This window comes from Pseudomonas sp. P5_109 (assembly GCF_034009455.1).
Lineage (GTDB): Bacteria > Pseudomonadota > Gammaproteobacteria > Pseudomonadales > Pseudomonadaceae > Aquipseudomonas.
The window spans coordinates 2,617,501-2,674,665 of the sequence record NZ_CP125380.1 but is presented as its reverse complement, the minus strand read 5'-3'; the positions used below and the strand labels follow the sequence as shown (position 1 = coordinate 2,674,665).

Here is a 57,165-nt window from a genome sequence, read left to right as displayed (position 1 = left end):
AAAACGATGGCCGACCCGCGTGAGCCGAACATTCTCTACGCCGGCTGGCGTGGCGATCATGACGGACGCGCCCTGGGCTGGTGGCTGGAACAGCTGAAAAAGCCCTTCCTGGCCACCCGACTGGTTGAGGGAACGGACCGGTTCATCTGACGTTCAGTTGGCAATCACGCTCATGTTCCGCCCACTGGCCTTGGCCACGTACAGCGCCTTGTCCGCCGCACCAATCAGTTCTTCGGGGCGGAGCTGGGACCCGGCATTGCAGGCACACACGCCGATGCTGACAGTCACCGCGCCTTGCGGGCTGTCGCTGTGGGCAATTTCAGCCTGCAGCACCGCGCGGCGAATTTTCTCCGCCACCAGAAAGGCTCCCACGTAATCGGTGCCGGGCAGCACCACCGCAAACTCCTCGCCACCATAACGGGCGGCGAGGTCACCCGGGCGCTTGATGTTGTTCGTGATGATCGCCCCGACCTTGCGCAAACACTCATCACCGGCCAGGTGGCCGTAGCGGTCGTTGAACGGTTTGAAATGATCGACATCGATCATCAGCAGCGCCAGCTCGGTCTGGCTGCGTCGGGCACGGCCCATTTCGGCGTCGATGAAAGCGTCGAGCTGACGCCGGTTGGCCAACCCCGTCAGTGCGTCCTTCAGGGCCAGGCCTTCGAGGTTGCGATTGACCTCCAGGAGCTTGTCCTGGGTGTCCAGCAACTCGACCTGCACCAGGTTCTGCTGCTTCATCAGCTTGATAAGCCGCAACCCCAGCACGCCGAGAACACTCAGCAGCAGCGTGACGATGCCGGCGCTGAGTAGCGTTTCCTTGCGCCAGCTGGCCAACACTTCACTCTTGTTCAGCGCGACAAAGACGATCAGCGGATAACCCTCGACCCGACGATAGCCCGTCACCCGCTCGACACCGTCGATAACCGACGTGATCGTGGCCGTGCCCGCATCGCCCTTGGGCAACAACTGGGTGAACAACGGACTCTTGGCCAGGCTGGTGCCGATCTCCGTTTCCTTGAAGGGCCTGCGGATGACAATGCTGGCATTGTCGGCGATCAGGTTGATCACGCCGTTACTGCCCATGTCGATGCTGTCGTAGAGCTGCAGGAAATGACTCAGGTAAATCGTCGCCAGCGCCACCCCGGCAAAGCTGCCGTCGGGATGATTGACCCGGCGCGAGACCGTCAGGATCCACTCGCCGCTCGAACGGCTCTTGATCGACGGCCCGATGTGCGGCCCGCGGCTGGGGTTGTCACGATGGAAAATGAAGTATTCGCGATCGGAATTGTTGACGCCGGTCTGGCCGGCGCCATTGGAATTGGCGAGCCACTGGCCGTTTTCGTCGAAAACGAACAAGCCATGGAGCTGGCTCAACTGATCGCGCTGGGCGTTAAGCAATTGCGGCAGCCGGGATTGATCGACACCCTCGTGTTCCAGACGATCGACCAGGGTGAACAGCAGCGTATCGGCCTGCTTGATCGTGGCCTGCGCTTGCGACGCCAGGGTCTGCGCAAGGTTGGACATCACCACTTCCTTGTCATGCAGGTGGTACTGGCGTGAGCTCCAGGCTTCCCAGATCACGATAGCCACCATCGACAGGCACACCGCCACCAGCAGGGTCACCGCCGAGCGGACCTTGAGCCGGGGCACGGCTGGCCGGAATACTTCAATATGATCGTTGATCGACGAATCTCCCCTGGTGCCTGGCAAAGATGTTAGCGCGACATCTGCTTCAGCGCCTCCAGCCACGCCGGATCCAGTCGCGTCTGCTCTGTATCGATGCCCAGCGCTTGCATTCGTTCCTTGTGCCGGTCCATTTCGCGGATCAACTGACTGTGATCGCTGGAGTTGCCATCGAGCTGATGCATCTGGTTCAAGCCCAAATGGTAGAAACGCAACAGCTTCATCGCAACCGGATCCCCCTTTTCCACGGCCGCCGTTACATGATGCATGACATTGGTGATGCTCATCAGGCTGCGCTTGAGTTGCCAACTGTAGACCGCGGGCTGCATCCATTCCTGGCGCCAGAACACTTGGCGCATCAGTGCCGCCATCGCCAGCACCGCGACAAACACGCCGCCGACGTTGAAGCGCAGGTTGTCGCCCCCCGGCGTGCCGAACAGGGCCACCGCCGCCGTCGACAGGAGCATCGCCAGCGCCAGGAAAATCAGGGCGATGATGACTGTGCTGCGCCGTGTCTGTTGCCGGTAGGTCTGGGCGTTCATCGGCTGGATTTCGAACATTGCGTCGGGTTTCCTGAGCTTCAATGGTAAAAAGGGGTCCGGGGCAAAAAGACTGCGGGCCATTATCGCCTCTGCGAGGGATTTAGCTATGCTGGGGCTCCTTTTCATCTTTTCATCGTCAAGCGGGGACATGGCGAGACCGCGCAGTTCGTGCCATCTTCTTTCATGAATACACATTATTCGGATGCCATTCGTAGTTGCTGTGTGAATGACATCGTTTTAAGGATCATTGAATGACCCAACGCCAAGTTATCAACGCCTCCGTCAGTCCCAAAGGCAGCCTGGAAACGCTCTCGCAACGGGAAGTCCAGCAATTGAGCGAAGCCGGTTCCGGCAGCACCTATACCCTCTTCCGCCAGTGCGCCCTGGCCATCCTCAACACCGGCGCCCATGTCGACAACGCCAAGACCATCCTTGAAGCCTACAAAGATTTTGAAATCCGCATTCACCAGCAGGACCGCGGCGTACGCCTGGAACTGCTGAACGCCCCGGCCGACGCCTTCGTCGACGGCGAAATGATCGCCAGTACCCGGGAAATGCTGTTCAGCGCCCTGCGTGACATCGTCTACACCGAAAACGAACTCGACAGCCAACGCATCGACCTGAGCAACTCCCAGGGCATCAGCGACTACGTCTTCCACCTGCTGCGCAACGCCCGCACCCTGCGTCCCGGCGTCGAGCCGAAGATCGTGGTGTGCTGGGGCGGGCACTCGATCAACACCGAAGAATACAAATACACCAAGAAAGTTGGCCACGAACTGGGCCTGCGCAGCCTGGACATCTGCACCGGTTGCGGTCCCGGCGTGATGAAAGGCCCGATGAAAGGCGCAACCATCGCCCACGCCAAGCAACGCATCCACGGCGGTCGCTACCTGGGCCTGACCGAACCTGGCATCATCGCCGCCGAAGCGCCTAACCCGATCGTCAACGAACTAGTGATCCTGCCGGACATCGAAAAACGCCTGGAAGCCTTCGTCCGCGTCGGCCACGGCATCATCATCTTCCCGGGCGGCGCCGGCACGGCCGAAGAGTTCCTTTACCTGCTGGGCATCCTGATGCACCCGGACAATGAAGGCCTGCCCTTCCCGGTCATCCTCACCGGGCCGAAACACGCCGCGCCGTACCTGGAACAACTGGACGCGTTCGTCGGCGCCACCCTGGGCGACGCCGCCAAGCAGCACTACCAGATCATCATCGATAACCCGGCCGAGGTGGCGCGGCAGATGACCCAGGGCCTCAAGGCGGTCAAGCAGTTCCGCCGCGAGCGCAACGATGCGTTCCACTTCAACTGGCTGCTGAAAATCGACGAAGGCTTCCAGCGCCCGTTCGACCCGACCCACGAAAACATGGCCAACCTGAAACTGAGCCTCGGCCTGCCGCCCCACGAACTGGCGGCCAACCTGCGCCGCGCGTTCTCCGGCATCGTCGCCGGCAACGTCAAGGACAAGGGCATCCGCCTGATCGAAGAGCACGGGCCCTACCAGATCCATGGCGACGCGGCGATCATGCAACCGCTGGACCTGCTGCTCAAAGCCTTCGTCGCCCAGCACCGCATGAAACTGCCGGGCGGCGCGGCGTATGTGCCGTGTTATCGGGTGGTGGCGTAACCTTATTGGTGTAACGACACCGATGTGAGCCTTAACATCGCGAGCCGCAGTGAAAGCTGCGGCTCGCTTACTTCTATGGAAAGAAAAAACATGCGCCAACGTGATTCAGCGCGACTGCTGGTGATCAATCCTTCGAGACAGGTTCTGCTGTTTCACTTCCAGCACACAAACGACGCCCTCGCCGGCCAAAGCCACTGGGCGACACCCGGTGGCGGGCTTGAGCAGGGTGAATCCTTCGAGGCTGCGGCAGTTCGTGAATTGTTTGAAGAAACCGGACTGCGTGTCGCCAATGTAGGTGCCAGCATTTCCGAACGCAGGTTTGCGATGATGCTGCCCAGTGGCGAAACGGTGCTGTCGATTGAACGGTATTTTGTGGTTCATACCGACAATGAACGCGTGTCACGCGAAGGGTGGACGGCTCACGAGGTTCGGGTGATGGCGGACCATAAATGGTGGTCGGTGGCAGAGCTGCGTGCAACCAGCGAAACGATGTGGCCGGAGCGGTTGATTGAGATGCTGCAAAACGCCTGAAAACCTACAGGCATTCCCAAACTCTGTGGCGAGGGGGCTTGCCCCCGTTGGGCTGCGCAGCGGCCTCAAACAGGCGATGTGGTTTTTCAGACCGACCGCGCTGAATGGTTTTACGACTGCTGCGCAGCCGAACGGGGGCAAGCCCCCTCGCCACAAAAGCTCGGTGTTTAGTCCAGTGGCGCAACGTTATCCAGCGTGCGGTTGACTGCCAGGTCGGCCAGCATGATCACCTGCTGGATACCCAACAACATGCTGCGCTGCGGGCCGTCCAGGAATGTGGCGAAATCACTGGCCATGACGCTGGCTGAAGCCAGCGATTCACAGGCATGGGCCAATAAACTTTCGGTGGCGATGTTGGGCGCGATGATGAACATCGTGCTGGGGTTGTGGGGTGTGGTGTTTTTGAGGATGGCGGGTTTGAGATGGAGAGCTGATGCGCGTTGAGCGGTATCGGGTTCTGATACTGGGGGATTGGGTGTGGGTTTGACCATGGTAAAGCTCCTTGATTGATGGAGCCGCCACGATTCGCTGCGAGACGAAGAAGGTGGCAGCCATACGCAGGTTCGCAGACCGGGAATCAAGGAACCCGGCAGACCCGAAAGTCTCCCACGCACAGCCGCCATAACGCAAAGCAGTGGGCGAACAAAAAGCGCCAACTGCAAGGAAACGGTGGCGCTGAGCGCCTTGATTAACCCGGGCTGCGAAACCCGATCGCTGAATTTGCAGCGATCCGGCAACGATAGAGTCAGGGTTCAAGGCCCACAAGCCGGCGGATTCTGGCGTAGTTGTAGGTAACGACGCAAGGTAGCGTAGCCTTGCTCCTGGTCCTACAACCCTGTCTGACAGGCACATTGCTGGTGTGAGGTAGAAGATTTTCGTTGGATGTAATGCCGCTATCGCTGGCAAGCCAGCTCCTACAGTTTGATTTGCGTTTATCTGCGAGGGATTGGGTGGCTGTCAGGCCGTCATCGCTGGCAAGCCAGCTCCTACAGGGATTGGGTGCATCTGAAAGAGATTGGTTGGCTGGCAGGGCGCCATCGCCAGCAGGCTGGCTCCCACAGAAAGGCAAAAGCAAAAGCAAAACCCGCGCACACCCGCCGCTCTTCACCACTCATCAGGCCGAGCGTTAGCTCGCCTGCAGCTCTTGATCTTGACTCACCCGCCCCCTCGGGAGGCTGAGTGGAGGTGTTCATCCGGGGATTGGCGCGCAGCGCCGTTCGACGCAGTCGAACTCATCGCATGTAGGTGCCAGCGAAGCCAACCGGAGGGCGATGCCCCCGGATGAATACCGGAGCGAAGGAACCCCGAGCCTCAGCGAGGGGCCGTACGCCAGGGGCGAGACCTTTTGGTTCCTTTTGGGGCGTTTGCCAAAAGGGACTCGCCGTAAGGGCGAAACCATAAGTGGCCGTTACCGCAGCAATGGATATGTACTCAGCCAGCAAAATACAGGTCGGCTGTCAGGCCGCCTTCGCGAGCAAGCCCGCTCCCACAATTGGACCGGGTACATCAGGGGAGAGCCTGGTCGGCCCGAAGGCCGCCAAGGCCAAAAACCGGACTCACTGCGAACTCTCCGAATCCACCTTGTTCTGCGTCAGATACCGCTCCAGCGTCTCATTCTGCCCAGACTGGGAATTATCCCCCGCCACCTGCCACAACCGCCGCTCGATCCCCTGCGCCAGCAAATGCCCCACCGCCGACTCGATCGCCGACAACACACACAACTGCGCCGGCTCGTTGGTGGTATAGCCAACCTCGGCCTCAAGCAGTTTCTTGAACTCGATGAACTTGAACACCCCAGCACTGCGACCGACCGAGTAAATGGTCTTGCTGGTCATCACGTTGGCCAGCACCTGCCCGCTGCGCACGTCCACCGCCCGCAGGTTCACCGTGACCTGATCCACCCGATACTCACGGGAAATGTCGATGCCCAGGTAGCGCGCCCCTTCCCCGCCACTGCGCACGTTGGTGTCGTAGGCGATGATCCCGCCTTCGAGCATCATGTTCGCCGCTTGCAACGGTGGCAGCTCACCCACGATGTTCACCGGCGTATTGGGTTTCTTTTGCGAGGCGCGGATGATCTTGCGCTCGGTCAGCAGGTTCTGCAGCCCTTCACGTTCCAGCACCACAAACCAGCCACTGGCCTGCAAGGCGTCCATCAACATGCTCGCCGCGCCCTGGGTCACGCTGGTGGAAAACGAACTGGCCGGGGTTGGCTTGTATTGCCCGGTCTGGTCGCGGAAGCCATACACCACTGCCATCAACTTGCCCTTGGGGCGTGGCATGTTCAACAAGTCGTAATAGGTCGAGGCCCTGGGGGTCAGGGTCGGTGTTTCAGTGTCTTGCTCAGCGGACATCGGTTCACGCAGGCCGCAACCGGAAAGCGTCGCCAACAGCATCCCTAGCACAATTATTCTTTTCATGTCCGTAACTCCCCATCGGCCCATATCCCCGTCAAGGGGTGGTAGTGATGCCGTTTACCTGGATTTCCGAAACTTCACCGGTTGCCCTGTCGGTCACATTGATCGTCAATGCCCCGGAGTCATCGACGACGTTGACGATAAAGGCGTCAGTCGACAGGCTCCCCGTGTTGCCGGTAGAGATGTTGTCCAGCAGTTGCCCTAGCAACCGCGATTGCAGCTGACTGGTAAACCGTTCCAGCGCCGAAGTGCCGGCCACAGTGGTACGGTCTTTCAGATCGGGGTCGTCGTAGTCGTTCTGCGCCTGGGCGTTGTTGAGCAACCACGTGCCGTTCAACGGGTTGCCGCCGAACGACGGGTTGATGGGCGTGTAGACCAGTTCGGTGGCATGGACCAGGCCACAACTTCCCGCCCCGCTAAACCAGAGCCCGAGTAACCACAGCCCCATACGCTTGCCGACAGTGCTTTTTTTCATAGTTCGTCCCTCTCAAGGTCGGTCGTGTCCTGTAACAAGGCTTCCAGCTTGCGCCGCACGATTTCAATGCGGACCAGGTCGGCAGCCTGATAGGCCTCGTCTTTCAACTCCACGGTGTTCGGCGGCAGGAAGCGCCGATATACCAGGCGTTGCTGAAACTCCACGGTCACCAGGCTGCCCCAGCGGGCCGAAGGTCTTTCACGCACCACCAGGTTGAAATCCATCCGGCTGGTGGCACGCAGGCGTTCACTGAACGAGTAATAAAAGTCATGGCCGATGTGCGAAATCGTGTCGTCGATGATGAACCCCAGCATCTCGTCGTCTTCTGCCGCCGAGACGAAGTTCGCCATCAGCATCAGGACCACTGCCGCCAGCCAGTGCCGATTCATGGCTGCATCGCCTCGGGCGCGGTGGACTGCGCTTTCGGCGGCCCGTCTGTGCCATCGAGGAAGGCTTTCTCGGCCACGAACTGCCAGTCCTTGTAGCTGGCCATGCCGTTGAAGTCCGACCACTGGCTGGGGAAGTTAACCTGCTTGAGCGGCTTCTCCGTGGACGGGCAGTACACACCGCTGATACGTCCGTCGATACCGCGCATCAGTTCCCATTCGCCACCTGTCATCGGCTCCGGATACAGCTGCCGGATATGGTGCTTGGCCGTCGGGAAACGCTCGTCCTGCAACAGGTCCGCGAGTTCTTTCGGGTACAGGGCCACACCGGGCGAACTGCGGTAATAGCTGCGCAGCGCCTGGGCATACTGCGTACCGACCCAGAGCAACTGGTTTTCCCGGTCCCGGCGCGCGGCGGTGGCCCACAACTCGCCGGCACTGGCCAGGCCCATGCCCATCACGACGATCAGAAACAGCACACCCAGGTAGGTGAAGCCGCCCTGGTCCGAAGGCTTACCACTCGGAATAAAGGCTGCCATCACGCGCCCTCCCGCTGGCGCCACTCTTGATATCGGCCACCCCGCCCGCCACGCCATCAGGCGGCGCGACCACGACCCAGAGGTCCTTGCGCTCGGCAATCGGGTCGAGCGGCTGGTTACGCAGGTAGCGCAGTTCGACCAGCTGTTCGATGGAGTCTGGATAACGCCCGGTGTCGCCGTAGTAGTGATCCAGCGCCTCGCGCATGGACGACAGACTCTGGCGCAGGGTGGTCTCTTTCGAGGCCTCCAGGCTGGTGAAGTAGCGTGGCAAGGCAATCGTCATCAGGGTCGCGATGATTGCCATGACCACCATCAGTTCCAACAAGGTAAAACCCTTTTGCCGACGCATATGCTCACCACTCCCGGTAGGCGATGCCGTTGAGCCCCTTGCCCCGGACCTTGGAGTAAACGTCATAGACGTCCTGGCCCTCGCGCGGGTTTTCAGATGAACTGTCATAGGAACGCAGGCCCCAGCCACCCTCGTCGTCACGCTTGACGGTTGCCAGCGGGTCGCGGGGGATGCGCCGCAGGAAATAGAACTTGGCCCCCTTGGCGCTGCGCACGTCACGCACCCCGTCGACCAGCACTTTCAGGTTCGGCGGATAGCCGTTGCTGTCGAGCGACTTCTCGATGTAGCCGGCGTCGAAGGCGCGCTTGTAGGCGTCGATGCCATCGCGGATCTGGTACAGCGCGGTCCGCAGTTCCTGCTCTTTGCCCCGGCGCACCACCGTCTCGGTCAGCGGTGCGGCCATGCCGGCCAACAGGCCGACCAGGGCCAGCGTCACCACGACTTCGATCAGGGTAAAACCACGTTGCGAGGCGTTCATGATCAAGGCTTCCCGACGGTAACGGTGGTGGCGATCGGTGCGCTCATGGGGTTGCCCATCGGGGCGGCCTGAACCGTAGTAGTGCTCATCGAACGGTCAGGAGCCTGGATGTGCATGCTGGTTTCGGTACCGGTCGGGAACTCCATGTCCGACGGGCTCTGGTACGGCAGGTTGCGCACGATCCGCGGGGTGATCGACAGCACCAGTTCGGATTTGCTGATGTCGTCCTTGTTGCTGCCGAACAGGCGGCCCAGGCCAGGAATGTCGCCAAGGCCAGGGATCTTGTTACCGCTGGCGCCGTGGTCGTTGCGCACCAGGCCGGCGAGGATCTGGGTTTCGCCATCATGCAGGCGCAAGGTGGTCTGGGCGTTGCGGGTATCGACCTGGACCGGAATGGTGCCTTGAGGGGTCGGCGCCAGCGGCGTTGCGTTACTGACTTCCAGCGCGATCTTGATCGCCACTTCGTTGTTCAGGTGCACGATGGGTTGCACTTCAAGTTTCAGACCGACGTCGAGGTAAGTCACGCTTTCGGTGATCACCGGGCCCTGGGTCGAAGGCACCGAAGTGGCGCTGATGATTGGCACGCGCTGACCGATGTGGATGCGCGCCTGTTCGCGGTTGCTCACCCGGATCACCGGGCTGGCCAGGGTGTTGATGTCTTTGTCCTGGGCGTTGATCTTGGCCTGGGGCGATGGCGTGAAGGCGATCCGGCTGGAGTCGATGCCTTTGAGCTGATCGAGAATCGACACGGGCGAGCCGTCGCTGTTGATCACGCCGAAGGTGTTGGGCCATTGCAGGCCAAGGTCGAGAATGCGTTGGCGGGCGACTTCCATCACTTCCACTTCCAGCACCACTTCGGGGTTGGACTGGTCCTGTGATTGCAGGAGTTTTTCCGCCATGCGGATGGCGTCGCCGGTGTCGCGCATGGTCAGGGTATTGAGGCGTTCATCGACGAACACGTCGCGGGTCTTGAGCATGGTCTTGATCATGTTCAGCGCGGTGTTGGCATCGATGCTGGTCAGGTAAAAGGTGCGCATCACCAGTTCCTGATAGTCCTTGAGCTTCTGCGGCGAGTCCGGGTAGATCAGCAAGGTGTTTTCATTCACCACTTTCTGATGCAACTGGTTCTGCTGCAGCAGCAGATCCACGGCGTCTTCGATGCGCACATCACGTACGAAGATCGTCGCTTTCATGTCCGGGCGCAGGTCCTTGTCGAAGATGAAGTTCAGGCCGGCGACCTGGGACAGTACTTCGAAAATGGTCTTCAGGTTGGCGTCGCGAAATTCCAGGGTCACCGGCCGGTCCAGGCGTGTACGCAGTTGCGGGTACTGCACCACGTTGCGGCTCTGCACCAGGCGGATGTTGTCTTGCAGTTCCCGGGCACCTTCGTTCTGCGGGTCCAGTTCGAGAATCTGCTTGACCTGGCGGTCGGCTCCGTAGATGTCACCGCGACGCAGGTCGCCACGGGCCAGTTCGAGTTTCTCGTCCATGCTGCGCAGGTAGTCGAGCTGACGCAGGGAGTCCTGGGCACGACGGTTGTTCGTTTCGATGCCCAGGACCCGGCTGTAACCCATGCGGGCCCCGGCGAAATTACGCTGGGCGCGGTCCATGTCGGCCTGGGTCAGCAGCGCCGTCACGGCGCGGGCCCGACCGCTGTTGAGCGCTATGTGCAGATCGGTATCGCGAGGGTTCTCGCGCAATCCCTGTTCGATGCGAGCCAGGCCGGCTTCGTACTGGCCTGATTCAATCAGGGCGGAAGCTTCATCCTTGGCAAGCTGCGCCGAACTGCAGGCGACCAACCCGGCACAGAGGCAAAGGCTCATCAGCAAACGGGATTTGTTCATTCCGTACTCCCCACAGACAAAGTCTGAGCTAAATGCAGAGGCAGGTAGACCAGGCTCAGTTCCTCACGGGAAATGCGCTCGATCCGCCAGGTTTCGTCGATGACATCCCCTTTGCGCACGACGTATATTTTTTCGCCGTCCTGCAAGAACACCTGCAGATCGGAACGATCATCCAGCCTGCCAACAAACTGGAACGGCAACGGCGGTGCAGTGGGGACTTGCACCTCTTGAGTCACGACGACCGGTTGTTCAATGACGGTGCCGAGGACCGGCGCCGCTTTCCAGCTGCGGGCGGCGAACAGGTCGCCGGCCGGGCTCAGATCCTTGATCGGTACTGCCGCCGCGGCGCTCGATGCAGCCGCCGCTGCGCCCGGGGTCTTGCCTTTGGCTGGCGAGGCCACGGTGGCCAGCGCAGGGTCGCTGTCGTCAGCCTGTTTGAAGTAATCGGGGCCCCAGGCGAGCGCTGCCGCTACGCCGAAGAACGCCACCCAACCCACCACTCGCTTGGTATTCATCATGACCTCGACAGGTAAAGGGTCATGCGGATCCGCCCGGTCAGGTCGGTATCGGCGATTTTCTTGCGCTGCAGTTCCACGTCCTCCAGCACCACCGCCGGCAACTGCCCGAGCAAGGCGTGCAGGAAACGCCGCAGCTGCGGATAGCTGCCACGCACCGGCAGCAGAATCTGATAACGGGCCAGGTGCGTCTTGGGGTCCACGCCCAGGGAGTATTCACCCCGGGACAAGGTGATGCGCTCCTGGGCGGCCAGGGCGTAGATCTTGTCGATGGCCACGGTGGCCTGAGGCTGGGACGGTAACTTGCTGCGGAAGTCGTCGAGCTGACGCTGCGGCACCACCGGTGCAGCCACGCTGCCGTCTTCTACCTTGGCCAGATACTCGGTGGCTTCGCGAGTCTGCTGGCTGAGGTTTTGCAGCGACTGCCAGTCCGGCAGCAACCCGACCACGCCATAGCTCAGCGCCAGCACCAGCATGGCCAGCCCTGCCAGCCCTGGAACGCCCAGGCCTTGCAGGTATTCGTGGACAATCAATTTAGGGATTTGCATCGCCGATCTCCCAGGTAGCCGACAGGTTGAACTGCACCGGGTGTTCCGGCACGTTGGCGACAATTTCGTGGCTCAGCAGCGACACGTCGGACAGCTCGTCGCTGGCTTCGAGGCGGCGGTGGAAATCGAGCATGGCGTCCAGGTCGATCGCCTCGGCGGTGATCCGCACCTGGCCTTTGCGGGCGTCGGGGGTCAGGGTCAGCAGGGCAATGTTGTCCCGCGGCATGGCTTCGAGGGTGGCGAACAGGCGTTCCCAGGGGCGGCGCAGCTGCTGGGAGACCTTGCGCATTTCCGCCAGGTTCTGCGCCTGCTCGCGGGTTTCCGCCGGGGTCAGGCCGGGCTTGCTGCCGTTGTCGCCGGTGAGCACCCGCTGGGTGGTTTGCAAGTGGCCTTGCTGTTGTTCGGCCTCGTTGCTCAGGTGCTGCTGCACCAGAGCGCAAGTCAGGGTCAGCACCACACCACCGGCCAGCAGGCTCCAGCCCAGGGGACCGGCACGGCGGCGCGGCTGAAAGTCGAGCATCAGGGGGCGCATGTCAGGCCACCGCCCGAGACATGACGTACAGGCAATCGCGTACGGCTGTCCGGTCTTCTTCGAGGGTGCGCAGGTGCACACCGGGTACGTCGGGATGCGAGTCGATGCGCGCCGGTGCATGCAGGTAGACATTCAACGGCCGTTCGCTGGTGGATGCCTGCAACTGGTTTTCACGGCCGATCAGCGCGGTCAGCGCGGCATCGCTGTCGCTGCTGCCGACCGAACGCACCGAGGTCCAGCGCCCTTCCCGGGCCAGCAGCAATACGCTGCGTACCGGTTCGGCGACCACGAACAGGAAGTCCCCGGCATCAAAGCTTTGATCGAAATGGTTGAATGCCGCCATCAGGTACGGCTGCACCGAACGCAGGCGCAGACCGCGGGCGCTGACCATAGCGCGCAGGCGTTCGAGCAAGTCCTGTGGCAGCGCGGTGGCGATACGGTCATAACCGGCAGGTTCGGGCGAAAGCACCAGGTTCCAGGGTTGCGTCGTGGCACCGTAGAGGTCTTCGAAACACAATTGGGCGAAGCCGAGCAATTCGGCCGGGCTGCTGATCTGCTCGCTCCAGGGCACCAGGCAGTAGCGGCTGAAGTGCCCGGAGATCACCACGGTCAGTTCCGCCCTGGCAACGGCGTGTTCGGCCAGCAAACGGTCGAGGGTGTCGAGGGCCACCGCCCAGGCGTGGAAGCCTTCGTCGATGTAGCCGACGCTGCCCAGCCAGCGAGTTGCACTGCCTTGCCGATGTCCCAGGCCAACACCGCTGGCGCCGAGCACGGCGATAAATTGCTCACGAGATAAAAGTGACACGATTGATCTCCTCGAGAGTGGTCCGGCCTTGTTCCACCAGCTCCAGCGCCGACTCGCGCAACAGGCGCAAGCCACGTTTGCAGGCATGGGCCTTGATTTTCGAAATGGGTTGGCGCTCGACGATCATTTGCCGCAGTTCGTCGTCCAGGTGCAGCAGCTCGGCAATCGCGCTACGCCCGCGATAACCGGTGCCCCGGCAATGCCCGCAGCCCTTGCCGTGGACGAACTGATAGTGAGCGACCTTTTGCCGATCGAGCCCCGAGATCTCCAGCTCTTCGTCTGTCGGGCTGTAAGGGTTGCTGCAACTGGTGCAGACCAGGCGGATCAGGCGCTGGGCCAGCACGGCATTGAGCGCCGAGACCAGGCTGTAGGGATCGATTTCCATCTGGGTGAAACGGCCGATCACGTCAAACACGTTGTTGGCGTGGATGGTGGTGAACACCAGGTGACCGGTGAGCGCCGATTGCACGGCGATCTGCGCGGTGTCCGGGTCGCGGATTTCACCGACCATGATCTTGTCCGGGTCATGCCGCAGGATCGAGCGCAGGCCCCGGGCGAACGTCAGGCCTTTCTTCTCGTTGACGGGGATTTGCAGCACGCCCGGCAGTTGATACTCCACCGGGTCTTCAATGGTGATGATCTTGTCCACGCCGTGGTTGATCTCGGTGATCATCGCGTACAGGGTGGTGGTCTTGCCGCTACCGGTAGGCCCGGTCACCAGCACCATGCCGTAGGGTTCGGCGGCCAGCCGGCGCAGTTGGCGCAGGGTTTCTTCTTCAAAGCCCAGGGCTTGCAGCTGCACGCCACAGACTTTGTCGGCGAGGTCCTGTTTGTCGAGTACCCGCAGCACCGCGTCTTCGCCAAAGATGCTCGGCATGATCGACACCCGGAAGTCGATCTGCCGACCGCTGATACCGACCTTGAAACGACCGTCCTGAGGCACGCGTTTTTCGCCGATGTCCAGTTCGGCCATGACCTTGACCCGGGAAATCACCTGCTCGGCGAACTCGCTGCCCTGGATCTTGCTGATGTTGTTGAGTACGCCATCGATCCGGTACTTGATCACAAGGCCACTGCCGGTGGTGCCAAGGTGGATATCGCTGGCGTGCATTTTCAGCGCGTCGTACAGGGTCGAGTTGACCAGTTTGACCACCACGCTGGAGTCTTCGCTGATGCTGGTCAGGGACAGGCTTTGCAGGGTATCGATTTCGGTGCCGCCCTCGGCTTGGGCGTTGAGCGATTCCACCGCGTGGAAGCTCTCTTCGTGACGCGCCAGGTACGCCTTCAAGTCGTCGGCGTGCACCAGGTACAGCGGCGCACCATGCAGGCATTCATCGATCCAGGCCAGGCGGGCACTGTCGAAGGGGTCGGCGAACACACCGATGACCGCATCGTCATGGCGCAGCAGGATGAATTCGCGCTTGAGGCATTGGGCCAGGGTCACCCGGTCGAACACCGGGGTGGATTTGAACAGGTTGTCGGTGTCGAGCACCGGGTAGTGCAGAGTCACACCCAGGCACTGGATGAACGGCATGGGCGCCAGTTCGCTCAATCCCCCGAGGGCGTCCAGCATCCGTTCGCCGGAGCTGGTGGCCAGGGCTCGGGCCTGGGCCAGTTGTTCGCTGGTAAAACGAGTCGGTACACATTCCGGTTGCGCCGGTTCTACGGCAAGGGATAGACGGTCCATGGCTTGCTCTCCAACGCCCGGGGCTTTGAGCCCTGTCGACGCGGCGAGCAGTTTCGGCAAAAGCCGGAACGTCTTGTCGCGCCACTACTCCCCGGCGAGCAATTGTTCGTCGTCTGGTGCCATGGAGGCCGATGTGTTTTTTCGGCGATCTGCAAGCACCCAACTTCCGTCGTACAACTGCAGCGGGAAACTCTCGGTCCTGCTCTGGCGTCGTTCGACGAATCCTTCCGAAGTGCTCACTACCACACCCGCTCTGGGCTCGCGTCGCCTGCCAAGAAGATCAAGCACTGCACGGGCCAATTCCGCCAACGGGAACGGTTTGAACAGGATATGGCTGACTCCCATTAGCCGGGCCCGCTCGCAAACTTCTGCGGTTGGATGCCCTGTGATCAGCACAAAATGGCACTTCCTGTTCTGGCGGACGGCATCGAGCACCTGAAAGCCTTCCATATCGGGCAAGCGGTAATCGAACACCATCACATCGGGTGCGAAATCGTCAGCTTCGGCGATCCCGTGTGCACCGTCGTGAGCAATCCGGACTTCCAGTGCTTGCGCCTGCAGGTAACCCTGGAGGTTTTCCGCCAGCAGCTGTTCGTCATCAACAACCAGTACTTTGTTTAACAAGGTCGACTCCTTGAAACCGCAGGTCCGGGTTTTGAACCTGGCAGAGTGCGTGCCCTGAGAGGACTAACGCACACTTCATGCCAGACTGAGCGCCGGTAATTTTAGGTCTTCATGTCCTTGAATTTAAAAACAATGCCTATTCGTACTGCAATCCCATCCCCCAAAAACGGGGAAAGCGATCGGATTGGCATTGACGTTTTTTCCCCACTGTTGGGGAACCCCCTATTCATCGTCAATCCGTTCGATTCGATTACGCGAGCGCAATTGCGCCAATGCCTGCAAGCGGGCTTGAACCTGTTGTTGCCGGGCAAGGTAAGCCCGAACCATGTCAAGTCCTTGCTCTGCTGGGACATTGGTCGCCTCCATGTGGTTCTCCAGAAAAATCAGATGCCAGCCCACCGACGTACGCACGGGTTCGCTGACAGCCCCCGGCGCCAGGGTAAACGCGGCAGCCTCGAACTCCGGCAGCATTCGTCCACGGGGAAAATAACCCAGGTCGCCCCCTTCGCCGGCCGACGCGTCTTCGGACCCGCTGCGCGCAACGCTGGCGAAATCGGTACCGGCAACGATCGACGCCTTCATCGCGATTAAGCGTAGCCGCGCGGCCTCGACAGTGGAAGCGTCAGCACCGGGCGCTACCTTGATCAGGATATGCCGGGCCCGCACTTCTTCGGGCCGGTTCATCTCGGCGCGGTGTTCTTCGTAGAACGCCCGCACCTGTTTTTCGTCCGGCTCACCGGCCTGGGTGAGGTCATTGAAGACTTGTCGGGCCGCCAGTTCACGGCGGGTGTATTCGGTGTAGCCGGCTTCGTCGAAACCGGCATCCTCAAGACGCCGGGCAAACACCTCGGCGCCGCCCATGGCCTGACGGGTCTGGTCGACCTGGTCCTTGACCACGGCATCACTGATCACCACGCCGCGCTTGACGGCTTCCTGCCACAACAGTTCGCGGTCGATCAAGGCATCCAGCGCGGCCTTGCGCAGTTGCTTGTAGGCTTTCGGATTGCGAATGTTGCCTACCGCCCGGCCCTGATCCTCCAGGTATTCGGCGAAGTAGCGTTCCAGGCGCAGCTGGGAAATTTCCTCGCCATTGACCCGCGCCGCGGCCGGGCCACTGCTGCACCACGCCACGGGCACCCAGAGCGTCAACAGGACCAGCAAAGTGTTGAGTTTCATGATCGGCCTCCGGTCAGGGCATGGCGGCAATGGGTTTGTAGGGGGCGACCAGATAAAAACGCTGGTCCGGCAGATCCACCGTGACGATATGGGCACCGCTCAAGCCCTGGCGCCGGCCGGGACCAAAGCTGATCAGTGGCGTCAGCCCGGTATCAAAGTCATGCAGGCCTTCCAGGGCACTGACCAGTTTCTCGCGGCTGGCATCGCGCCCGGCCTGCTTCATGCCTTCGCTGAGCAGCATCATCGAACTGAACGCGCCCACCTGCAGCACCGCGTGCTGGCCGCCCAGGCCCTGAAGTTCACGCAATTGAGTCAAGGCCAGGCGCCCGGCCAGGGTCCAGTCACTGGGCACGAACGGATAGGCCAGGAACACCCGCCGGGAAAATCCGCTGGGCACCTGGATCAGGTTGCCCGCGACCTGGTTCGAGGCGGCGAACAGGTAAGGCACCTGCCCCGCCGTTTGCAGGCGCTCGGCCAGTCGACTGAAGCCGCTGCTGCTGCCCAGGTAAAACACCGAGCGCGACCCCAAGGGCAGATCATCCCTGGCCGCGTCATAGGCTTGCAGGCTGACCTTTTGCCAGGCGTGCCCCTGCAGGTACTGGCTGAGTTCCTGCGCCGCCAAGCGTTGGCCGGATTCGTCCGGATAGGCGATCAGCGTCGGCCCCTGGAGCACGCGCAGGCTGGCAGCGGCGTAATCGGCCAGGGCGATCAATTGCTCGCGAAGCCCCGGCAGCGGCTCGAATATCTGCCGGCTGGCGTGGGGCGTGCCCTGCAAGGACAGCGGCCCGATCAGGGGAATGCCGGCCCGTTCCAGACGCACGGCGAGTTCCACGTCCAATGCCGGCACCAGCGGTGCGATCAGGGCAAACACCTGCTCTTGATCGATCAAGCGGTCCAGCGCCTGTTCGGCACTGGCGCGATCGGCACCGGGGTCGAGGATGGTCAGGCGCAACTGCCGGCCGTGAATTCCACCCGCCTCGTTGATACGCGTCACGCAGCCCTTGAGCACCGCCGCCACCGTAGCGCCCTCCTCGCTCAACGACCCAGTGCCCGGCAGCAAGGTGCCCAGGTTAAGGCTGTCGGGGGTCAGGCCCGGATCGCGGTCTTCGGCCAGGCGCTTGAGGTACGCCGTGAGGTTGCGTTGGTCGTTCATCGACAACACGAACCGTGGCATCGTCGGATCGAGCCGGTTGTTGCCGGGGTCGCGCCCCTCCTGCACCGCGCGCGCCAGGGTGCTGTCGCTGTAGGCCGGATAACTGCGGCCGTTGATGTGCTGCTGGCCATGGCTGCTGGCCAGCCGCGACCAACTCAGGTCCGGTGGTCGCACCCCGCCTTCCGGGCGCCCGAGGCCGTCTTCGCCATGACAGTTGGCACACGGCAGGCTGGTGGCCGGCAGCAGCATGTTCGATGCGCCGACCCGGGCCATGATCGGCTCGCCGCTGGCCGACACACCTTCGCGGTACAAGCGCTTGCCGGCACTTTCGTTGAGGCTCAGCGGCAGCGCCTGGACGCTGAGCGTGAGGCCACCGAAGAGCAGCAGGCCGAGGACGAGGGCAGTGTTCATGGCCATGGCTCAGCGCTCCGCCACGGGCATTGTCAGCAGCTGCAAGCGCTGGGCAATGGCGGCGGCCGGGGCATCGGGACGGATTTTGCTCCAGCGTTTGTTCGCCACGTCTCCGACGATCAACTGGGTGGAGTGCTGCTCGGGGGTGGGCACGATCTGACCGATGCGCCCCAAGACAAGGTCCATTTGCACCTTGTCGCCGGTAAGGAAAAGCCAGTGGGGCCCATCGACGCCCTGTTTCAAGGTGTAAGCCTTGAGTACCGCCGGGGAGTCCCGCAGCGGATCACTGGTAAGGGAGATAAAGGTGATGCCGTCGGCCTTGTCGCCGAGCACTTCACGTACTTCCTTGAGCTTGCGGGTAATCAACGGGCAAGCATCGTTGCAACTGGTGAAAATCACATTGAGCAGCACCACACGGTCCTTCAATGCGTCGCTGTAGAAGCGCAGCGTGTTGCCGTTCTGGTCCTGCAACGGCGTGTCGGTGAACCAGGTTTGCGCGTCGTGGGTACCGGTGGACGGTTGCGCGGCGGCCACCGCAGGCGCGCTCTGTTGATGCTCTTCATGGGCAAACGCCATTGAACTGAAAATGCAGAAACAGACGCTCAGGGCGATCCAGTCGATGGCTCTCATGGCTGCTGCTCCATGGCGATGGCGGTGTGCTTGGCGTGGGTATTGCGTTCACCACTGAGCTTCTCGACGGCCCGGGCCAGCTCCGTCGGGTCGGTGAATCCGTAGTAGCGGGTCCAGAAGCGGTTATTGCCGTCCCCCACCAGAATCAGCGGCGAGTGGTTCTTGAAGTCACCGCTGTAGGCGCCCAGGCCCTTGAGGGTGGCATTGACCGACTGCGGCGAACCGGTCAGCCAGCTCCAGCCCGGCCCTTGCTGGAAAGTGCGGGCGTAGTCGTTCAGGCGCTTGGGATCGTCGCGCTGCGGGTCGATGCTGATCGACACCAGTTGCACCTCGGTGCCGACCCGCGCGCCGAGCTGTTTCTGCACCTTGCCCATGATCGAGGACACCACCGGACAGACCGTGGTGCAGCTGGTGTAGATGAAGCCCATGACCACGATCTTGTTGCTTACCAGGTCCTTTTCCAGGCTGACGACCTTGCCGTCCTGGTCCAGCAGGGCCACGTCGGCAAACTTGATCCGGGCGGTCTCCGGGCTGGCCTTTTTGCTCGTCATGTCGTGCCCGCCATGCTCGTCCGTCGAGTGGGCCAGCGCCTGGCCGATACCGATGGCCAAGAGGCAGAACGTCAGCAGGCCGCGATGTGCAAATCGGTTCATGTCAGTTTCCTCTTACTGGGTATCGCCGGGTATCACCCGAACGCTGGCAAAGGTCTTGTCATCGAAGCTGGAGCCGAGGGACGCCGCCCGCACGTGCAGGTACCAGGCACCGTCCTGGTCGAGGGTCACCGGGGCTTCATAGACACCGTCGGCAACTTCCAGGGCGGCGACCTCCTGTGGTCGCGAAGTCGGGGCGCGGAAGTAGCGCACCTGAACATCCTTGACCCCGCTGCGCTGTGCCTTCTGCTTGCCCTCGACGATGCGGAAGCGCACCACGTACGGGCTGCCGAGGTCAGCGGTGAACTTGTCGAGCATGAACTCCACCTTGGGCACCCCACGCTGCCGGTCGAGGTTTTTGTCGGCCTCTACCAGGGTGCTGAAGCAGTGGATGATGTTCGGCTGGTTGAGCAGGAACGCCACGTCGAAACGCCCCGCCGCCGGCAGCTTGACCCGCGAGCTGTACAGCCCGGGTTCGATTTCCCGCAGGCTGCGGTCAATGACCAGCGCCGCCCGCGCCACCTGTCCGCGATTGGGGTAACCGGACATCGGCGCGTTCATGCCTTCGGCGTAGAAGTAGGTGGTGTTGTCCACCGGGTTGACCACGAACACCGCGTTATCGTCCCGCGATACCGCCAGGCTCGACGCCAGCGGCAGGTCACCGGCCATCCGCGGTGCCTGGGTGCCAGCCTCGAAACCCTGGATGATCGGCGCGCGGCCCTCGCCGAGGGACGCCAGGTTGATCATCGTGACTTTCGCTGAAGCCAGCCCGCGCACATAGGCATAGGCCTTGGTGAACACCACTTGATAGGGCTCGGCGGAGACGTTCAGCTCATGGATCAGCGCGTCGTTGGCGGTGTCGATCACCGCGGCCTGGTTCTCCAGGGTATTGAGCACGATGCCAAAACGACCGTCGGCGCTGAACCCCATCGGACCCAGCCCCTGTTTGAGCTTGATCACCCGGCGCACCGACTGGCTGTTGCCGTCGACCACAGTCACCGTGCCGTCCTTGCCATCGGCCACATAAGCGGCACCGGACAGCGGTGAATACATCACGGACAACGGGTGCGAACCGGTCTTGAGTTGTTTGCTGATGCTCAGGCTGGCGATGTCGACGATGCTCAGGGTGCCGTCATCGCGGTTGGTGACGTAGGCGAAGCGGCTGTCCTTGCTGAACGCGATTTCGTGGTGCCCGGCCCCGGTGGCCAGGTGCTTGAGGGGTTTGAGGCTGGCAGTGTCGATCACCGTGACCCCGGATTGCCCGTCCTTTGCAGCATTGTTGCCGACCCACAGCAGACGTTCGTCCGGTTGCAGGGCCACGCGTACCGGATTGTTGCCGGCCGCCACCGAGTCGATCAGCTTGAACTGTTCACTGTCGATCACCGCCACTTCGCCGGCAGTGGGCATCGAGACAAACACCCGTTTGTTGTCTTTGGGCGTCACCCAGTCCATCGGCGGCTGTTTCAGATCGATCCGCGCCAGGGTGCTGGTGATGCCGCCGACGGACACCGACGGGTCGACCACCGAGACGCTGGCATCACGGCTCATCACCAGCAGGAAGTAACTATTGAGGTCGAGCATGGGACGCGCGCCGATACTCGACTTCAGGAACACCCCGACCCGCGACTTGCAGCTCTTGTCGCGACCCTGGGCCTGGTCGGCGGCGACGGCCTCCGGGTCGAGCCAGGCACCCGGCGCCACGCCAGACATGGGTTGACCCGAGGTCTTGTCCGTGACCCGAAACTGCACATCGGCAAAACCGCCCTCGCGCAACACGCCGTCCTCGGCCAACGGCTTCACATCAAAGACCACCGAAACCCCGTCACGCTCCAGCGTCCGGTTGCTCCAGGTGTCGGGCAATGCAACCTCGCTGAGCATGCTCGCCGGTGCGGTTCGCCACACGCCGAGCCAGATCAGCGCCATCCCGAGGATCAGCGCACTGCCAACGATTTTGATGGTCCTGTCCATGTTGCAACCCCTCTTCAGATCCTACCTGTCCCTTTTGGTCACTCATGTGGCGAGGGGGCTTGCCCCCGTTGGGCTGCGCAGCTGCCCCCTCGATCCACAATTGCATCCACCAGACTCACCGCATGTACCGCTTTTACGACTGCTTCGCAGTCGAACGGGGGCAAGCCCCCTCGCCACACAAGCCCGCTCCCACAGGTGTTGCATTACTGTCCTTTCCTACGGTGTCTGAGCATGCTCGCCGGTGCGGTTCGCCACACGCCGAGCCAGATCAGCGCCATCCCGAGGATCAGCGCACTGCCAACGATTTTGATGGTCCTGTCCATGTCAAAACTCCTCTTCCGAATCTGCCTGTCCCTTGTAGAAACCTTTGTGGCGAGGGGGCTTGCCCCCGTCCGGCTGCGAAGCAGTCGTAAAAGTGTTGAGGGGCTGCTTTGCAGCCCAACGGGGGCAAGCCCCCTCGCCACAAAGGCTCGCTCCCACAAGGGGTGGAGTGATCCCACCCTTCCATCACCGCAACTACGGTGTCGGTGCCGTTGTCGGCGCCGGTTCATTCGTGACCCGCAGCAAGCCCCAGAAACCGGCGGCATTGCCGAAGGACGCGTTGTCGCGGTACAGGTAATCCCCCGCAATCCCGTTGACGCCGCCAGCGCTCGGGTGCATGGCGCTGAAGTGCGCGGCCGGCAGTACGCTTTCGCGGGCGCCGATGTACATCGACATCGGGTTCAAGCCGAACCGCACCGAACCAACGCCCGGGGCGCCCATCGGATAGCCATCGGTATCGCTCTTCTCCGACAGGTACGGGTTGACCGACCAGAGGTGACCGTCGAGCTGGAACGTCGCGCCACGACTGCCGCCGGTAGGCATCAGCACATGGGTACGGAACGGTTGCCCCGGTTTCACGTAGAACACCGGTGTTTGCGGATCACCGCCCACCAACGCGTTGCTGTAGGCCATGTGGGCGTTGGGCACGTCGCCGTAGCCGGCACCGTCGGCCCGGCCGAACGGCGCATCCGGAGCGAGGCCGAAGCGGTACCACATGGGCTCGGTCTTGTAGTTGATGGCCATGCCGGCGTTGTCCTTCGGATCATTCGGCACCCCCATGCCTTCCGAGGCGATGCCTTCCACCGGCCGCCCACCCGCCCAGCGCAGGTTCAAGGCACGCTGCCAGACCATCGCAAAGTCGCGGTAGACCGTCTGCCCCGTCGCCGTGACCGTGGCCGAGGCACGCTTGGCATCCTCGACCCAGGTAGAGCCTGCCGGCAGCACACTCATCGCTCCGCCAAGGCCTTTCTGCGGCTGCTTGATCACATCCGCCGGGGTGAAATTCAACCCACCGAACTCCACCGCCGTGGCGTTGATGTTGTCGACGTTGCGACCCAGTTGAGTGATCGGCTTGCCTTCACGCTCCAGGTGCCCGGCGTAATACTGGTAGGTCTTGGTCGGGTACGCGCCGGTGTTGCCAACCCGTGGTGGCACGGTCTGGATCGGGTTGGCGCCGACGTTGGCGCCGTCGGACTTGGTGATGTCGTAGGCCAGCAATTGCGCATGCAGGCCGACATGGCTGGAAGGCCGCAGCAGGTTGTTGTTGAAGGTGGTCGAGCCGTTACTGTTATGCCGGTCACGCTTGACCAGCCCTTGCAGGATCGCGGTCTGGGCCAGGTCCGGCATCACGCTCGGCAGGCGGTTCTCCAGGGTGATATTGATGCAGTCCCCGGCCGCTGCGCGCAGTACCAGCGGCTCGACAGGTACGCCCGGCTTGAGCTTGCCGGTGGTCGGATCAAGGTCGGTCTTGCGCACGTACAGGATCGCGGTCGGGTCATGGATCGGCCCGCTCTGGCCACCGATGGTGATGGTTTCGCCGTCCTCGGGATCGGTCACCGTCACCCGCGGAATACTCACGGTCCGCGAGTTGAACACCAAGGTGCCGCCCGCCGGATTCAGCGGCCCGCCGACATGCTGGCCGAGCCCCTCCGGGTCACCGATCGACAAGCCCAGCGGGTTGCTCAGGATGTCATTGGCCAGCGCCGCCACCACCTCGTAGTTGCGCTGCACGGTCGGCCTTGTGCCGATGCCGTTCGGGTTGGCGCGGATCCGTGGGCAGGTGCCCTCGAACGCCACGGTGTTGCGCATGCCCGCCGGTTTCGTGTTGTTCGGCAGCGCGAACAGATCGTTGCGTTGCGCGGTGTAGTTGCGCATCACGCCCCAGATACCGTTCCAGTAGCCTTCAATCGAGGCATCCATCGAGTACAGGTAATCACCGGTGCTCGCCGCGGAACTGGAGAGCATCGACAGCGGCGCAATGAAGCCCATCTGCTCGGAAATCCCGACCATTTGCGAAGCGCGCCAGCCCGAGTTGGAGCTGTTGCCGTAGCCGGTGCCGCTTTGCAGCCACTTCACACCGTGCAGGGTGACGTTGTGCTCTTCTTCATGGCCGCCGGCATGCACCCGCAACCGTACATTGTCGCCGGTGTAGGTGCGCAGCATCGGTGTGAACGGATCACCCGGTTCTGCACCGCCACGGTTGATGTGCGGCGGGAACAGCGTGGTGCCGCCAGTCGGGCCGGTGGCCGACGTCACCAGGTTGGGCGCCAGGTTCATTGCCGCGATCGCACGGTCGGTGCGGCTTTGCATGGCGAACGACAGATCGCCACCGAGGCCGTCGGCCTGCATGCCGCGCTTGCCGTCGGGGCCGACCTTGTTCGGGTCGAACACCCGCAGGCCCAGGGGTTCGTTGCGGTAATTGACCACGAACATGCCGGGGTCATCCACCGAGATCGCTTGCGGGCATGGTCGGGTCGGGCAGCCCGGCTTGATGCCGCCACGGGCCTCGACCACCGCCTCGAGCAGGTTGCCGGCGTTGTTGCGCACCGGCGGGTTGATCGCGTAGCGGAAGCTGTCGGCCGTCGCCGGGAACGCCTGTGGATTGGGCACGCCATTGGGGCCGGCGCCTACGTACACGCCGGCTTCGTAAGCGTGCTGGAAGTCGCTGTATTCCAGGAAGAACTCACGGAAGCTGTCGTTCTTGCCGTCACCGTCCAGGTCACCGGTGGAGATCACCGCTTGCCAGGAGGTCGGCCCGCCGTCAGCGCGCGCGCCGCTGTACAACGGCTCGCCGGTTTCGGCGTGGAACCAGGTGGACCCGGCCGGTTCGGCCAGTACGGTGGCGTACAGGCCAATCTGTTGGTGAGTCGATGGGCCGAGGTGGTCGTGGGTGAAGATGGTCCCCAGGCCACGGTCGACACCCTTGGTGTTGATTACCGGGTCAATGAACCAGCGCTGCATCGCCGTGCGCGCGCCCATCCAGTCCGCCCGGCCATATTGACCAAAGAACGGATGGCTCTTGGCTTTCGGGCAGGCCGGCGTGCCGTCACGCGGGTCGGCGCCTTCGCACTGATTGAACGCGCGGATGGCATGGATGCGTTCCACCACGGCGCCCGGGGAAAGCACGCCGTCTTCGTAGTTCCAGCCGTTGGAAGAACCGTCCGCCGAGGTCAGGTCCCACTTCGGCAGGTGAATGTGCTGGCCGATCACGTCGGTCGGGGTGCGCACCTGATAGTCGTCCATCTCATAGGTGGCCGGCACCAGGTTGGTTTGCTGGTATTGCACGCAGTCGAAGGTGTTCATGCGCATCACCAGCGGCTCTGGCGGACGCTGCTTGGTGATCACCGGCCAGGCGTCTTCCCACAACGCCAGGATGCGCGCCTGCGGGAAGTGGTAGCCGACCTTGTTGTACACCGCGTCGAACTGGATGTTGGCCGCCTTGTAGATGCGCGGACGGTCGGCGGTGAAGGTCGAGGAGCCGGTGAAGGACATCCCGTCGATGCGCTCACCGCTATTGAATTCACCGCTGCCGGCGCTGCTGGTCAGGCGTTTGGCCCGATCATCCATGCACGGTTCGTAGAACGGCGCACCGGCAATCGGCAAGGCACCGTTGGTGCGAAAGTTGCGCGCCACCACCTGTTTGCCCGGCAGCACGGCAAAGCTTGGGTGCTCCTTCTTGGCGTGGAAGGCCATGGCCGCCTGTTCGACTTCGGTGCCCTCTTCCGGCAGGTAAATCGGTTTGGCGCGCTTCACTTCCTTGGAGAAGTCCAGCGAGGTGGTCACCGTGTGCGCCTCGCCACCGGCAGACACGCCGTCCAGCGCATGGCGCCCCAGACCACCGTCCCAGCCACCGGACTGGTTCGGGTCGAGGTTGGCCCACAGGCCATTGCCGCTGGTTTTCAGGGCCTGGGCCTTGGCGGCGTCGAGCATGTCCAGCGGTGGGGTTGGCGGGCGTTGGCCGACCGAACTTTCCATGCCGCCGATCCAGAATGGGAAACCGGGGTTTTTCAGGCTGCCGTCGGCGTTGCGGTTGGCTTCGCTGCGATCGACCAGCGCCAGCGAACCGATGGCCTGGACACCGCCATTGCCGCCGCCGTGGTCATCATCACCATCATCGTCATCATCGCCCGCGGCCACCAGGGTCTGGCCGATTTTCGGCACCACGGCGACCTTGCCCGGCATTGGCGCCATGGCTTTGCCAGGCAGCGGCACGACCGCCGGGATCGGCGTACCGGCGATGATTTCGCCATCGGGCAAGGCCCGCGCGCCCGTCGCCGGTTTACCGCTGCGCAGCGCATAGGGCTTCTTGTGGAAGCCGTCGTCACCCTGCTGGGACACTTCGAGCCGGGTGCCTTCTTCAAACACATCGTGCACCCGCCACATGGCCCACATGCCTTGGGCGAAGTGCGGGTAGAAGTGGCAGTGATAGATCGCATCGCCCGCTACCCGGTTACGGTTGCCCGAACCGCCGTTGGCGATTTCATAGGTGTAGCCGGCACCCGGGCCAATGCCCTGGGCGTCCAGGTAATCGGTGTTGTCATCGTTCGGGTTGTACAGCCATTGATGCCCGTGCAGATGGAAGATGTGGTGTTCATAGCCGTTGTGGGTGTTGCGGAATTTGACGAAGTCGCCGATGTAGCTGTGATTGACGTTGGACGGCTCCGACGGATACAGCGCCATGGTCGCCTTGACCCCGACCTGAACGGCACGCGGCACTTCGCCGGGGCGAATGTTTTCCAGGCCGGCGTTGGCCGGTACGTCCACCAGCATCGCCACGTCGCCCACGGTGTGCGAGCTCAAGAAAAACTCTTCATAGGCGCAGGACAGGCAATCGTGCATCGGCCCCACGCCCAGGCGGTTGGCGACCACCTCGGCGCCCATGCCGCCGGAGCCGTAGTTGATCATGAACGAGTCGCGGGTCGGCTCCAGCACATGGCCCATCACCGGGTCGGCAAAGTACGCCGGGAAGGCTTGGGTGACGGCGGTTTCATCCTGGAACTGCGCGGCGAAATCGCGGAACGGTTCCAGCCGGTTCGGCAACGCCGGATTGCGTTTGCCCATGGCTTCCAGTGGATAGGTCGAAGTCGGGAAGCTGCCGTCGGCATTGCTGCCCATCACGATCGCATCGCTTTCGCTGGAAATGATCTCACTGCCGTCCACCATGTTGATGATCGGCGCACCGGCCTTGCCTTCGCGAATCCACGGCTGGCGTTGCGGGTAGCGCGCCTGGTAATCGACGATTGGCTGGCCGGCTGGCGTACGTCCGCTGCTGGCCAGGCGCATTTCTTCTTCGGTCAGGGTATTGCGGTAAGTACGACCGCCCTTGGGCACGACCACCACCTGGGCGAACAGCCCATTGGCGTTGTTGCCCGCACCGCCCTCGCCACCGAAGGTCGCGCCACGGCTGCTGACATCGAACGCGCCTTCACGCTCGGCGAACAACGTATAGGAACGGCTGCCGCCAGGAGCGACGAGGCTGTTGCCGTTGCGCCCGGTATAGGAGGCGATGTCATCGATGCTGTTGACGGCCTGCAGGCCGTTGACCTGAAAACCGACATGACGGTCAGCCACCTGCTCATCGGCCTTGAAACCTTCGGCGTTGCCGGTCTGGCCGCCCTCGTCCTCCTCGCCCTCCTGCTCAAACCCGTCATGACTGCCCGGGTTGGCCTGATAGGCCAGCAGGTTCTGCAGATTGATGGTCAGGCAATCGCCGGCGGCCACTCGCAACACCAGCGGACGCGGACGCTTGTCGGGCCGCAGGGAAACCTTGCCCGGCACTGCCGCGCCGCCTTGGGCGAGGGAAATGTCATGGTCATCGACCACATCGCGACGCAGGGCGAACATCATGCCGTTGACGTTTTGCGCACCCAGGCGGTTGAACATCAGCGGCTGATCGAACGCCACGACGTTGGCCACCAGGGTGCGCTCACAACGACCAGCTGCGCTGGCAATCTCGATGCCGAGCATCGACGTCACCAACAACAGCAAATTAATCAAGGACGGGGCGTGGGATATGCCGATCATAGTCTCGGGCCTCGATGCGGGTTTTCAGGAAACGATTCAAGACAAATCGTCGAGAGCAATCCGCATGCCACAAAAAATTACGTTATTAATCATTAAGTTATAATCACGACTTAATACACCGGGGGATATTCCCCACCCAATCCCCCCACTTTCTCGCCGGGTCCACTTTTCCCCACTATTGGGGAAACCGGCCCCAGGGCTGCGATCACAGCGGAGCGTCCGCGGCCAAGCCCTGCAAACGCCGATACTGGTTCAGCACGTTGGGCACATAACGCTGGGTTTCGGCGAACGGCGGGACCACGTTGCCGCGACTGAGCACCGCTTGCGGTCCGGCGTTGTAGGCCGCCACGGCGAGGCGAATATCGTTGTCGAACATCGTCATCAGGCGCTTGAGATAGCGGGCGCCGCCCTGGATGTTGGCCTTGGGGTCGTAGGCGTTGGTCACGCCCATTTCGCGGGCGGTGTCAGGCATCAACTGCATCAGTCCGCGAGCGCCCCGGGAGGAGGTAGCGTGGGCGTTGTAGCTCGATTCGGTCTTGATCACGGCGTGCAGCAGCGCCGCCGGCAGTTCGTTGGCCGTGGCCGCCGCCGACACCAGCTCGGCGTAGGGTTGCGCGGCGATCATCTGCGGTTGCTGATCGAGGCTGACCACCGCCGCTTCGGGCTCGTGGATCACCCGTTCATAGTGGCGTCCGGGGCGGTGGACATTGGACAGGACGTAGCTGCCATTGGCATCCACGGAAACAAACACATCGGCCTGTGCGGCGCCGGTCAACACAAGCAGACCCAGCAACCCGGTGGTGAGTGATTTCATTGTTATACCTCCCCTTCCCGGCCCCGAAAAATGGGGGTATTGCCCCAATGGCCAGTCGTGCAACAGCCATACGCAAGCACTGTGCCGTAAGTGGGAAGGCCCGTAGTACGCGGGGTGCAGAAGGATCACCAGAGGTGAGCATGGCAATTGCATGCAGCTATATGGCAACTACATGGCAACCGCTATCGACTGTATGAGGTCATCATGAATCAGCATCTGCGTAATGCCCGGCGAACCCAAAGCGGGTTCACCCTGCTCGAACTGTTGGTGGTGCTGGTGGTGCTGGGGCTGTTGGCCGGCATCGTGGCACCGAAGTATTTCGCCCAACTGGGCCGTTCCGAAGTGAAAGTGGCCAAGGCGCAAATAGAAGGCTTGAGCAAAGCCCTGGACCTTTACCGCCTGGAAGTTGGCCACTACCCGTCCACCGAACAAGGCTTGCAGGCGCTGGTCACGGCCCCCGCCGACGAACCGCGCTGGACCGGCCCGTACCTGCAGAAAAAACTCCCGCAAGACCCTTGGGGCCGCAACTACGCCTATCGCTATCCCGGTGAAAACAGCGAGTACGACCTGTTGTCCATGGGCAAGGACGGCCAACCCGGCGGCGAAGGCGAGAACGCCGAAGTCACCAACTGGAACTGACGGGAATGGCGACCATGCGCTTTCATCTCAAAGCCGTCGGCAAGGCCGGTGTCATCTCAATGACCGTCGATGCGCCGGGACACAGCGAAGCCAGGCGCATCGCCGAAGACCAGGGCCTGCGGGTAGTCAGCCTGCACGCCGAGCGCCATTGGCGCGCGTTGCGCATGCACAAGCGCGAGACGTTCAACCTGGTGTTGTTCAGCCAGGAACTGACCACCTTGCTCAACGCCGGCCTGCCGTTGATCGATGCGCTGGAAAGCCTGGCGGAAAAGGAAAACGCGCCACAAGCCCGCAAAACCCTGAGCGAACTGGTGCGCTTGCTGTACGAGGGCAAATCGTTTTCCCAGGCCCTGGGCCAGATGTCGGCGGTGTTCCCGCCTTTGTACGTGGCGCTGGTGCAGTCCAGTGAGAAGACCGGCGCAGTGGGCGATGCCCTGGGCCGCTATGTCAGCTACCGACAGCGCATGGACGAGGTTCGCCAGAAGATCATCAGCGCGTCGATCTACCCCATGCTGTTGCTGGTTGTGGGAGGCGGCGTGGTGTTGTTCCTGATGGGCTACGTCGTACCGCGCTTCAGCCTGGTGTTCGAAGGGCTGGGGTCGAACCTGCCCTGGTTGTCGCAGATCCTGATGAGCAGCGGCATGTTCCTTCACACCCATCAAGGCGAGTTCTTCGGCGGCTTGCTGGCCATCATCGTCGCCCTCACCCTGCTCCAGCGCCAACCGGCCTTTCGTCGGGGGCTGGACCGTGTGATCGAAAAACTCCCCGCCGTGCACCAGCGCATCTTCATGTATGAGCTGGCGCGCTTCTACCGTTCCCTGGGAATTTTGCTGCAAGGCGGCATTCCCCTCGTCACCGCCATGGGCATGGTGCGCAACCTGCTCACCGTCGCCTCCCGCAGCCGGCTGGACCAGGCCTGCGAACGGGTGCGCGAAGGGCAATCGCTATCGACCGCGCTGGAACTCAATCACCTGGTGACCCCCGTGTCCCTGCGCCTGCTGCGCGCCGGTGAACAGTCCGGCAACCTCGGGCAGATGATGGAGCGCAGCGCCGACTTCTACGACGAAGAAATCAGTCGCTGGATCGAATGGTTCGTACGGCTGTTCGAACCCCTGCTCATGACCTTTATCGGCCTGTTGATCGGGGTGATCGTGATCCTGATGTACATCCCGATTTTCGAACTGGCATCGAGCATTCACTGACCCTTTGCAACAGGGTCGTGCTGCACGTTGCATTGTTTTCAACAACCGACTGAATAAATCGGTCCGCCGAGGTGTTTATCAAGTTCCCACGGGGAAAAAAAGGTTCTTCACGCAATCCCGGGAAACACCGATAACGCAATACCTGTAGGAGCCGGCTTGCCGGCGATGGACTCAAGTGCGCCGCGTTTATCCGGTTCACACGCGTTATCGTTAACGACCATCGCTGGCAAGCCAGCTCCTACAGAGACCGCGTCCTGGTCGAAAATGAAATGATCTCCAAACCAGAGAAAGCCAAAAAAAAAGCAGCACGTTGCACCGTTAATCAACGTTCCAATCTGAATAAAAAAGACGGAGAACGACATGCACATCAATAAGCTTTTACTAGCAGTAGCTATTGGCGCGGTTCTGTCGGCGTCTACCGTATTGATTCCGGACAGCTTGTCCGGGGTATCCAGTGCTCAGGCCAAGGATGGGGGTGGCGGTGGCGGTGGGGGTGGCGGTAGTGGTGGCGGCGGCGGCAATGGAGGTGGCGGTGGCGGCGGCGGTGGCAGTGGAGGCGGTGGTGGAGGCAATGGCGGTGGTAATGGCGGCGGCGGTGGCGGCAGTCACGGCGGAAACGGCAGTGGTGGCAACGGTGGTAGCGGCGGCAACAGCGGCAGCGGCCACAGCGGCGACCATGGCAACAACAGCGGCCATGGCAGTGCCAACAGCGGTTCGAGCCACTCCGGAGCGGTTTCGTCTTCAGGGCGCAACGGCACCCATGATGAACCCGGGGATGACCATGGCGTCCATGCCAACGGCGAGCCCGGCGATGACCATGGCGTCCATGCCAATGGCGAGCCTGGCGACGACCGTGGCGTCCACGCCAATGGCGAAATCGGCGATGATCGTGGCGTCCACGCCAATGGCGAGCCTGGCGATGACCGTGGTGTCCATGCCCAGCCCGGCGATGACAAAAGGACCTGATTCCCACTGATTCCCTTACAACACAAGACCCTGTGGGAGCGGGCTTGCTCGCGAAGGCGGTGTGTCAGTCGAGATCAATGCTCAATGACACACCGCCTTCGCGAGCAAGCCCGCTCCCACACTGGATGTTGTGAGTTGCTCTACAACCCACCCCCAGACTGATCCAGTTCCTCGCGCAAAAACTCAACCAGCGCCTGCACCGGCCGCGAACTCTGCCGGTGTTGCGGATAGACCGCCGACAACGTCAGCGGCTCCGGCCGCAAATCCCCCAGCACTTCCACCAGCCGTCCATCCTTCAGGGCCGAGCCGACAATGAACGTCGGCAAATACGTGATCCCCAGGCCGGCGATGGCCGCGTCCTTGAGCAACTCACCGTTGTTGACCCGCATTCGCCCGCTGACATTGACGCTCAAGGGCTTGCCCTGCCCCGCAAAACGCCATTGCACCTGGCGACCATGGCCGTACGGCAGGCAGTCATGACCGTGCAAATCCTCAGGCTTGCGCGGTGTGCCGCGCTCGGCCAGGTACGCGGGGCTTGCGCAGTACACCCGTTCAATCGAGGCAATGCGTCGGGCAATTAGTGTCGAGTCTTCCAGGGTGCCAATGCGCAACGCCAGGTCGTAACCTTCACCGAGCAAATCCACGGGGCGATCGCTTAAATCCATCTCCACGGTCACGTCGCGATAGCGCTGCAAAAACACCGGCAACAGGCACCCAAGATGCGCCAGCGCGAACGACAGCGGCGCACTCGCACGAATGGTCCCGCGAGGCTCGGTGGTCTGGCCGGCGATGCCCTGCTCCACTTGTTCGACTTCGCTAAGCAGGCGCAAGGCTGACTCGTAGTAACTCTGCCCAAGCGGCGTGACATCCAGTCGCCGGGTCGAGCGATTGAGCAAGCGCACGCCCAGGCGCTCTTCGAGTTGCATCAAGCGGCGGCTGACAAACTGCTTGGACAGCCCCAGTTGATCGGCGGCAGCGGTGAAGCTGCCGGAGTCCATGACCTGGCAAAAAATACGCATATCTTCGAAGGGGTTCATTGTCACATCCCGGTTGACAGTCAAACACTTTATAGCGGCTTTTTCCCTTACGGGCATCCTATTAATCTTTGCTCACGGGCCACACAGCGGCATGTGCCGACACCGCTGTTTGTGGCGAGGGAGCTTGCTCCCGCTGGGCTGCGCAGCGGCCCCAAAATCCTCGCAGTCAATGCCGTTCTTGTGAGTGCTGCGCACTCAAGCGGGAGCAAGCTCCCTCGCCACAAAAGCGCTTGCCACCTGCGCGACCTCATTTCTACCGGAGCATCCCCATGTCCTTTCTCCTCGGTCACCTGCTCTCCCTGAGCGCGCTGCTGCTGGCCATCGACGCCCTGCTCTGGCACCTCGCGCCGTTCAAGCATCGCGTCATCCGGATCGGTGTGCGTCTGGCGCTGTTCCTGCTGTTCAGCGCGGTGATCATCAACGCCGGCGTCAGCCCGTTGCAGGCGCCCTTGTTTGCCGATGATCGCGTGGCGCAGCTAGGGGCCACGGCGCTGGGGATTCTCTGGTGGTTGTATGCCGCGCGGGTGCTCACCGAAGTGATCGGCCTGGTCCTGATGCGACGCATCGGCCATAGCGGCCGGCTGTTGCAGGATGTCATCGGCGCATTGGTGTTCCTGGCTGCCGTCGTGGCCGCCGCCGGCTACGTGCTGGAGCTGCCGGTGAAAGGTTTGCTGGCGACCTCCGGCGTCGTCGCCATCGTCGTGGGTCTGGCATTGCAGAGCACCTTGAGCGATGTGTTCTCCGGCATCGTGCTCAACACTACCAAGCCGTATCAGGTCGATGACTGGGTTTCCATCGATGGCGTTGAAGGCAAGGTGCTGGACATCGACTGGCGGGCCACCCATTTGCTGACCAGCGCCGGCAGCACGGCAGTGGTGCCGAACTCGGTGGCAGCCAAGGCGAAGATCGTCAACCTCAGCCGCCCGACCAACCTGCACGGGGTGTCGATCAGTATCCAGGTGCCCAACCACATCCGCCCGCGTCGGGTGCTCGATGCCTTGGAGCGCACCCTTCAGGGCAGCAGCAGCCTACTGCTCGATCCGCCGCCGAAAGCCGTGCTCAAGGAAGCCGGCGAAACCCTGTCCGAATACGTGGCCAGCGGCTTCATCGCCGAACTGGGTAAAAAGGGCGAAGTGCGCAATCAACTGTTCGACCTGGCCCATCGGCACCTCGAAGCGGCGGGCATCTCCCGGCAGCCCGATGGCGTGATCGAGCCGTCGACCCGCGCACGGGCCTTGCTCGATGAGGTGAAAATCTTCCGCTCCCTGAGTGCCGAGGAACGTGATCGCCTGGCCCAGAACATGGTGGCGCAGCAATACGCGGCCGGTGAGGTGGTGCTGGATCTGGATGAAGTGCCGGACAGCCTGTTCGTCATCGCCACTGGCGTGGTGAGCGCTACTGTCCCCGACGGCAGCATGCAGATCGAAGCGGGACGCATGGGGCCGAGCGAAGTCATGGGCGAACAAAGCATCCTCGCCGACACGCCGTCCCAGGCACGGTTCACCGCCATGACCTCAAGCATCATCTACCGCCTCGACAAATCCCTGACCCGCAGTTGCATGGAGCAACGACGGGAAGTCGACCGGGCGTTGAACAAGCTGCAAGCGGTGCGCCAGCAGAACAGCCGGTTGGCGTTGATGGCCAAACCGGTGGTGGTCAGGAAAGGTGGGTTTTTAAGCTGGTTGCAGAACCGCTGATCCACTGCTCACACAAAACCCTGTGGGAGCGGGCTTGCTCGCGAAAGCGGTGGTCCAGGCAACATCAATGCTGACTGTCATGACGCCTTCGCGAGCAAGCCCGCTCCCACAGGTTTTGCGATTATTGGGCAGTAAACTTGGTGTAGCTGTTGATCAGGTTGCGATAGTTCGGCAGGCGTTCCGACAGCAGGTTGGCCAGGCCTTCCATGTCGTTGCGCCAGTCGCCTTGCAGCTCGCAGGCCACGGAGAACCAGTTCAACAGTTGCGCACCGGCGGCCGACATGCGTGCCCAGGCCGCTTGTTGCACGGTAGTGTTGAAGGTGCCGGAAGCGTCGGTCACCACAAACACGTCAAAACCTTCGGCAATGGCCGACAGGGTCGGGAACGCCACGCACACGTCGGTCACCACACCGGCGATGATCAGTTGCTTGCGACCGGTGGCCTTGATCGCCTTGACGAAGTCTTCGTTGTCCCAGGCGTTGATCTGGCCGGGACGGGCAATGAACGGCGCGTCCGGGAACTGCGCCTTGAGCTCCGGCACGATCGGGCCGTTCGGGCCGCTGTCGAAACTGGTGGTGAGGATGGTCGGCAGTTTGAAGAACTTGGCGATGTCGCCCAGCGCCAGCACGTTGTTCTTGAACTCGTTGGGGGTGAAATCCTGCACCAGCGAGATCAGACCGGTCTGGTGGTCGACCAGCAGTACCACGGCATCGTCTTTGTTCAGGCGTTTGTATGGAACGTTGCTCATTGGAAACTCCTTGATGGATGGTTATTGCAGTCAGCGCCGCCCTGCTGGGCCGGCGCTTTTTTGAATTCGTCAGAAGGCAAAACACGAGCAGCCAAAGGCGCCCCAGAAACCGGCGAAATCGCTGACCGGCGCGTTCGACAGGCGTGCCCGTTCATGGCTGTGGGAATGCACCGCGCACGGCCCGCTGCAGTGGTGAACCTGGGCCTGCATCGGCGACGTCGGGCGCCAGTGGCCCGGCACTTTCACCACCGGCGACCAGTCCGGCAGCACCGGCACGCTGGCTGGCCCAAGCTTCTCGAAATCACCGGCGCCGTACACCACCTTGCCGCCGACCACGGTCAACACCGACTCGATCCACTTGATCGCCTCTTCATCGACGCTGAAGAAATCCGCGCTGAGGGCGGCGACGTCGGCCAGTTGCCCGACCTTGATCTGGCCCTTCTTGCCTTGCTCCGACGAGAACCAGGCGCTGCCATGGGTGAACAGTTCCAGCGCGGTCAGCCGCGAAAGGCCTTCGGCGTGCAACTCCATGCCGCCGACGGTGCGGCCGCTGACCATCCAGTACAGCGAGGTCCACGGGTTGTAGCTCGATACTCGCGTGGCGTCGGTACCGGCACCGACCGGCACACCCTCGGCCAGCATGCGTTTGATCGGCGGCGTGGCTTCGGCGGCTTTCGCGCCGTAACGCTCGACGAAATACTCTCCCTGGAACGCCATGCGATCCTGAATCGCAATGCCGCCGCCCAGCGCCCTCACCCGCTCGATGTTCTGCGGGGTGATGGTTTCGGCGTGGTCGAAAAACCACGGCAAGCCGTTGAATGGAATGTCGCGATTGACCTTCTCGAACACGTCGAGCATGCGGCTGATGGATTCGTTGTAGGTGGCGTGCAAACGAAACGGCCAGCGTTGCTCGACCAGGTGGCGCACCACCGGCTCCAGCTCGGCCTCCATGGTTTGCGGCAGGTCCGGGCGTGGTTCGAGAAAGTCTTCGAAGTCCGCCGCCGAGAACACCAGCATTTCCCCGGCGCCGTTGTGCCGCAGATAATCATCGCCCTGGTGCAGCTTCACGCTGCCGGTCCAGTTCTTGAAGTCGGTCAACTCTTCCTTGGGCTTCTGGGTGAACAGGTTGTAGGCGATGCGCACGGTCAGTTGCTCATCCTTCGCCAACTGTTCGATCACCTGGTAATCGTCTGGGTAATTCTGGAAACCGCCGCCGGCATCGATGGCGCTGGTCAAGCCCAGGCGATTGAGTTCACGCATGAACTGACGGGTCGAGTTGACCTGATACTCCAGCGGCAGCTTCGGCCCCTTGGCCAGCGTTGAATACAAGATCATCGCGTTGGGCCGCGCCACCAGCATGCCGGTCGGCTCACCCTTGGCATCACGCACGATCTCGCCACCCGGCGGGTTCGGCGTGTCACGGGTGTAACCGGCGACACGCAACGCGGCGCGGTTGAGCAAGGCACGGTCATACAGGTGCAGCACGAACACCGGGGTGTCTGGCGCGGCCTGATTGAGTTCTGCGAGCGTTGGCATGCGCTTTTCGGCGAACTGGAATTCGTTCCAGCCACCGACCACCCGCACCCACTGCGGCGTCGGCGTACGGTCGGCCTGGTCCTTGAGCATGCGCAAGGCGTCGGCCAGGGACGGCACGCCTTCCCAGCGCAGTTCGAGGTTGTAGTTCAAGCCGCCGCGAATCAAGTGCAAGTGCGAGTCGTTGAGCCCGGGGATCACGCAACGCCCCTTGAGATCGATCACTTGTGTGCCTGAACCACGCAAGGCCATGGCTTCGGCATCGCTGCCGACCGCGACAAAACGCCCGTCGCTGATCGCCACGGCGCTGGCGAGCGGTTTTTCGCGATCAACAGTATGGAATTGACCATTGAACAGAATCAGATCGGCGTTCATCACGGTTCCTCGTGCAAAGTAGCGGGAGACAGCCAGGGCGCGAACAGGCGCGTCGCCATGGGCATGAAGAGGTAAACCACCGACAGCACGATGGTCAGGGTGATCAGGAACGTGGCCACCACGTAGCTGGAAAGAAAGCTGTTGAGCCCAAGCAGCGGACCCCAGAGCAGCGGTACCAGCAAGGTGTGCGGCAGGATCACCAGCAGCGTCACCACGGCCTGCTTCCAGCGCGGCGGTGGCGTACTGGCTTCGGCCTGGGGCGAGAACCAGAACTCGTTGAGCGGATTGACCTCGGTCTGGTCGCCATCGGCCAGCATCGGCGCGGCTTCTCTCACCAGTTCCTGGCGTTGCGGCGAATCGAGCCAGCGCTGCATCGCCTCGGTCGAGCAAAAACGCAGCACGCAGGTGTAGGTGTCGAGGCCGGAGTTTTTACCGCGCACCACATCCACCCCCAGGTGCCCGACGTTCTGCGCGGCCACCTTGACGATGTTGCGCAGCCAGGCTTCATAAGGCACTTCAAAACCGGCCTTGACCCGGTGCTTGACGATCAGGGTCACCACCTCATCAGGCCCGGGACTGGCCGGCTCACGGCGATTGAGATCAGACATGACGCAAGGCTCCGGCGAAATGGACATCGAGCGCCAGCCTTCCCGGCCCGGCGATGAAAATGCTGGTGAATACGATCAGCAACAGCCAGCCGAACTGGCCTTCAAAGAGCGTCCACTGCGGATGCACGACCAACATCGACACCCACAGCAAGAACAGAATAGGCAAACACGCCAGGCGCACCAGCAACCCGGCGACGATCAGCAGCGGGCACACCACCTCGGCGAAGATCGCCAGCAGTAGCGTCAGGTTCGCGCCCAGGTGAAAAGGGTCTTCGATGTTCTGCAACTCGGCAGCGTAGTGCAGCAGCTTGGGCAAACCGTGCACCCACAACAGCAACGCCCCGCCGCTGACCCGCAGGAACAGCAGCCCCCAGTCTTGCGCTCGATCATCGCGTCGCGAAGCGTCCATGGCCTACCCGCACAAATGAAAAACCACCGGCGTCGATGCGCCGGGACTGGACTCGATAGTGCCGGGACGGGGGGAGGAAAAATTGAATGTACGTGCTCTGTTTGTGAGTACGCCGGCAGTCTGCAAATCACACAAATCCCACAGGGCTACCGGTTGTTGCTTCTACCGGATTATTCCTGCGGATCGAGATTATCCAACGCCCGGTTCACCGAAGTGCCCCACGCACAGCCACCAAATTGCAGATCGGACTGATCTGAAGGTGACACTGGCGAGCCTTGAAATTGACCGGGCTGCCAAACCCGATCGCTGAATTTGCAGCGACCGGGAAACGATAAAGACCGGGTACAAGACGCACAAGCCGGCGGGTTCTGGCGTAGTTGTAGACAACGACGCAAGGCGGTGTAGCCTCGTTCTTGGTCCTACGCAATTCTGTGTGGCGAGGGAGCTTGCTCCCGTTCGGCTGCGCAGCAGTCGAAAATCCATTCAACGCAGTCTGCCTGACAGACCGCATCGCTTGATTTTTGGGCCGCTTCGCTGTCCAACGGGAGCAAGCTCCCTCGCCACATTGCGGGTGTGAACCAGAAGATTTTCGTCGGATGTAATGCCGCCATCGCTGGCAAGCCAGCTCCTACAGGGATTGAGTACATCTGAAAGAAATTGGTCGGCTGTCAGGCCGCCTTCGCGAGCAAGCCCGCTCCCACAGAAAAGCAAAAGCAAAAGCCACGTACACCCACGCCCTTCACCACTCATCAGGCCGAGCGTTAGCTCGCCTGCAGCTCTTGATCTTGATCCACCCGCCCCCTCGGGAGGCTGAGCGGAGGTGTTCATCCGGGGATTGGCGCGCAGCGCCGTTCGACGCAGTCGAACTCATCGCATGTAGGTGCCAGCGAAGCCAACCGGAGGGCGATGCCCCCGGATGAATACCGGAGCGAAGGAACCCCGAGCCTCAGCGAGGGGCCGTACGCCAGGGGCGAGACCTTTTGGTTCCTTTTGGGGCGTTTGCCAAAAGGGACTCGCCGTAAGGGCGAAACCATAAGCCGCCGTTACCTAAATAACGGATATGTACACAGTCAGGAAGAAACAGCCAAAGCCAAAGACATGAACTGACCAATCCGCGACCGCAACCACCGCTCCGCCGGATCATTGTCATGCACCCCGCTCCAGGCCATCGACAACTGCGCCGCCTCGATCTCGAACGGCGGATCCTCGGCCCGCAACCCACACCCCTCCACCAACGCACAGGCCGCATAATCCGGCACAGTGGCAATCATCTCGGTACCGGCGAGCAACGCCCGCAACCCACTGAACTGCGGCACCCCCAACACCACACGACGACTACGCCCGACCTTCGCCAGATCCAGATCGATATTGCCGCTCAAGTCCCCCGAGAACGACACCATCGCATGAGGCCGCTCGCAGTACTCATCCAGGGTCAACGTCCCCGGCCGGGTGTCGCCGCGCAGCACCTTGCAGGGAATATCGCGCAGCGTCTTGCGCTTGGCATTGGCCGGCAGATCCGTGGTGTAACTCACCCCCACCGAGATCTCCCCCGACGCCAGCAGCGCCGGCATCAACAGATAATTGGCCCGCCGCACGACCACGACAATCCCCGGCGCCTCTTCCTGCAATTGCCGCAGCAACGGCGGAAACAAACCGAACTCGGCATCGTCCGACAGCCCGATGCGGAACACATCGCGACTGGTCGCCGGATCAAACTCCTTGGCCCGGCTGACCGCACCGGAAATGGTGTCCATCGCCGGTTGCAGCTCCTTGAGAATGACCAGTGCCCGCGCCGTCGGCTCCATGCCGCGACCGTTGCGCAGCAGCAACGGATCGTCGAACAGATCGCGCAAACGCCCCAGCGCGGCGCTCACCGCCGGTTGGCCCATGAACAGTTTTTCGGCAACGCGGGTCAGGTTCTTTTCGAACATCAGGGCTTCGAAAATCACCAGCAGGTTCATGTCGACGCGACGCAGATCATTACGGTTCATAGGCACGGGTTCCTTGTGTGGTCGGCCAGGCGCGAGGTTGAGGATTGTGTCTGACTTTACCCGGGACTTCCCGCTGTGAACGAGGAATTAACAACGATTAACTCGCAAGCCAGAGCCTTCGGGACCAAGAATGAAGCCTACCGACACGGACATTCGCCATGGCTCACGTTCAGCAAAATGCCGCCCCCGCGCCATTCACGCCTGCGCCAAAGAAAAGCACCGGCGGCCTCAGCCCGCACCGCGAGCGGCTGGTTAAACAACTGATCCTCGAACGCCTCGGCGACAGCCTGGAAGTCACTGAACTGGCACAGGCCTGCGCCCTCTCGCGCAGTCATTTTTCCCGCGCATTCAAGTGCAGTACCGGCCTCTCGCCGCAGGACTGGATTCGCCAGCAGCGCGTTGCCCTGGCCAAGCAATTGATCCGGTACACCGACATGAGCCTTACGCAGATCAGCCTCGAATGCGGCTTCTGCGACCAGGCGCACTTCTGCCACATTTTCACCCGCAGCGAAGGCGTCAATCCGTTTGCCTGGCGCTGTCAGTTTGTCCGCGGTACCGCTCATAAAGAAAAAAGATCGCAGGCTGCACCAGCGATCTTTTGACTTGGCATTTCAGCCTTCCAGAAACGCCAGCAAATCGGCGTTGAGCTGATCCTTGTGGGTGTCCGTCAAACCGTGAGGAGCGCCCGGGTAAATCTTCAGGATCGAACCCTTCACCAGTCTGGCGGAAGAAACGCCCGCCGCTTCGTACGGCACCACCTGATCCGCGTCGCCATGCACCACCAGGGTCGGCACGTCGAACTTCTTCAGGTCCTCGGTGAAGTCGGTTTCCGAGAACGCCTTGATGCAGTCATAGGCGTTCTTGTGCCCGGCCAGCATGCCCTGCATCCAGAACCAGTCGATCATGCCCTGGGATGGTTTTGCGCCAGGTTTGTTGAAGCCGAAGAACGGGCCGCTGGCGAGGTCGATGTACAACTGCGAACGGTCGGCCAGCGAGGCCTGGCGGATGCCGTCGAACACGTCCAGCGGCAGGCCGCCGGGGTTGGCTTCGGTCTTGAGCATCAGCGGTGGCACCGCGGAAATCAGCCCGGCCTTGGCCACGCGCCCGGTGCCGTGGCGACCGATGTAACGCGCCACCTCGCCACCACCGGTGGAGAAACCGAACAACACGGCTTTCTGCAGGTCGAGCCGCTCGATCAGTTGCGCCAGATCGTCGGCGTAATGGTCCATGTCATTGCCTGACCAGGGCTGGCTGGAGCGCCCATGACCGCGACGGTCGTGGGCGATGACCCGGTAGCCCTTGGAGGCCAGGAAGATCATCTGTGATTCCCAGCTGTCGGCGTTCAGCGGCCAGCCATGACTGAAGACAACCGGCTGACCGGTGCCCCAGTCCTTGTAGTAGATCTCGACGCCGTCGCGGGTAGTGAAGGTGCTCATGGGTGATGCCTCCTTAACGAGTGTTGGGGGGGTGAATCAAACCGGTATCGGGTTCATGCGATCGGCCAGGCGCGCCACACGTTCGCCCAGGTGCGCGGCGGTGCAGCGATCCTCAGGCGGCGGCGCATCATCGGGGGATTGCTCGACATTCGACTGGGCCATGGCGCCCAGCGAGCTGCCCAGGCGATTGAGCTGGCCGTTGAATGCACCGGTGCTGGAACGCGCCGGCAGCAGGTCGAGGCCGACCCAGATCATCGAGTGCTGGGTGGCGAATACCGCCATCTGCAGCAAGGTATTGAGCTTGTCGCCGCACAGGCAGCCGGAATTGGTGAAGCCGGCCGCGAGCTTGTCGCGCCAGGGCCGGGCCAGGTAGAACGCCGCCGTGGCTTCCATGAATGCCTTGAAGGCCGCGGAGGCACTGCCCATGTAGGTCGGCGCGCCAAAGATGATGGCGTCGGCGTTGTGCAGCCGCTCCCAGTGCTCGTCCACCTCCTCGACCGGGATCAACTGGCAGGTGCTGCCCAGGTGCCGTGCCACGCCTGCGGCCACGGCTTCGGCCATGACCCGGGTGTGTCCGTAGCCGCTGTGATAGACCACCACCACGTTGCTCATTGCCCTGTCCTTGCGATGGATTGAATCCCTTTGTAGGAGCGAGCTTGCTCGCGATGGAGTATCAGTCGACACCCATGTGTCAGACACACCATCGCGAGCAAGCTCACTCCTACAGGAAGAGAGTTTTGGCGCAGACTGGACGCGCGACGAGTTAAACGTTGTTAATTTTCCATGGCGCGCAAAAAAACCCGGCAACCGTTGTCCATCTGTCGCGCCCAATGATCCCGGGACCGACAGCCGCTGGCCGATACGCTAGAGTCTATGCCTGCCCCATCGGTCACCCGCGCGGCGCATTGCGCTGGGTAAAAAACCTGAGGAATATGCTCGAAAACCGCGAACCAGACGGATGCAGCAGGAGCGACGCATTGACCCTTCCCAGCGAACTGGCTGTGCATTTCGGCCCCTACCGGGTCTACCCCGGACAACGTCTGGTGATGGAGGCCGAGCAGCCCTTGCGCCTGGGCCGGCGCGCCATGGACATCCTGTTGATCCTGCTGGAACACGCCGGCAACGTGGTCAGCAAGCAACAATTGATCGCCCGCGTCTGGCCCAACAGCGTAGTCGAAGACATCAACCTGCGGGTACACATGGCCGCGTTGCGCAAGGCGCTCGGCGATGGCCAGGCCGGACAGCGTTACATCGTCACCGTGGCCCAGCGCGGCTACAGCTTTGTCGCGCCTTACTCGCTGGAGCAGACCGAGCCACAACCCGTGCCCGCGCCGCCTCGACCGAGCCGGCATAACCTGCCCGTGCGCCGCACCCGCATGATCGGCCGGCAGACGCTGGTCGACAGCCTGGTGACGCAACTGCCTCGCCAGCGCTTCATCACCCTCGTCGGCCCCGGCGGCATCGGCAAGACCACCGTGGCCCTGCGGGTCGCCGAACAGCTGATCGGCCACTACCGGGACGGCATTCGCCTGCTGGACCTGGCCCCGATCAACTGCCCGCTGATGATCAACGGTCATCTGGCGACGCTACTCGAACTCGCCCTGCACGACGACGCCCCCCTGAGCGGGCTTGCGGACGCTCTGCGCGAGCGCCACATGCTGCTGGTCATCGACAACTGCGAGCACCTGGTCGACGCCATCGCCCAGCTCAGCGAACAGATTCTGCGCAGTGCACCGCACGTGCACATCCTCGCCACCAGCCGCGAGAGCCTGCGGGCCGAAGGGGAATTCGTCCAGCGCCTGGAGTCACTCGATTGCCCGCCGCCCATCGCCGTCCTCGACCGCGCCCAGGCCATGACCTTTTCCGCCCTGCAACTGTTCGTCGAACGGGCCATGGCCAGCCACGACAGCTTTGAATTGACGGAGGCTGAACTGCCGCTGCTGATAGAGATTTGCCACCGCTTGGACGGCATTCCACTGGCCATCGAACTGGCGGCGGCGCAGGTGGGTATCTTTGGCCTGCACGGCTTGCTGGAGCAGTTGCAAAGCAGCTTCCGGGTGCTGAACCAGCCCAGCCAGACGCCCCTGGCACGCCATCAGACCTTGCGCGCAACGCTGGACTGGAGCTTCGAACTGCTCAATGCCTGTGAAAAGACCTGCCTGCGCCGACTGAGTGTGTTTCGCGGTGGCTTTACCCTGGAGTCGGCAGCGGCCGTGATTGTCGGCGAGCACATTGAACCCCGCGAGGTGTTCGGCTCGATCACCCAGTTGGTCGCCAAGTCCCTGTTGAATGTGGAGGTGGGCGACGACAATGTTTACTACCGCTTGCTCGACACCACCCGCACCTACGCCCTGGAAAAACTTGTGCAAACCACCGACCTGCCCGGCACGCGGGAACGGCATGCCGAGCGCTGCCTGGCACTGATGCAACAGGCACAGGACGACTGGGAGAAAACGCCGACCGGCCTGTGGATCGAGCGCTATGGCCGGGCACTCGAAGATATCCGTGCAGCCCTCGATTGGGGTTTGCACGCCCAAGGGCCGCAGGCACTGGCGATACGCCTGGCCGCGACGTCCACGCCCCTGTGGCAGGAGCTGTCACTGCTCAAGGAGCATGGCGGTTATGTGCGCAAGGCGCTGGCCTTGCTCGACCAGTCACTCGAGCCATGCCCGCGCTTGCAGATGGCCCTCAAGCTGGCCCTGGGCAGTGCCTGTTACCACGCTCAGGGTGGTAGCGCCGAAACCGTTGGCGCCTTTGTCAGCGCCAGGGCCCTGGGCAGGCAACTTGATGACGTGGCCGGTCAGCTGCGGGCGATTTCCGGGCACCTGGCGGTCAATCTGAGCTGCGGGCATTACCAGATGGCCCTTGAGCAGAGCCGGCAATTCGATCAACTGGGGCTGCATGACGACGCCCTGATGTCCTTGAGCATGCATCGATTGCGGGTGCTCGCCCTGCACTTCTCCGGCGACCAGCATCAGGCTGGGGAGCATGCCGAACAAGTGCTGCAACGCATGGCGCAGAGCGGCCATCTCAACCGTTTCACCCATGGCTTCGGCGTGCAATACGACCAGAGTGTCGCGGCGCTGACCATCCACGCGCGTATCCTCTGGCTGCAGGGCCAACCGGAACAGGCCTGGCGTTCAGCCCGGCAGGCGCTGGACATCGCGTTGCAGATCAACCACGGCACGTCGATCTGCTACACCCTGGCGCTCGCCGGCTGCCTGATCGCCCACTACAACGGCGACACCCGCAGCGCCCGCGAACTCCTGCGCCTGCTGCTGCAACAGGCGCAGAAACACTCGGTGCCACTGTTCCATGACTGGGCGCGACATTACGCGCAGGTGATCGGCGGCACCGATGTTCAGCCAACCGGCCGGCCAAGTGTCGGCTTGATCAAAGACATCATGGTCACGCTGGATTCGACCTGCGTCGACGACGCTTTGCTCGAACGCGCGCAAAACGGTGCGGCGGGCTGGAACACGGCGGAGATACTGCGGGCCAGGGCCAAGGCATTGCTGGCAACCGATTGCCCGGCCAAGGCCGCGACGGCCGAAACCGAGCTGCTCAAGGCCCTCGCTGTGGCCAAGGCCCAGGGCGCCCTGGCCTGGGAGCTGCGCAGCGCCACCTCGCTGGCGCAATTGTGGCAGCGCCAGGGCCGCCACCAACGCGCGCATGAACTGCTGGCACCGCTCTACCGGCGCTTCACCGAAGGTTTTGCCACGCCTGACCTGATGGCGGTTCGCCGGCTACTCGACGAGCTGCAATGCCACCTGCCCGCTTGATGGCCAGCGTGTCTGGCTGACATACCCGGCATAACGCATTTCGAAGGCGCGCAAATCACCGCTGAGTTCGAGTTTTTCCAGGGCGTAGGTGCGGGTGGTGTTGAGGAAGCGGTAACGGGTCACTCCACCGCTCTGCTCCATGGACAGCAGCGACTTCAATGCCAGGCTTTCCAGTAGCTTGATCAGGTCGGCGACGGGCAGCGCGTCGCAACTGATCACGGCAATCGCGGCGTCCTGGGTAAACGCCATCTTGAACACCGCCAGGCGCTGCAACACGGTTTGTTCCAATGCCGTCAACCGTTCGTAGCTCCAGTCCAGCGCAGCCTTGAGCGTCTGATGTCGGGGAACGGCCGTGCGGCGGCCCTGGGACAGCAACTCAAAACAGTTGTCGAGCTGGGCCTGCACCCCGACCAGCGCCAATGCATCGATCTGCGCCGCCGCCAGTTCAATCGCCAACGGCAGGCCATCGAGGCGCCGACAGATTTCCCGTACGACCTTGAGGTCTTGCTCGCGCAGGGCAAAACCTTGCTGACGGGCCCGGGCACGGCTGACGAACAACTGCACCGCCGAATAGCCCATGACCTCGGCGACGCTGCGCAGCGCTGACGCCGGCGGCACCGCCAGCGGTGGCAGACGCGATACGGTTTCGCCCGCGGCCTTGAGCGGCTCGCGGCTGGTGGCGAGGATCGACAGCCGGGGCATCGACTGCAGCAGTGTCTCGACCAACGTCTGGCAGCGCTCGAGCAGGTGCTCACAGTTGTCCAGGACCAACAAGGCGTGGCGCTGCGACAGCCCCTCCAGCGTGGTGCCAACCTTCAGTCCAAGGGTGCGTGTGAGGTGATCGGTCACTTGCGCCGGGTCATCGATCGCCGCCAGGTCCACCAGCCACACGCCGTGCCGATAGTGCTGCAACAACAGTTCGGCCACGCGCAAGGCCACGGTGGTCTTGCCGATCCCGCAAGGCCCGACCAGGGTCATGAATCGCCGTACCGGCAACTGCCGCACCAGACTGCCGACGATGGCATCGCGCCCGGTGATCGGCGTGAGCCGCGCCGGCAGGTTGTGCAGGAGCTTTTGTACGGTCTCGCTGGGGAAATAGCCGGGCTGCGGCAAGTGTTGCACCGGTGCGACAAAACTGTAGCCGCGCTGGGGAATGTTGACGATGTAGCACTGGCCGTTCTGCCCGTCGCCCAAGGCACGGCGCAAGGCGGCAATGTGAACCCGCAGGTTGATTTCCTCGACCACGGAGCGCGGCCAGACCTGCGCAATCAACTTTTCCTTGCTGACGACCGACCCCGCGTGCTCGACCAGTACCTGCAACACATCAAGGGCACGGCCGCCCAGGCGCAGTGGCCGATCGCCCTCCAGTACCAGTCGCTGACCGAGGTGGAAGGCATAGGGACCAAATCGCAGCACCGCTTCGCTGTTTACATCTTTGAGGCTGTTCATGCGCTGTCACCCGCTGGAAGCCTGGCTCGGTACGCGAGTCCATCCCAGGCTCCGCACCTTCCTTGCAATGAGTTCACCGGTATCTTGGCAGGCCACTGTGATCGTACAACTGTCGCGGGGGGAGCGTCACGGCCATTGCGGTGCGCAAAACGGACACACGCCCTAGCTGAACTGCTCGCGGTATTGAGTCGGGGTCAGGCGCAGTTTTTCACTGAACAGAAAACGCATGTGCCGCACGCTGCCGAAGCCGCTTTTGAACGCCACGGTCTTGAGCGGCAACTCGGTGGTTTCCAGCAGGTTCCTCGCGCAATCGATGCGCGCGCTTTGCAGAAACTCCATCGGCGTCATGTTCACTTCCCGGGCGAACACCCTGGCGAAGTGACGAGGGCTCATGTTGGCCAGGCTCGCCATGCGCTCGATCCCGTAGGTTTCATCGAGGTGTTCGAGCACATGGTTCTGCACCCGGGTAATCGCCGTTTCATGAGGCGCCACTGCTGCCATCAGCGGGCTGAACTGCGCCTGTCCGCCCTGGCGTTTCATCACCACCAGCAACACCTTGGCCACGTCCTGGGCGACTTTCTTGCCGTGGTCCCGGGCCACCACCGACAACGCCAGGTCGATCCCGGCGGTGACGCCGCCGGAGGTGATCAGGTTGCGGTCCTGGACAAAGATCTGATCGGTCTCGACGGTCGCTTTTGGAAAGCCCTTGATCAGCCGCTCGGTGTAGTGCCAGTGGGTGGTGACGCGATAGCCATCGAGCAAACCCGCATGCCCCAGCACGAACGCCCCGGTGCAGATCGAACCATAACCGGCGGACCGGCTGACGTTGTGCCGGAGCCAGTCGAGCAGCGGTGGATGCTTTTCGTTGTAGGCACCCGGACCACCAGGCACCAGCAGCAAATCAAAACCTTCGCAGGCCTGATCGATGTGCCGGTCGGCGTGCACGCTCACCCCGTTGGATGCGCGCAGTGCACCAGGCTCGGTGCCGATGGTCGACAGCACATAGTGATCGTCGGGTTTCAGATAACGATTGGCAATGGAAAACACTTCCATGGGCCCGGCCATGTCGAGCAGGAGAAAGTCGGGAAACAGCACCATTGCCACGGTTTTCATGGATTGGAATTCACTGGATTAATAAAGTCGGTGCCCTGTGGGAGCGGGCTTACTCGCGAATGCGGTGGGTCAGTCAACATCCATGCTGACTGCCAGGCCGCCTTCGCGAGCAAGCCCGCTCCCACAGAAGGCGTACCGTGCATCAGGGCCGAAGATCGAAACAGAATAGCTGATTCGCGTTCATAAACTGTCAACTTTAAAGAGACAGTATTTCAATTTCCACCTACTTATTGCACAAGCCAGTAAACATTAACCTTCTCCTCACTCGGACGAATTCACGTCCTGAAAGGAGATTTCATCATGCTGACACTTCGCAAAGCCTCGGATCGTGGCCTGGCCAATCACGGCTGGTTGAAGTCGTTCCATACATTTTCCTTCGCCAACTATCGCAACCCGAAAGAGCAGGGTTTTTCCGACCTGTTGGTGATCAACGACGACCGCGTCGCCGCCGGTAAAGGCTTCGGCCAGCACCCGCACCGCGACATGGAGATTTTCTCCTACGTGCTTGAAGGTGGCCTGGAACACAAGGACACCCTGGGCACCGGTTCGGTGATCCGCCCCGGCGACGTACAACTGATGAGCGCAGGCAGCGGCGTGGCCCACAGTGAGTTCAATCACTCCAGCACCCGGCCGGTGCACTTTCTGCAAATCTGGATCGTGCCCGAGGTCAGCGGCGCCAAACCGCGTTATCAGCAGGAGCACTTCAGTACCCAGAAGAAACGCGGGCGCCTGCAACTGATCATCTCGCCGGATGGTGCCAAGGGATCGCTCAAGGTGCGTCAGGATGCACGGGTGTATGCCGGCCTGATCGACGGCAAGGAAAGCGCCACCCTGGAGCTCGCCGCCAACCGCTACGCCTATGTACATGTAGCCCGGGGCAGCGTCGAACTCAACGGAGTGTTGTTGCAGGAAGGCGACGGTGTGCGGGTTCGTGATGAGCAGGCGCTGACCTTGAGCAACGGCGTGGATGCTGAAGTGCTGGTGTTCGATTTGCGCCCACAGGAACTGCCGGAAATGCCATAACCCCCTTTGTGGGAGCGGGCTTGCTCGCGAAAGCGTCGTGTCATTCAACTGTAATGTCGTCTGACACTCCGCCTTCGCGAGCAAGCCCGCTCCCACAGGTTCTAGTGCCACCTGCGATTATTCGCCGGTCCCGGCGAACCCCGCGACAATCTCATCGATCACCGCCCGGACCCTGGCCGTATGCCGCTAGTCCGCGTAGGTCACCAGCCAGATGTCATAGGGCATCGGCCGCATGCGCTCCGGCCACAGCAACGACGGTCGGAAAACTCTCCTGATGTACGGGCTCATCTGGTAAAACCCGTGCTTCACATTCTGTTGGACCGTCCGATGCCTGCTCCCCTTCTCGCTCACTTGCGCCGACGCTGGCTGTCGTTGCTGTGCATGGCCGTGCTGGTTGTCGGCTTGCCGGTGAGCTGTGGGGCGCTCAAATACAAAGAGCGCGAGTTGCTGTTCCGCATCGAGCCAGGCACGGCGAGTTGGTATCGCGGCTTGCCGCAGGACGTTCAGGCGTTCGATATCAAGTCTGCCAGCTTCAAGGCCGGACAAAACCTGCATGCCTGGTGGTGGCCGGCGGCCCGCCGCGATGCGCCGTCGATCCTTTACCTGCACGGCGTGCGCTGGAACCTCACGGGCCAGGCATTTCGCATCGAGCAATTACGGGCCATGGGCTATTCGGTGCTGGCCATCGACTACCGCGGCTTCGGCCAGAGCAAAGGAGATTTGCCCTCGGAAGCCAGTGTTTATGAAGACGCACGCGTCGCCTGGGAGCGTTTCACCGCGATGCAACCGGACGCCAACAAGCGTCTGATCTACGGGCATTCGCTGGGGAGTGCAGTGGCCATCGACCTCGCGGCGGACCTGGCCGCACAGGCGAAACAACAACACCTTCCCTTGCCGGTACGCGGTCTGGTCATCGAGTCCTCCTTCACCTCGCTGGGTGATGCGGTCGCGGAAGTGGCCAACAACAGCCTGCCGGTGAACGGGCTGCCGGTGCGCTGGCTGTTGTCGCAGAAGTTCGACTCCATCGACAAGATCGTCGACATCGACATGCCGCTGCTGGTGGTGCACGGCCTGGCCGACCCGTTCATGCCTTCACGATTCAGCCAGCAACTGTTCAATGCCGCCCATGAACCCAAGCGCCTGCTCCTGATACCCGGCGGTACTCATAACAACAGCATGAGCCTGGGTGGAAACCAGTACCGCCAGGCCCTCGATGGCTTGCTCAAGGCAAGCTCCCGTCAGGCGGCCGGACCGGCGGTGGTTCAGGGCTCGCGGGACTCCTGAAGGCTGGCGATGCCTGCGCCCTGCTCTCCCTGATAGCGGGCTCGATAGCGCCCCGGACTTTCCCCGGTCCACTTCTTGAACGCCCGATGAAAGGCGCTGGGCTCCTGGAACCCCAATTGCTCGGCGATATCGCTGATGCTCGCGTCGCTCTGACGCAATTGCTCAAAGGCCACGCCCCGGCGTACCTCGTCCTTGATCTCCTGGTAGGAGCAACCTTCACGCTCCAGTTTGCGGCGGAAGGTGCTGGGGCTCAGGTGCTGTTCCAGGGCAAAGGCCTGCAAGGTCGGCCACTCGCTGTAATGACTGCCGCGCAAGCGCTGATGAACCTGTGCCGCCAGGCCATGCTGGTTACGGAAGCGGATCACCAGCCATTGCGGCGCGGTACGCAAAAACACTTTCAGCGACGCCAGATCCTGCACCACGGGCAGGCGCAAGTAGTGGCTGGCAAATTCGATTTCGGTGCGCCCGGCACCGAAGGTGAGGTTGGGGCCCCAGAGCAGGCGGTCGTCGCCGAGCGACAGGCGTGAATGGCGGAAGTCCGCGCGGTCAATGGGAATGCGCCGCCCGCCCAGCCAGCAGAGCAGACTGATCATCAACACCAGGAAGGTTTCTTCACCAAACCGACTGGCATCGTTATCCGTCGAACGGGTTTCCAGGCTGATGACCGCACGCTTGCCACGCACGGCCAGCGAGCCGCGAAAGTCGCGCAAGAACAAGCCGAAGTTGACCAGGCACTGACGCATGGCCTTGTGCAGATCGGGCTCCTGAATCAAGGCGCGGCAAATCAGGGCAAAACTGCCCGGCGGCATGCCATGGGAATCGAGCCCGAAAAACTCGTCGTCGAGCTCGCGGATCTGAATCAGCCACAGCGCCGCAAACGCATTCGCCGGCACCCGCGCCGTGGGTTGGTGCATGACCGCCGGATCAATGCCTGCCTGTTCGAGCACTGCCGTCACGCGCTGCGGATCATCCTTCAGCCCGTGGATCATTGCCTGCACGAAATAGGCGGCAACCGAGTCCTTTTCCCGCATTGGTACGCTTCTCTCTCATCACCCGAATGGCAAAAAACATCAGTGCCGTTGAACAGTTTTGGCATAGGACAACCGCCCTGCCGGCTCTAGACTCGCGGCAATAGTACGCCTTCGGCCGCATTCGCGGCCAAGGTATCGCAGGGTTTGATCGAAGGATGGGAAGATGAATCTGCAAAACATCGGGGTGATCGGTGCGGGCACCATGGGCAACGGCATCGCACAAGTCTGCGCCATGGCCGGTTTCAACGTGACCTTGCTCGACATTTCCGAAAGCGCTTTGCAAAAAGCCGTCGCAACGGTCGGTAAAAACCTCGACCGGCAGGTCGCCAAGGAAACCCTGACGCCGCAGCAGAAACAGGCCACCCTCGACAAAATTCGTACCAGCACCGATTACAGCAGCTTGCGGGACGTGCAATTGGTGATCGAAGCGGCGACTGAAAACCTCGAGCTGAAACTGCGAGTGCTGCAACAGATCGCCGCGCAAGTCAGCAGCGAATGCGTCATTGCCTCCAATACCTCGTCGCTGTCGATCACCCAGCTCGCCGCCAGTGTCAGCCAGCCTGAGCGCTTCATCGGCCTGCATTTCTTCAACCCGGTGCCGGTGATGGGCCTGATCGAAGTCATCCGCGGCCTGCAAACCAGTGACGCGACCCACAAGCTGGCGCTGGACATGGCGACAACCCTCGGCAAAACCGCGATCACCGCCGGTAACCGCCCGGGCTTCGTGGTCAACCGGATCCTGGTGCCGATGATCAACGAAGCGATCCTGGTGTTCCAGGAAGGCCTGGCCAGCGCCGAAGACATCGACGCCGGCATGCGCCTGGGCTGCAATCAGCCGATCGGCCCGTTGGCCCTGGCGGACCTGATTGGCCTGGACACCCTGTTGTCGATCCTCGAAGCCTTCTATGACGGCTTCAACGACAGCAAATATCGCCCGGCGCCGTTGCTCAAGGAAATGGTCGCCGCCGGTTACCTGGGGCGCAAGACGGGGCGCGGCTTCCATGCCTATGCCTGAGCGTTGCTCGCGCTTTGCCGAGTATCGGGACAAGGTCCTGGAGCTGTTTGCCTGCAAGGGGTTCGGCCAGGTCGGCATGCGTGAGCTCGCGACGTGCCTGGGGCTCTCTCCAGGCTCGCTGTATCACCATTACCCGAGCAAACAGCATCTGCTGCTCGACCTGATCGAGGAGTTTTACGAAGAGTTGCTGGCCACCCTCGGGCGCATCCAGCAAAAAGCCCCGGGCAAACGCGACAAACTCAACAGCCTGATCCGCGCCCATCTGAACCTGCATCGGGAGATGCCCTGGCATTTCCGTCTGGTGGAGCGCGACAGCGGTTGCCTGAACGAAGAGCAACAGGCTCGGGTCCGGCAATTGCGCGAGCAATACGAACGCACGTTGCTGAAGATGCTGGGCGCCAAGAGCCGTTTCAGCGAGCAAGGCCTGCTGGCGGCCGGGCATGCCATCGGCGCCCTGCTCAACAGCGCTCCCAGCTGGCTCACGCCCCATGTGCTGGACGAGCAGGAACATGATGATCTGCTCGAAAGCATGGTCAGCGGCGCCATTGAACGTGTGCTGGCGCCACGCCGCGTGCCGGAAGCGATAAGCCTGGCGCGGCCTATCGAAAAAACATCTAAAGAAACACAAGCTCCGATAAAGATTTAGCGCTTTGCTTATCGGCTCGACACAATCGGAATTCGCCGAAAAAACCGGCGTCCAAACCGATGTATGTACTTGAGCACCTGGAGCCGAGCATGAAAATCAATCCCTACCTTATCTTCAATGGCGACTGCAAAGCGGCCTTCACCTTCTATGCGCAGTGCCTGCAGGGCCAGATCGAAGCCATGTTGACCTTCGGCGAAACACCGGCCGGTGAGCATATCCCCAAGGATCTGCACAACCTGATCATCCATACCCGCCTGATCGTGGGCGATCAGGCGATCATGGGGTCGGACACCACGCCGGATCGCCCCGTCGATAAAATGAGTGCCTGCTCGATTTCACTTAACGTCGACAGCATTGCCGAGGCCGAACGGGTCTTCAAGGCACTGGCAGAGGACGGCGACGTGCAGATGCCGCTGGAGACCACGTTCTGGGCAGCGCGCTTCGGCATGCTGGTCGACCGTTTTGGCGTGTCGTGGATGGTCAATTGCGAAAAGGATCAGTGAACGGCCCTTGTCCACCATCATGAAGGCACAAAAAAGCCCAACCTGAAAAGGTTGGGCATTCTGGCAACTCCCGGTCTGTCTGCTACCGTCAACTAGCCACATGGATAGCAACGGACCCGAGGAGGAAATCCACTATGCCGGCCCATGACCTGTCCTGGTCGATCCGCTTCAAACTCTTGCTACTGGCAGGTGGACTGATCACCAGCCTGCTGACCCTTGGCGGTTGCGCCAGTGTCGATGCACAGACCACCGCCTATGTCGGTGTAGAACACCCCGCACCGACATCGCCCGACGAGGTCGTCGTCCTGCGCTCCGAGCCTCTGCGTCCACATGTGCGCCTGGGTGAAGTGTTGATCGACGCCACCGTCGACCCTGCCCCGCCAATTACCGAAGTCGAACAGAAGCTGCGGGAAGAATCCGCCAAACTCGGCGGTGATGCCGTGGTGGTCGTCTATGACCACATTCAGGCGGTGGGTGCCTATGCCAGCGGACCGCTGTGGGCTCGCGACGTAACGACGATCGAGGGACGCAAACTCAAAGGCATCGTGATCAAGTACAAGTAGTTCCCCCCTACGCCCCGAGGACACCGTCAACGGAGGTCGAACTTGAATGATGTGGTGATCGCTCTCATCGTGTTTGCCTGCCTGTTCAGCAGCGCACTACTGGGCTCATGCGTGAGGGAGCGATTGCCGAGTCATCATCTGAGCGACGACTCCGTGGCGGTGGTGAAACTGGCCACCGGTCTCATCGCAACGATGTCGGCGCTGGTCCTCGGTCTGCTTGTTTCCTCTGCCAAAGGCACCTTTGATACGGCCAATGCCGAACTGGAGGGGGCTGCTGCGAAAGTGGTTCAATTCGACCGCGTGCTGGCCCGCTATGGGCCAGACACCCAGGGCATCCGTACCGAGCTCAAGCACAACTACGCCGAAGTCACCAACGTGCTCGCTTCCCGCGATCAACGTCAGATTGCAAAACTCGATAGCCCCGAAGTCATCCATCGCTCCGAAGGTCTGCAACGCCAGGTCGAATCACTTTCGCCGGGCAACGATGATCAGCGCTCGCTCAAGGCCGAGGCATTGCAAGACATGGACACGGTTTTTGCCACCCGCTGGCTGACGCTGCTGCAAGCCAATCAATCGATCCCGCCGGTGATGCTGGTGATTCTGGTGACGTGGCTGGCGATTATCTTCGGTTCGTTCGGCCTGTTTGCACCCCGCAACGGCACCATTGTCGTCGTGTTGTTGATGTGCGCCCTGTCGACGGGGGCAACCATCTTGCTGGTGGAGGAACTCAATCGGCCGCTTGATGGTTTTATCTGTGTGTCGCTCGACCCCTTGGAGCACACGCTGGAGCGGCTGGGTCAGTAATTTCACTTTTCTGCGGACAAAAACAAAACCCCTACCTGCATCTGTAGGAGCGAGCATGCTCGCGATGGTCGTCAACGATGACGCTGGCTGCCTGAGGCCCCGTGGTGTCCTGGCGTTTTTCGCGAGCAGGCTCGCTCCTACAGGATTGCGGCGAGCCAGGTTGTTATGCGGCGCAAAAACAAAACCCCTACCTGCATACGCAGATAGGGGTTTCGGAATTTAATCTTGACGATGACCTACTCTCACATGGGGAAACCCCACACTACCATCGGCGATGCATCGTTTCACTGCTGAGTTCGGGATGGGATCAGGTGGTTCCAACGCTCTATGGTCGTCAAGAAATTCGGGTACTGAGTCGTGGCCAGTTGGCCGCGCTTCAGCAAATTGGGTATGTGATAGCTTCGGTGTTTTGTGAGCATTTCGAACTTTCGGTTCTTTCGTCTTCACACACCGCAATCTGATGCTCTTTCGAGTAGTCAAATTGCTTGGGTGTTATATGGTCAAGCCTCACGGGCAATTAGTATTGGTTAGCTCAACGCCTCACAGCGCTTACACACCCAACCTATCAACGTCGTAGTCTTCGACGGCCCTTCAGGGGACTCAAGGTCCCAGTGAGATCTCATCTTGAGGCAAGTTTCCCGCTTAGATGCTTTCAGCGGTTATCTTTTCCGAACATAGCTACCCGGCAATGCCACTGGCGTGACAACCGGAACACCAGAGGTTCGTCCACTCCGGTCCTCTCGTACTAGGAGCAGCCCCTCTCAAATCTCAAACGTCCACGGCAGATAGGGACCGAACTGTCTCACGACGTTCTAAACCCAGCTCGCGTACCACTTTAAATGGCGAACAGCCATACCCTTGGGACCGGCTTCAGCCCCAGGATGTGATGAGCCGACATCGAGGTGCCAAACACCGCCGTCGATATGAACTCTTGGGCGGTATCAGCCTGTTATCCCCGGAGTACCTTTTATCCGTTGAGCGATGGCCCTTCCATACAGAACCACCGGATCACTAAGACCTACTTTCGTACCTGCTCGACGTGTCTGTCTCGCAGTCAAGCGCGCTTTTGCCTTTATACTCTACGACCGATTTCCGACCGGTCTGAGCGCACCTTCGTACTCCTCCGTTACTCTTTAGGAGGAGACCGCCCCAGTCAAACTACCCACCATACACTGTCCTCGATCCGGATAACGGACCTGAGTTAGAACCTCAAAGTTGCCAGGGTGGTATTTCAAGGTTGGCTCCACGCGAACTGGCGTCCACGCTTCAAAGCCTCCCACCTATCCTACACAAGCAAATTCAAAGTCCAGTGCAAAGCTATAGTAAAGGTTCACGGGGTCTTTCCGTCTAGCCGCGGATACACTGCATCTTCACAGCGATTTCAATTTCACTGAGTCTCGGGTGGAGACAGCGCCGCCATCGTTACGCCATTCGTGCAGGTCGGAACTTACCCGACAAGGAATTTCGCTACCTTAGGACCGTTATAGTTACGGCCGCCGTTTACCGGGGCTTCGATCAAGAGCTTCGCGTTAGCTAACCCCATCAATTAACCTTCCGGCACCGGGCAGGCGTCACACCCTATACGTCCACTTTCGTGTTTGCAGAGTGCTGTGTTTTTAATAAACAGTCGCAGCGGCCTGGTATCTTCGACCGGCGTGGGCTTACGCAGTAAATGCTTCACCCTCACCGGCGCACCTTCTCCCGAAGTTACGGTGCCATTTTGCCTAGTTCCTTCACCCGAGTTCTCTCAAGCGCCTTGGTATTCTCTACCCAACCACCTGTGTCGGTTTGGGGTACGGTTCCTGGTTACCTGAAGCTTAGAAGCTTTTCTTGGAAGCATGGCATCAACCACTTCGTGTTCTAAAAGAACACTCGTCATCAGCTCTCGGCCTTAGAATCCCGGATTTACCTAAGATTCCAGCCTACCACCTTAAACTTGGACAACCAACGCCAAGCTGGCCTAGCCTTCTCCGTCCCTCCATCGCAATAACCAGAAGTACAGGAATATTAACCTGTTTTCCATCGACTACGCTTTTCAGCCTCGCCTTAGGGACCGACTAACCCTGCGTCGATTAACGTTGCGCAGGAAACCTTGGTCTTTCGGCGTGGGTGTTTTTCACACCCATTGTCGTTACTCATGTCAGCATTCGCACTTCTGATACCTCCAGCAAGCTTCTCAACTCACCTTCACAGGCTTACAGAACGCTCCTCTACCGCATCACCTAAGTGATACCCGTAGCTTCGGTGTATGGTTTGAGCCCCGTTACATCTTCCGCGCAGGCCGACTCGACTAGTGAGCTATTACGCTTTCTTTAAAGGGTGGCTGCTTCTAAGCCAACCTCCTAGCTGTCTAAGCCTTCCCACATCGTTTCCCACTTAACCATAACTTTGGGACCTTAGCTGACGGTCTGGGTTGTTTCCCTTTTCACGACGGACGTTAGCACCCGCCGTGTGTCTCCCATGCTCGGCACTTGTAGGTATTCGGAGTTTGCATCGGTTTGGTAAGTCGGGATGACCCCCTAGCCGAAACAGTGCTCTACCCCCTACAGTGATACATGAGGCGCTACCTAAATAGCTTTCGAGG

51 protein-coding genes, 2 rRNA genes and 1 pseudogene (2 of these 54 cut by a window edge) are annotated in these 57,165 nt (G+C 61.6%); 16 read left to right on the top strand and 38 right to left on the bottom strand.

Annotation, left to right across the window (positions count from 1 at the left end):
* A protein-coding gene (locus QMK54_RS12185) for a LysR family transcriptional regulator (protein ID WP_320402576.1) crosses the window boundary here: on the top strand, positions 1–150 show its 3' portion. The gene continues 768 nt to the left of window position 1, outside the view; the window shows 150 of its 918 coding nt (coding positions 769–918); the start codon falls outside the window, past its left edge; the stop codon is at positions 148–150.
* Positions 151–153: 3 nt separating this feature from the next.
* Here QMK54_RS12185 and QMK54_RS12180 read toward each other — a convergent pair whose 3' ends face one another.
* Both QMK54_RS12180 and QMK54_RS12175 read right to left on the bottom strand, forming a co-directional pair.
* Positions 154–1,593 carry a diguanylate cyclase gene (locus QMK54_RS12180; protein ID WP_411740864.1) on the bottom strand — a complete coding sequence of 480 codons (1,440 nt, stop codon included), beginning with the start codon at positions 1,591–1,593 and terminating at the stop codon, positions 154–156.
* A 122-nt stretch (positions 1,594–1,715) separates the two neighbouring features.
* Positions 1,716–2,243, bottom strand: a complete 528-nt coding sequence (locus QMK54_RS12175) for a DUF3087 domain-containing protein (RefSeq protein ID WP_223594321.1) — start codon at positions 2,241–2,243, stop codon at positions 1,716–1,718.
* A 233-nt stretch (positions 2,244–2,476) separates the two neighbouring features.
* On the opposite strand from QMK54_RS12175, the gene ppnN reads away from it, so the two are divergent.
* Positions 2,477–3,850 (top strand): nucleotide 5'-monophosphate nucleosidase PpnN, encoded by a 1,374-nt coding sequence (ppnN, locus tag QMK54_RS12170; protein ID WP_320402575.1) that lies wholly within the window; start codon positions 2,477–2,479, stop codon positions 3,848–3,850.
* Positions 3,851–3,940: 90 nt separating this feature from the next.
* Positions 3,941–4,381 carry an NUDIX hydrolase gene (locus QMK54_RS12165; protein WP_320402574.1) on the top strand — a complete coding sequence of 147 codons (441 nt, stop codon included), beginning with the start codon at positions 3,941–3,943 and terminating at the stop codon, positions 4,379–4,381.
* 167 nt (positions 4,382–4,548) lie between these two features.
* Here QMK54_RS12165 and QMK54_RS12160 read toward each other — a convergent pair whose 3' ends face one another.
* The 21 genes from QMK54_RS12160 to QMK54_RS12060 all read right to left on the bottom strand — a co-directional run bounded on the left by QMK54_RS12160 (position 4,549) and on the right by QMK54_RS12060 (position 28,727).
* The gene (locus tag QMK54_RS12160; RefSeq protein WP_320402573.1) at positions 4,549–4,872 is read right to left on the bottom strand and encodes a DUF6124 family protein; all 324 of its coding nucleotides are present in this window, start codon (positions 4,870–4,872) and stop codon (positions 4,549–4,551) included.
* A gap of 1,065 nt (positions 4,873–5,937) precedes the next feature.
* Entirely contained in the window at positions 5,938–6,801 is an 864-nt protein-coding gene (locus QMK54_RS12155; RefSeq protein ID WP_320402572.1) for a CsgG/HfaB family protein, read from the bottom strand.
* Between the two features lie 31 nt (positions 6,802–6,832).
* A complete protein-coding gene (locus tag QMK54_RS12150) occupies positions 6,833–7,273 on the bottom strand; it encodes a curli assembly protein CsgF (protein WP_110660274.1) in 441 nt (146 codons plus the stop codon).
* Positions 7,270–7,662, bottom strand: a complete 393-nt coding sequence (gene csgE / locus QMK54_RS12145) for a curli production assembly/transport protein CsgE (RefSeq protein WP_320402571.1) — start codon at positions 7,660–7,662, stop codon at positions 7,270–7,272. The genes QMK54_RS12150 and csgE overlap by 4 nt, the downstream gene beginning before the upstream one ends.
* The gene (locus QMK54_RS12140) at positions 7,659–8,198 is read right to left on the bottom strand and encodes a type II secretion system protein (RefSeq protein WP_110660272.1); all 540 of its coding nucleotides are present in this window, start codon (positions 8,196–8,198) and stop codon (positions 7,659–7,661) included. Before QMK54_RS12140 ends, csgE begins: the two co-directional genes overlap by 4 nt.
* On the bottom strand, positions 8,173–8,547 hold the full coding sequence (locus QMK54_RS12135; protein ID WP_110660271.1) for a type II secretion system protein: 375 nt from the start codon (positions 8,545–8,547) through the stop codon (positions 8,173–8,175). Before QMK54_RS12135 ends, QMK54_RS12140 begins: the two co-directional genes overlap by 26 nt.
* Positions 8,548–8,551: 4 nt before the next feature.
* Positions 8,552–9,025, bottom strand: a complete 474-nt coding sequence (locus QMK54_RS12130; protein ID WP_110660270.1) for a type II secretion system protein — start codon at positions 9,023–9,025, stop codon at positions 8,552–8,554.
* A gap of 2 nt (positions 9,026–9,027) precedes the next feature.
* The gene (locus QMK54_RS12125; protein ID WP_110660269.1) at positions 9,028–10,869 is read right to left on the bottom strand and encodes a secretin N-terminal domain-containing protein; all 1,842 of its coding nucleotides are present in this window, start codon (positions 10,867–10,869) and stop codon (positions 9,028–9,030) included.
* Entirely contained in the window at positions 10,866–11,384 is a 519-nt protein-coding gene (locus QMK54_RS12120) for a hypothetical protein (RefSeq protein WP_110660268.1), read from the bottom strand. The genes QMK54_RS12125 and QMK54_RS12120 overlap by 4 nt, the downstream gene beginning before the upstream one ends.
* A complete protein-coding gene (locus QMK54_RS12115; RefSeq protein WP_110660267.1) occupies positions 11,384–11,932 on the bottom strand; it encodes a GspMb/PilO family protein in 549 nt (182 codons plus the stop codon). The genes QMK54_RS12120 and QMK54_RS12115 overlap by 1 nt, the downstream gene beginning before the upstream one ends.
* The gene (locus tag QMK54_RS12110; RefSeq protein WP_110660266.1) at positions 11,919–12,464 is read right to left on the bottom strand and encodes a PilN domain-containing protein; all 546 of its coding nucleotides are present in this window, start codon (positions 12,462–12,464) and stop codon (positions 11,919–11,921) included. The genes QMK54_RS12115 and QMK54_RS12110 overlap by 14 nt, the downstream gene beginning before the upstream one ends.
* Before the next feature lies 1 nt (position 12,465).
* Complete coding sequence (locus QMK54_RS12105) at positions 12,466–13,269, bottom strand: hypothetical protein (RefSeq protein ID WP_110660265.1); 804 nt, start codon at positions 13,267–13,269, stop codon at positions 12,466–12,468.
* Positions 13,250–14,956, bottom strand: a complete 1,707-nt coding sequence (locus tag QMK54_RS12100) for a GspE/PulE family protein (RefSeq protein ID WP_320402570.1) — start codon at positions 14,954–14,956, stop codon at positions 13,250–13,252. The genes QMK54_RS12105 and QMK54_RS12100 overlap by 20 nt, the downstream gene beginning before the upstream one ends.
* An 84-nt stretch (positions 14,957–15,040) precedes the next feature.
* Positions 15,041–15,580 carry a response regulator gene (locus tag QMK54_RS12095; protein WP_110660263.1) on the bottom strand — a complete coding sequence of 180 codons (540 nt, stop codon included), beginning with the start codon at positions 15,578–15,580 and terminating at the stop codon, positions 15,041–15,043.
* Between the two features lie 222 nt (positions 15,581–15,802).
* Complete coding sequence (locus QMK54_RS12090) at positions 15,803–16,756, bottom strand: peptidylprolyl isomerase (protein WP_320402569.1); 954 nt, start codon at positions 16,754–16,756, stop codon at positions 15,803–15,805.
* A 13-nt stretch (positions 16,757–16,769) separates the two neighbouring features.
* Positions 16,770–18,320 (bottom strand): ABC transporter substrate-binding protein, encoded by a 1,551-nt coding sequence (locus QMK54_RS12085; RefSeq protein ID WP_223595673.1) that lies wholly within the window; start codon positions 18,318–18,320, stop codon positions 16,770–16,772.
* Between the two features lie 9 nt (positions 18,321–18,329).
* Positions 18,330–18,950 carry an SCO family protein gene (locus tag QMK54_RS12080; RefSeq protein ID WP_223595676.1) on the bottom strand — a complete coding sequence of 207 codons (621 nt, stop codon included), beginning with the start codon at positions 18,948–18,950 and terminating at the stop codon, positions 18,330–18,332.
* Positions 18,947–19,603 (bottom strand): SCO family protein, encoded by a 657-nt coding sequence (locus QMK54_RS12075; protein WP_110662435.1) that lies wholly within the window; start codon positions 19,601–19,603, stop codon positions 18,947–18,949. Before QMK54_RS12075 ends, QMK54_RS12080 begins: the two co-directional genes overlap by 4 nt.
* A gap of 12 nt (positions 19,604–19,615) precedes the next feature.
* Positions 19,616–21,568 (bottom strand): YncE family protein, encoded by a 1,953-nt coding sequence (locus tag QMK54_RS12070; RefSeq protein ID WP_320402568.1) that lies wholly within the window; start codon positions 21,566–21,568, stop codon positions 19,616–19,618.
* A 516-nt stretch (positions 21,569–22,084) separates the two neighbouring features.
* Positions 22,085–27,913 carry a manganese-oxidizing multicopper oxidase MnxG gene (gene mnxG / locus QMK54_RS12065; protein ID WP_320402567.1) on the bottom strand — a complete coding sequence of 1,943 codons (5,829 nt, stop codon included), beginning with the start codon at positions 27,911–27,913 and terminating at the stop codon, positions 22,085–22,087.
* 205 nt (positions 27,914–28,118) lie between these two features.
* A complete protein-coding gene (locus QMK54_RS12060; protein WP_320402566.1) occupies positions 28,119–28,727 on the bottom strand; it encodes a lytic transglycosylase domain-containing protein in 609 nt (202 codons plus the stop codon).
* A 204-nt stretch (positions 28,728–28,931) separates the two neighbouring features.
* Here QMK54_RS12060 and gspG point away from each other — a divergent pair, with 204 nt between their 5' ends.
* On the top strand, positions 28,932–29,366 hold the full coding sequence (gene gspG / locus QMK54_RS12055; protein WP_110661362.1) for a type II secretion system major pseudopilin GspG: 435 nt from the start codon (positions 28,932–28,934) through the stop codon (positions 29,364–29,366).
* Positions 29,367–29,380: 14 nt separating this feature from the next.
* Positions 29,381–30,568: a type II secretion system F family protein gene (locus QMK54_RS12050; RefSeq protein ID WP_110661366.1), complete on the top strand. Its 1,188-nt coding sequence runs from the start codon at positions 29,381–29,383 to the stop codon at positions 30,566–30,568.
* A 107-nt stretch (positions 30,569–30,675) separates the two neighbouring features.
* On the opposite strand, the gene QMK54_RS12045 is transcribed toward QMK54_RS12050, so the two are convergent.
* Complete coding sequence (locus QMK54_RS12045) at positions 30,676–30,930, bottom strand: hypothetical protein (RefSeq protein ID WP_320402565.1); 255 nt, start codon at positions 30,928–30,930, stop codon at positions 30,676–30,678.
* On the opposite strand from QMK54_RS12045, the gene QMK54_RS12040 reads away from it, so the two are divergent.
* Positions 30,929–31,534, top strand: a complete 606-nt coding sequence (locus QMK54_RS12040) for a hypothetical protein (protein ID WP_320402564.1) — start codon at positions 30,929–30,931, stop codon at positions 31,532–31,534. The genes QMK54_RS12045 and QMK54_RS12040 overlap by 2 nt on opposite strands.
* A 140-nt stretch (positions 31,535–31,674) precedes the next feature.
* Here the strand turns inward: QMK54_RS12040 and QMK54_RS12035 are convergent, their stop codons facing one another.
* Positions 31,675–32,571: a LysR family transcriptional regulator gene (locus QMK54_RS12035; RefSeq protein WP_320402563.1), complete on the bottom strand. Its 897-nt coding sequence runs from the start codon at positions 32,569–32,571 to the stop codon at positions 31,675–31,677.
* A gap of 269 nt (positions 32,572–32,840) precedes the next feature.
* Between QMK54_RS12035 and QMK54_RS12030 the strand changes: the two genes are divergently transcribed.
* A complete protein-coding gene (locus tag QMK54_RS12030) occupies positions 32,841–34,268 on the top strand; it encodes a mechanosensitive ion channel family protein (RefSeq protein ID WP_320402562.1) in 1,428 nt (475 codons plus the stop codon).
* A 121-nt stretch (positions 34,269–34,389) separates the two neighbouring features.
* Here the strand turns inward: QMK54_RS12030 and ycaC are convergent, their stop codons facing one another.
* From ycaC to QMK54_RS12005, 5 genes are all read right to left on the bottom strand, one after another.
* A complete protein-coding gene (gene ycaC / locus QMK54_RS12025; protein ID WP_110661874.1) occupies positions 34,390–35,016 on the bottom strand; it encodes an isochorismate family cysteine hydrolase YcaC in 627 nt (208 codons plus the stop codon).
* A 69-nt stretch (positions 35,017–35,085) separates the two neighbouring features.
* Positions 35,086–36,924 carry an amidohydrolase gene (locus QMK54_RS12020; protein WP_223595731.1) on the bottom strand — a complete coding sequence of 613 codons (1,839 nt, stop codon included), beginning with the start codon at positions 36,922–36,924 and terminating at the stop codon, positions 35,086–35,088.
* Positions 36,924–37,532, bottom strand: a complete 609-nt coding sequence (locus QMK54_RS12015) for an antibiotic biosynthesis monooxygenase (protein WP_320402561.1) — start codon at positions 37,530–37,532, stop codon at positions 36,924–36,926. The genes QMK54_RS12020 and QMK54_RS12015 overlap by 1 nt, the downstream gene beginning before the upstream one ends.
* Entirely contained in the window at positions 37,525–37,941 is a 417-nt protein-coding gene (locus tag QMK54_RS12010; RefSeq protein WP_110661877.1) for a DoxX family protein, read from the bottom strand. The genes QMK54_RS12015 and QMK54_RS12010 overlap by 8 nt, the downstream gene beginning before the upstream one ends.
* A gap of 1,070 nt (positions 37,942–39,011) precedes the next feature.
* Positions 39,012–39,932, bottom strand: coding sequence for a LysR family transcriptional regulator (locus QMK54_RS12005; RefSeq protein ID WP_223595735.1), 921 nt, complete (start codon positions 39,930–39,932; stop codon positions 39,012–39,014).
* A gap of 158 nt (positions 39,933–40,090) precedes the next feature.
* Here QMK54_RS12005 and QMK54_RS12000 point away from each other — a divergent pair, with 158 nt between their 5' ends.
* Complete coding sequence (locus tag QMK54_RS12000) at positions 40,091–40,534, top strand: helix-turn-helix domain-containing protein (protein ID WP_110662361.1); 444 nt, start codon at positions 40,091–40,093, stop codon at positions 40,532–40,534.
* A 9-nt stretch (positions 40,535–40,543) separates the two neighbouring features.
* Here QMK54_RS12000 and QMK54_RS11995 read toward each other — a convergent pair whose 3' ends face one another.
* Positions 40,544–41,368, bottom strand: a complete 825-nt coding sequence (locus QMK54_RS11995) for an alpha/beta hydrolase (RefSeq protein ID WP_320402560.1) — start codon at positions 41,366–41,368, stop codon at positions 40,544–40,546.
* Positions 41,369–41,404: 36 nt separating this feature from the next.
* A complete protein-coding gene (locus tag QMK54_RS11990; RefSeq protein ID WP_320402559.1) occupies positions 41,405–41,980 on the bottom strand; it encodes a flavodoxin family protein in 576 nt (191 codons plus the stop codon).
* 365 nt (positions 41,981–42,345) lie between these two features.
* Between QMK54_RS11990 and QMK54_RS11985 the strand changes: the two genes are divergently transcribed.
* Entirely contained in the window at positions 42,346–45,150 is a 2,805-nt protein-coding gene (locus tag QMK54_RS11985) for an ATP-binding protein (RefSeq protein WP_320402558.1), read from the top strand.
* Here the strand turns inward: QMK54_RS11985 and QMK54_RS11980 are convergent.
* The gene (locus tag QMK54_RS11980; protein WP_320402557.1) at positions 45,115–46,599 is read right to left on the bottom strand and encodes an ATP-binding protein; all 1,485 of its coding nucleotides are present in this window, start codon (positions 46,597–46,599) and stop codon (positions 45,115–45,117) included. The two genes, QMK54_RS11985 and QMK54_RS11980, sit on opposite strands and share 36 nt — an antisense overlap.
* A gap of 162 nt (positions 46,600–46,761) precedes the next feature.
* Positions 46,762–47,712, bottom strand: a complete 951-nt coding sequence (locus QMK54_RS11975) for a GlxA family transcriptional regulator (RefSeq protein ID WP_223595746.1) — start codon at positions 47,710–47,712, stop codon at positions 46,762–46,764.
* A 300-nt stretch (positions 47,713–48,012) separates the two neighbouring features.
* Here QMK54_RS11975 and QMK54_RS11970 point away from each other — a divergent pair, with 300 nt between their 5' ends.
* Positions 48,013–48,735 (top strand): pirin family protein, encoded by a 723-nt coding sequence (locus QMK54_RS11970; protein WP_320402556.1) that lies wholly within the window; start codon positions 48,013–48,015, stop codon positions 48,733–48,735.
* A 117-nt stretch (positions 48,736–48,852) separates the two neighbouring features.
* Here the strand turns inward: QMK54_RS11970 and QMK54_RS11965 are convergent.
* A pseudogene (locus QMK54_RS11965) lies at positions 48,853–48,984 on the bottom strand (LysR family transcriptional regulator); the annotation flags it as partial.
* Positions 48,985–49,062: 78 nt separating this feature from the next.
* On the opposite strand from QMK54_RS11965, the gene QMK54_RS11960 reads away from it, so the two are divergent.
* Positions 49,063–50,019 (top strand): alpha/beta hydrolase, encoded by a 957-nt coding sequence (locus QMK54_RS11960; RefSeq protein WP_320402555.1) that lies wholly within the window; start codon positions 49,063–49,065, stop codon positions 50,017–50,019.
* On the opposite strand, the gene QMK54_RS11955 is transcribed toward QMK54_RS11960, so the two are convergent.
* Positions 49,998–51,050 (bottom strand): AraC family transcriptional regulator, encoded by a 1,053-nt coding sequence (locus QMK54_RS11955; RefSeq protein WP_320402554.1) that lies wholly within the window; start codon positions 51,048–51,050, stop codon positions 49,998–50,000. The two genes, QMK54_RS11960 and QMK54_RS11955, sit on opposite strands and share 22 nt — an antisense overlap.
* Before the next feature lie 163 nt (positions 51,051–51,213).
* On the opposite strand from QMK54_RS11955, the gene QMK54_RS11950 reads away from it, so the two are divergent.
* The 5 genes from QMK54_RS11950 to QMK54_RS11930 all read left to right on the top strand — a co-directional run bounded on the left by QMK54_RS11950 (position 51,214) and on the right by QMK54_RS11930 (position 54,581).
* A complete protein-coding gene (locus QMK54_RS11950; RefSeq protein ID WP_110661242.1) occupies positions 51,214–52,065 on the top strand; it encodes a 3-hydroxybutyryl-CoA dehydrogenase in 852 nt (283 codons plus the stop codon).
* Entirely contained in the window at positions 52,052–52,711 is a 660-nt protein-coding gene (locus QMK54_RS11945; RefSeq protein ID WP_110661243.1) for a TetR/AcrR family transcriptional regulator, read from the top strand. Before QMK54_RS11950 ends, QMK54_RS11945 begins: the two co-directional genes overlap by 14 nt.
* 89 nt (positions 52,712–52,800) lie before the next feature.
* On the top strand, positions 52,801–53,214 hold the full coding sequence (locus QMK54_RS11940) for a VOC family protein (protein ID WP_320402553.1): 414 nt from the start codon (positions 52,801–52,803) through the stop codon (positions 53,212–53,214).
* Between the two features lie 134 nt (positions 53,215–53,348).
* Positions 53,349–53,777, top strand: a complete 429-nt coding sequence (locus QMK54_RS11935) for a hypothetical protein (protein ID WP_320402552.1) — start codon at positions 53,349–53,351, stop codon at positions 53,775–53,777.
* 51 nt (positions 53,778–53,828) lie between these two features.
* A complete protein-coding gene (locus tag QMK54_RS11930; RefSeq protein ID WP_241511461.1) occupies positions 53,829–54,581 on the top strand; it encodes a hypothetical protein in 753 nt (250 codons plus the stop codon).
* Positions 54,582–54,804: 223 nt separating this feature from the next.
* On the opposite strand, the gene rrf is transcribed toward QMK54_RS11930, so the two are convergent.
* Positions 54,805–54,920: ribosomal RNA gene (gene rrf / locus QMK54_RS11925) — 5S ribosomal RNA — on the bottom strand.
* 157 nt (positions 54,921–55,077) lie between these two features.
* A 23S ribosomal RNA gene (locus QMK54_RS11920) occupies positions 55,078–57,165 on the bottom strand (it continues 804 nt past the right edge of the window).

Coding starts and splice junctions, on each gene's coding strand:
- QMK54_RS12180 (WP_411740864.1), bottom strand. CDS start 1,593: ATGGTGGCTATCGTGATCTGGGAAGCCTGGAGCTCACGCCAGTACCAC.
- QMK54_RS12175 (WP_223594321.1), bottom strand. CDS start 2,243: ATGTTCGAAATCCAGCCGATGAACGCCCAGACCTACCGGCAACAGACA.
- ppnN (WP_320402575.1), top strand. CDS start 2,477: ATGACCCAACGCCAAGTTATCAACGCCTCCGTCAGTCCCAAAGGCAGC.
- QMK54_RS12165 (WP_320402574.1), top strand. CDS start 3,941: ATGCGCCAACGTGATTCAGCGCGACTGCTGGTGATCAATCCTTCGAGA.
- QMK54_RS12160 (WP_320402573.1), bottom strand. CDS start 4,872: ATGGTCAAACCCACACCCAATCCCCCAGTATCAGAACCCGATACCGCT.
- QMK54_RS12155 (WP_320402572.1), bottom strand. CDS start 6,801: ATGAAAAGAATAATTGTGCTAGGGATGCTGTTGGCGACGCTTTCCGGT.
- QMK54_RS12150 (WP_110660274.1), bottom strand. CDS start 7,273: ATGAAAAAAAGCACTGTCGGCAAGCGTATGGGGCTGTGGTTACTCGGG.
- csgE (WP_320402571.1), bottom strand. CDS start 7,662: ATGAATCGGCACTGGCTGGCGGCAGTGGTCCTGATGCTGATGGCGAAC.
- QMK54_RS12140 (WP_110660272.1), bottom strand. CDS start 8,198: ATGGCAGCCTTTATTCCGAGTGGTAAGCCTTCGGACCAGGGCGGCTTC.
- QMK54_RS12135 (WP_110660271.1), bottom strand. CDS start 8,547: ATGCGTCGGCAAAAGGGTTTTACCTTGTTGGAACTGATGGTGGTCATG.
- QMK54_RS12130 (WP_110660270.1), bottom strand. CDS start 9,025: ATGAACGCCTCGCAACGTGGTTTTACCCTGATCGAAGTCGTGGTGACG.
- QMK54_RS12125 (WP_110660269.1), bottom strand. CDS start 10,869: ATGAACAAATCCCGTTTGCTGATGAGCCTTTGCCTCTGTGCCGGGTTG.
- QMK54_RS12120 (WP_110660268.1), bottom strand. CDS start 11,384: ATGAATACCAAGCGAGTGGTGGGTTGGGTGGCGTTCTTCGGCGTAGCG.
- QMK54_RS12115 (WP_110660267.1), bottom strand. CDS start 11,932: ATGCAAATCCCTAAATTGATTGTCCACGAATACCTGCAAGGCCTGGGC.
- QMK54_RS12110 (WP_110660266.1), bottom strand. CDS start 12,464: ATGCGCCCCCTGATGCTCGACTTTCAGCCGCGCCGCCGTGCCGGTCCC.
- QMK54_RS12100 (WP_320402570.1), bottom strand. CDS start 14,956: ATGGACCGTCTATCCCTTGCCGTAGAACCGGCGCAACCGGAATGTGTA.
- QMK54_RS12090 (WP_320402569.1), bottom strand. CDS start 16,756: ATGAAACTCAACACTTTGCTGGTCCTGTTGACGCTCTGGGTGCCCGTG.
- QMK54_RS12085 (WP_223595673.1), bottom strand. CDS start 18,320: ATGAACACTGCCCTCGTCCTCGGCCTGCTGCTCTTCGGTGGCCTCACG.
- QMK54_RS12080 (WP_223595676.1), bottom strand. CDS start 18,950: ATGAGAGCCATCGACTGGATCGCCCTGAGCGTCTGTTTCTGCATTTTC.
- QMK54_RS12075 (WP_110662435.1), bottom strand. CDS start 19,603: ATGAACCGATTTGCACATCGCGGCCTGCTGACGTTCTGCCTCTTGGCC.
- QMK54_RS12070 (WP_320402568.1), bottom strand. CDS start 21,568: ATGGACAGGACCATCAAAATCGTTGGCAGTGCGCTGATCCTCGGGATG.
- mnxG (WP_320402567.1), bottom strand. CDS start 27,913: ATGATCGGCATATCCCACGCCCCGTCCTTGATTAATTTGCTGTTGTTG.
- QMK54_RS12060 (WP_320402566.1), bottom strand. CDS start 28,727: ATGAAATCACTCACCACCGGGTTGCTGGGTCTGCTTGTGTTGACCGGC.
- gspG (WP_110661362.1), top strand. CDS start 28,932: ATGAATCAGCATCTGCGTAATGCCCGGCGAACCCAAAGCGGGTTCACC.
- QMK54_RS12050 (WP_110661366.1), top strand. CDS start 29,381: ATGCGCTTTCATCTCAAAGCCGTCGGCAAGGCCGGTGTCATCTCAATG.
- QMK54_RS12040 (WP_320402564.1), top strand. CDS start 30,929: ATGCACATCAATAAGCTTTTACTAGCAGTAGCTATTGGCGCGGTTCTG.
- QMK54_RS12045 (WP_320402565.1), bottom strand. CDS start 30,930: ATGTCGTTCTCCGTCTTTTTTATTCAGATTGGAACGTTGATTAACGGT.
- QMK54_RS12035 (WP_320402563.1), bottom strand. CDS start 32,571: ATGAACCCCTTCGAAGATATGCGTATTTTTTGCCAGGTCATGGACTCC.
- QMK54_RS12030 (WP_320402562.1), top strand. CDS start 32,841: ATGTCCTTTCTCCTCGGTCACCTGCTCTCCCTGAGCGCGCTGCTGCTG.
- ycaC (WP_110661874.1), bottom strand. CDS start 35,016: ATGAGCAACGTTCCATACAAACGCCTGAACAAAGACGATGCCGTGGTA.
- QMK54_RS12020 (WP_223595731.1), bottom strand. CDS start 36,924: ATGAACGCCGATCTGATTCTGTTCAATGGTCAATTCCATACTGTTGAT.
- QMK54_RS12015 (WP_320402561.1), bottom strand. CDS start 37,532: ATGTCTGATCTCAATCGCCGTGAGCCGGCCAGTCCCGGGCCTGATGAG.
- QMK54_RS12010 (WP_110661877.1), bottom strand. CDS start 37,941: ATGGACGCTTCGCGACGCGATGATCGAGCGCAAGACTGGGGGCTGCTG.
- QMK54_RS12005 (WP_223595735.1), bottom strand. CDS start 39,932: ATGAACCGTAATGATCTGCGTCGCGTCGACATGAACCTGCTGGTGATT.
- QMK54_RS12000 (WP_110662361.1), top strand. CDS start 40,091: ATGGCTCACGTTCAGCAAAATGCCGCCCCCGCGCCATTCACGCCTGCG.
- QMK54_RS11995 (WP_320402560.1), bottom strand. CDS start 41,368: ATGAGCACCTTCACTACCCGCGACGGCGTCGAGATCTACTACAAGGAC.
- QMK54_RS11990 (WP_320402559.1), bottom strand. CDS start 41,980: ATGAGCAACGTGGTGGTGGTCTATCACAGCGGCTACGGACACACCCGG.
- QMK54_RS11980 (WP_320402557.1), bottom strand. CDS start 46,599: ATGAACAGCCTCAAAGATGTAAACAGCGAAGCGGTGCTGCGATTTGGT.
- QMK54_RS11975 (WP_223595746.1), bottom strand. CDS start 47,712: ATGAAAACCGTGGCAATGGTGCTGTTTCCCGACTTTCTCCTGCTCGAC.
- QMK54_RS11970 (WP_320402556.1), top strand. CDS start 48,013: ATGCTGACACTTCGCAAAGCCTCGGATCGTGGCCTGGCCAATCACGGC.
- QMK54_RS11960 (WP_320402555.1), top strand. CDS start 49,063: ATGCCTGCTCCCCTTCTCGCTCACTTGCGCCGACGCTGGCTGTCGTTG.
- QMK54_RS11955 (WP_320402554.1), bottom strand. CDS start 51,050: ATGCGGGAAAAGGACTCGGTTGCCGCCTATTTCGTGCAGGCAATGATC.
- QMK54_RS11950 (WP_110661242.1), top strand. CDS start 51,214: ATGAATCTGCAAAACATCGGGGTGATCGGTGCGGGCACCATGGGCAAC.
- QMK54_RS11945 (WP_110661243.1), top strand. CDS start 52,052: ATGCCTATGCCTGAGCGTTGCTCGCGCTTTGCCGAGTATCGGGACAAG.
- QMK54_RS11940 (WP_320402553.1), top strand. CDS start 52,801: ATGAAAATCAATCCCTACCTTATCTTCAATGGCGACTGCAAAGCGGCC.
- QMK54_RS11935 (WP_320402552.1), top strand. CDS start 53,349: ATGCCGGCCCATGACCTGTCCTGGTCGATCCGCTTCAAACTCTTGCTA.